This is a genomic window from Streptomyces sp. ID05-26A (assembly GCF_033794685.1).
Lineage (GTDB): Bacteria > Actinomycetota > Actinomycetes > Mycobacteriales > Pseudonocardiaceae > Lentzea.
In genome coordinates this window covers 399,406-457,076 of record NZ_JARAYZ010000002.1, presented here as the reverse complement: position 1 = coordinate 457,076, position 57,671 = coordinate 399,406, and the positions used below count along the sequence as shown (strand labels likewise).

The following is a 57,671-nucleotide window of genomic DNA, read 5'->3' as shown; positions in this document are numbered from 1 at the left end:
CGCACATCGTGCGCTCGGACTCGTTGATGGACATCGCCCTGGGCGACCTCTACTCGGAACGGGCCGTCGCCGCCGGCGTCACCACCGACCGCGCCGACACGATCTTCGCCTCCCTGCCCTACCGGATCCTGCCGCAGTTCCAGATCCCGGTGTACCAGCGCATCAAGGAACGCGACGCGGACTTCTACGCGCGACTGGAGAAGGCGGGCTTCGACCTCGACTGGGGCGACGACGACTCCGGCCTGTTCCTCAAGTACCTGCGCCGCGGCTCCGGCTACTACATCGACGTGGGCGCCTCGGAACTGGTGGCGGACGGCAAGATCAAGCTCGTCCGCGGCCAGGTCGACCGCCTCACGAAGAACGCGGTCGTCTTCTCCGACGGCACCGAACTGGAGGCCGACGTCGTCGTCTACGCCACCGGCTACGGCTCGATGAACGGCTGGGTCGCCGACCTCGCGGGCCAGGAGATGGCCGACCGGGTCGGCAAGTGCTGGGGCCTCGGTTCCGGCACGACCAAGGACCCCGGGCCGTGGGAGGGCGAGCAGCGCAACATGTGGAAGCCGACCCGGCAGCCCGGGCTGTGGTTCCACGGCGGCAACCTGCACCAGTCGCGCTACTACTCGCTCTTCCTGGCGTTGCAGCTGAAAGCGCGGTTCGAGGGGGTGCCGACGCCGGTCTACGGCATGCAGGAGGTGCACCACCTCCGCTGATCAGCGGCTGCCGCTACCAGCCGAGGAAGGCGCACGACGACGCCGGCACGAGCCCGCTACCGGCGGAGCGACAGACTGCCCCGAAGCACCGCCTCCACCGCCAGCGATGCCTGCTCGTTGTTGAGCCGCGGATCGCACAGCGAGGTGTACCGGCGCACGAGCGCCGCCTCGTCGGGCACGCCCGAACCGCCGAGGCACTCCGTCACGTCCTCCCCCGCGAGTTCGAGGTGCAGCCCTCCCGGCCACTCCCCCAGCTCGCGCAGGGTCTCGTGGAACGCGGACGCTTCGCCGGTGACGTCGTCCAGGTGCCTCGTCTTGACGCCGCTGCCGGTGATCCTCGTGTTGCCGTGCATGGGATCGCACATCCACACGACCGGATGGCCGGCGTCCCGCACCGCGCTCACCAACGGAGGCAGCAGGGCTCGGACCCGGTGTGCGCCGAGCCGGCAGATCAGGGTGAGCCTGCCCGGCCGGCGTTCCGGGTCGAGCTTCGCGCACAGTGCGGCGACCTCACCGGGAACGGCGTCCGGGCCGATCTTGCACCCCACCGGGTTGCCGATGCCGGACAGGAACTCGACGTGCGCGCCGTCGGCGGCACGGGTGCGCTCGCCGATCCACGGGAAGTGGGTCGAGGCGAGATACCAGCCGCCGGTGTTCTGGTCGACCCTGACCAGAGCCTCCTCGTAGTCGAGCAGCAGGGCCTCGTGGCTGACCCACATGCCGTTGTGCCGCCACCGAACGCCGTCGTGGCTGGTGCGGCCGTAGTGGTCGCCGGAACGCCGCCGGGCCAGGTCGCGCAACTCCCCCAGCACCGCCCGGGCCGAGTGGTAGGCGGTGACCATCCGCCGGGCGTCCGGAACCCGTTGGGACGACACGGGATGCGGGCTGTTCACCGCGAGTCCGCGGAAGGTCGGCACGACCTCGCCGCCGATCACCTCCGTCTGTTCGGAGCGCGGTTTGGCGAACTGGCCCGCGAGTCGTGCGATCGTGAGCACCGGTACGTCCAGCGCGGCGCTGATCCGTTCCGACAGTGCTCCCAGGATCTCGTCCTTGGCCAGCGCGGCACGACGGGCGGCGACGCCGAGGGGTTCGGCGCAGTCACCGCCCTGCAGGACGTACGCCCTTCCCGCGGCGACCTCGGCGAGAGAGTGCCGGACCGAACGGACGTCCTCGGGGGTGGTCAGGGGCGCCTCGCTCGCGAGGCGCAGCCGCGCGCGGGCGAGTTCGCAGGAGTCGGGCCAGCGCGGCTGGTGGGTGGCGACCCGGTCGCGCCAGGTCGACGGGCTCCACTCCCGCGCGACGGGGTTCCGGACGGCCGTCACCCGGTGCCGCCCGCGTCCAGGGCGCGCTGCACGAGGTGCCCGGCCGCGCCGAGGTAGTCCTCGGGATCGCACAACCGCTGCAGGGTTCCGGCGTCGAGCACCGCCGCCACGGACACGTCCTGGGCCAGCGCTTCCGCGAGGGCTCCGCCACGGCCGGCCGCGGTCGCGACGGCGCGCATCGCCGGCCCCTTTCCCAGCAGTGGCGCCAGATGCGCGGAGAGGCGTTCGGCCACGACCGCCCCTCGGGTGATCTCCAGGTTCGCCCGCATCCGGCCGGCGTGCACCCGCAGGCCGGTGACCAGTTCCACCGCGGTGTGCGCGGCGCCGCCCGCCAGGCGCAGGCACTCCCGCAACGGCTGCCACTCGGCGTGCCAGGTACCGGCGGGCCGCTCGTCCTCGGCGAGCATGCAGTGGGCGAGGGTGGAGACGAGCCCCGGCGTCTGCAGTGCCGCGGACCGGATCAGGGTGGCGAGGCTGGGATTCCGCTTCTGCGGCATCGCCGAGGAGACCCCCTTGCCATCGGCCGCGGGTTCGCTGAGCTCGGCGATCTCGGTGCGGCACAGGGACTGCACGTCGACGGCGATCTTGCCGAGCGCCCCGGTCAGCAACGCGCACCACGTGGCGGTGTCGACGATCGGGGTGCGCAGCACGTGCCACGGCACCACGGGCTCGGCCAGGCCCATCTCGTCGGCGTACGCGGTGACGAGGTTCGCGGCGTAGTCCGCCGGCACCTCGCCGAAGTGCGGCCGGGCGTGCTCCAGGTAGCCCGCCATGGTCCCGGCGGCACCACCGATCTGCACGGGCAGGCCGCGCCGCACCAGGCGTTCCGCCCGGGAGTCCACGTCCCGCACCAGGTGCAGCCATCCCGCGGCCTTCAGTCCGAACGTCGTGGGCACTGCGTGCTGGGTGAGCGTGCGGCCCGCCATGACGGTGTGACGGTGCCGATCGGCCAGGTCCTCCAGCGCGCTGATCACCATGGCGAGGTCCTGCCGGACCTGGAGCACGACCCGTGCGACGACCACGCAACAAGCCGTGTCGAGGACGTCCTGGCTGGTCGAGCCGCGGTGCACGTACTCGGCGGCGGCCGGGTCGACGGCGGCGACACGCCCCGTCAGGTCCTGCACCAGGGCGACGACCGGATTGGCCGCGCCACGCGACCGCGCGGCGATGCCCGAGACGTCGAAGCACCCGTCACGAGCGACCTGGGTGATCACGTCGGCGGCGGACACGGGCACGGTGCCGACCCTGGCCTGGGCACGGGCGAGCCCGGCCTCGGCGGCGCACATCGCCCGCAGCCACGCCTCGTCGGACGTCATCCCCTCGACCGCGGTCGCCGCCCGCACTGGGGACAGCAGCCCCGTGTCGCTCTGGACGCCGGTCACCTCGTCTCCTCGCGCCGAGGCACGCGACGCGGACCGAGCACCGCCCGTGCGATCGCATCCGCGTCGCCGACGGTCGCCGAAGCCGAACACGGCCGGATGCCCACCGCGGTCACCCAGTGCACCGACTCGGTCGGCACACCGAGCGCGTACAGCGCGGGGTTCGGGGCACCGTCGGCGCCGACCACCCTGGCGGGCCTCGGGGTCACGTCCAGCCCGCCCGTCTCGAGGACGCCGCCCTCGCCGTCCGGCACCCGGTGCGGCCTGCACCGGCCGGTGGCGAGCAGGCCGCGCAGCAGTTCGTCATCGGTGGTGCGGACGTCCGGCGTGGGCATGCGTGCGTCGATCACCACGCGCACAGGTATCGGCTGCGGTGTCAGGTCGGCGACCGCGAGGAACGTGCCCTCGGCGTGGCCTGCCTCGACCCGCGTGCCCGGCCCCAGGACGTCGAGCACCCCGGCGGAGATCAGCGCCGCCATCTCCTCGATCCTCCTGGCGGGAGGCCCGATGGACAGGAACGCGTTGAGCGGGCTGAACCAGTGCTCCAGGTCGTCACGACGGGAACGGCCGTGCAGTCCGCCGTGGTCGACCACCGCGCGGATCTCGTTGCGCAGGTCGCGCAGCACGTCCAGGGCCGCCTTGACCGGCCCGCGCACGTTGCCCTGGGCCGCCCTGGTCACGTCCTCGCGCAGATGTGCCAGGAGCCAGGGACGGAACTCCTCGAGCGACTCGAACCCGAGCCGGGGAAGCGGCTGCTCGATCCGCGTCCAGTCCCAGCGCACGCTCTCCTCGACGCCGTACTCGTCCAGCAGCGCGGTCTCCTCCTCTCCCCGCGCACACGACCGGAACCGATCCGAGAACCCTGCCACGTCAACGGGTTCCGGCCGCGAGGCCAGTTCCGTCGCGTAGTAGACCGTCTCGACCTCCTTCGCGATCAACGGCCACAGGTGGGCGCGGAAGTCGACGGGCGCGGAGCGCAACGCCTCCACGACGTCCTCGGTCAGCACCACCGCCCGATGACGGCCGTGGGCGCCCTTCTGGTTCTCCCCTCTCGCATGCAGCGGCACACCGCGGCGCGACCCCGCGTACAGCCGGGGCTCAGCGCCGGAGGGGAGGTAGACGAGCACGCCGTCGCGCCGTTCGAACCGTCCGCCCCGGCCCCCGGTCAGCGCGGCGAGGTGGTCGAAGAAGTTCAGGCCGAGGCCCAGCAGCAGCGTGGGTTCACCCGGTCGTACCGCGGTCAGGTCGGCGTCGGCGGGGTTGCCCGGCGCCACGTACCGCAGGCCGCGCGCCTCGGCGAACTCGGCGAGCGCCCGTTCCCGGGCTCCGAGGCGCGACGGCAGGTGCCCCTGCGCGAGGACCACCGCGGCCAGGCCGTCGAGCCGTTGCCCGTCGGCCAGCCGGACCACCTGCCCGGTCCCGTCCTCCGTCACCTCCACCGCGCGCTGGCGGTGGTGGACGATCCGCACTCCGGCGGGAGCGCCGCGGGAGATCTCCTTCAGCGCCCAGACGAGGTAGTGCCCGTAGAACGCGCGGGTGGCGTAGGAGTCGGGTCCCAGCCGCCGGGCCTCGTTCCTGACCGCGTCCTCCCAGCCGTCGAGCCCCGCGGTGGACGCGACCGATCTCGACCATTCGTACAACGAAGGGCCACGCCGCACCGGACCTTCCATCCGCACGCTGTCATCAGGGAAGACCGTGACCTGCGAGCACACCGTGTTCATCAGGAATCCGCCCTGCTGCCCGGTGTTCCACACGGTTCCAGAACCGTGTTCCGCGGGATCCACCACGTGCACCACGAGCTCGTCACCGAGGACGACCGGCGACCAATTGGCACACATTCTTTCCAATACCGAGAGGCCTCTCGGACCCATGCCGACAACGGCCGAACTGTATTTTTCCAAAATGGATTTACCCGCTTCCAGGCATCTGGGCGGCCCAGACAACGCCTGCAGATGTCAAGCTGTCGTGAGGTTAGCGCTCACAACTTCGGTTGAACCCTCACCTACTCACGGCCGTATGAATCCTTGTACGGGCGTTCCTGCCGCACCGAACGGAGCAGCCGGCGCCGAAGGAGGCATTCGGTCCGATGTCCGACGAAAAGGAATACGTCGTCATCAGCACGCACCGGGTCACCTCGGGCCGGATGGCGAGTTTCTCGACTTCGGTAAAAGGACTTCTCAGCGCCGCCTCCAGATCACAGGGATATCTCGACGGAAGAATGGAGAAAGCATCGGGCGATCCGGCGACCTGGCTCGTCCTGTGCTGGTTCGACAGCGCCGAGAGCGCCGCCGAGTGGGACGGTTCGAGGTCCCACGCGACGTGGCGCGAGTACGTGGGGCGCTTCTCCTCCCGAGTCGAACCGCCACAGCCCGCGCCGCCGGCCGCGGCACCGCCGAGGCTCCCGCCGAAGTGGAAGACGGCGGTGGTGACGCTGATCGGGGTGTTCCCGGCCGTGCTGCTGGTCAACGTGACCGTCATCCCGCGTGTGACGGGCCTGCCGCTCCTGGCGCGCACGTTGGTCCTGTGCGTGTGTGTGACGGGTCTGATGACCTGGGTGCTCATGCCGCAGGTGATGAAGGTGCTCGGCCCGTGGCTGCGCAGGGGCGCCGTCCCCGCGCCACCAGCCGATCAGCCCGTGCGGACCAGCCTGCCGGACGTCGAAGTACTGGTCACGACCTCCCCCGGCCTCCGGCCCCCGGCCGTGCCTCCCGACAACGAAGCCCGCCAGGGCTCACGACCCCCCAGAGCGTCACGGTCACGGCACGCCGCACCGGCGACCTTCCCCAGCGCGCGGCAGTCGCGCTCACGTCGCCCCTGACCCGTCGCCGCTGGCCCCGATCACCGGAGCGAACTCACGTGCGGACCCTTCTGATCGACAACCACGACTCGTACACCTACAACCTGTTCCACCTGATCGCGGGCGTGAACGGGCAGGACCCCCTCGTGCTGGGCAACGACGACCCGGCGCTGGCCCGGTTGTCGTTCGGCGACGTCGACAACGTGGTGATCTCCCCCGGTCCCGGACGGCCGGGCAGGAGCCGGGACCTCGCCGGCTCGACCAGGTTCCTGGACCAGGACGCGCTCCCGGTGCTCGGTGTGTGCCTCGGCCACCAGGGAATCGGGTTCCAGGCCGGAGCACGGGTCGCGCTCGCTCCGCAGGCCCGCCACGGCCACCCGACCACCGTCACGCACAGCGGCCGTGACCTGTTCGACGGCATCCCGCAGGGCTTCACCGCGGTGCGGTACCACTCGTTGCACGTGCCCGAACCGCTGCCACGCGACCTGGAGGCCACCGCCTGGGCGGAGGACGACGTGCTGATGGGGTTGCGCCACCGGACTCGGCCGCACTGGGGGGTGCAGTTCCACCCCGAGTCGATCCTCACCGAGTGGGGCACCCGGCTGCTGGCCAACTTCCGCGCGCTCTCCGAGACCGCGCGGCCGTCCGTCACCGTGCGCGGTACGGCGAACACTTTGACGGACGACGAAAGCACGACCCCACCTCGAGACACCGGCCATCGGCTGCACATCGCCGTCCACCAGGGGGTCGTCGATCCCGAGCAGGTGTTCGCGGAGCTGCACTCGGCGTCGGAACGCGCGTTCTGGCTCGACGGCGCCGGGGCCGGCGAGCGCGGGGCCAGGTTCTCCTACCTCGGCGACGACACCGGTCCGCTCGCCGAGTACTGCAGCTACGACGTGCGGGCGGGTGTGGTGACCTCGGAACGCTCCGGCCGGCCGGCGACCAGGTCACGCGAGGACGTCTTCGCCTACCTCGAGCGAGGTCTGGCCGATCGGGCACACCCCGAACCGGACCTCCCGTTCGACTTCACCTGCGGCTGGGTCGGGTACTTCGGCTACGAGCTCAAGGCGGCGCTCGGCGGGCGGGCCGCCCACCGCAGCAGCACACCGGACGCGGCCTGGTTGTTCGCCGACCGCGTCATCGTCATCGACCACCAGGAACACACGGCGCATCTGCTCTGCCTGGCCGAGGACACGCGTCCGGGCAACGACGAGGCCGCCGGCTGGCTCGACGCCACGCTCGCCTTCCTCTCCTCGCTGTCGTCCCACGAGGCACCGGCCGTCCGGTCGTGGCCGCAGGAACAGGACGCGGTGGAGATCACCGAACGCTGGCTGCTGCGGGACGCGGACGACTACCGGCTCGACGTCGTCGCCTGCCAGGAACAGCTCCGCGCGGGCGAGAGCTACGAGATCTGCCTGACCACGGCGGTGGAACTGCCCGCCACGTGCGCGTCCGCCGACTACTACCGGGTGCTGCGCCGGGTCAATCCCGCGCCGTACTCCGCCTACCTGCGCTTCGGCGAGGTCGACGTCGCCAGTTCCTCACCGGAGCGGTTCCTCCGGGTCGGCGCCGACGGCGTCGTGCAGGCCGAGCCGATCAAGGGCACGGCCGCACGCGGTGAGACCCCGGAGGAGGACGCCGCACTGCGCGACCGGCTGGCCGAGGACCCGAAGACGCGCGCGGAGAACCTGATGATCGTCGACCTGCTGCGCAACGACCTGGGACGCGTGTGCCAGGTCGGCACCGTGCGGGTGCCGGAACTGATGGCGACCCGCACGTACCGGACGGTGCACCAGCTCGTGTCGACGGTGCGGGGCGAGCTGAAGCCGGGACTGAACGCGCTGGACGTCGTGCGGGCCTGCTTCCCGGGCGGTTCGATGACCGGGGCCCCCAAGGAACGCACGATGGAGATCATCGACGACCTGGAACCGACCGCCAGGGGCGTGTACTCCGGCGCGCTGGGTTTCCTGAGCTGCAACGGATCCGCTGACCTGAGCATCGTGATCCGCACGGCCGTCTTCGCGGCCGGGCGCGTGCGGATCGGCGCGGGCGGGGCGGTCGTCCTGGGGTCCGATCCCGACGGCGAGTACCAGGAGATGCTGCTCAAGCTGGCCGCGCCGATGCGGGCGTACTGGAGCTCCGGCGCGCACCGGCCCGCCGCCGTGCTGCTCGCCGAGCCACGCGTGTACCGCCGGGGCAGGCACGCGCGCCGCCGTCGTCGGGGCTCCGTGGTCGGCGCAGAGGTGGAGGCCGGCTGATGGGCGGAGTCCGCAACGCGGCCCTCGCGCTGGCGACGCACGCCGATCAGGCGGGGTGGTCGTCCCGGCCCGCGTACCTGGTGGGCGACGAGGTGTGGACGCACGGCCAGATCCACGACCTCGCCGCCAGGGCGTCAGGAGTGTTGCACGAGCACGGGATCCGCAGTGGGGACCACGTGCTGCTGGCCGCGCCGGACGGTGCCGCGTGGGTGGTCGCCTTCCTCGCGATCACCCGGCTGGGCGCCGTCGCCGTGCTGGTGAACCCCGAACTCACCGCCGCGGACCACCACCTGCTGCTCGCGGACTGCGACGCTCGCCTCTGCGTGACGGACCCCGGCCTGGAGGACCGGTTCTCCGGCCACCCGTGGATCGACGTCGACCACCTGCTCGACCAGGCCTGGACCACGGCGACCGGCCCGGTCGCCGACGTCACCGCGACGAGCCCGCTCTACGTGCAGTACACCTCCGGCACCACCGGTCAGCCGAAAGGTGTCGTGCACGCGCACAAGGACCTCGCCCTGTACGGCACCTCGGTGGGACGGGACGTCCTGCGCATCGGCGTCGGTGACGTGGCGCTCTCGGTGTCGAAGATGTTCTGGGCGTACGGTTTCGGCAACGCGCTGGTGTTCCCGCTGCACTCGGGTTCGGCCGCGGTGCTCACCCCTCACCGGCCGGGCGCGGACGAGATCGTCGGCCTGATCGCCCGGCACCGGGTCGACCTCCTGTACTCCGTGCCTTCCTCGTACGCCGCGCTGGCGTCCACCGAAGCGCACGCCGCGCTGGCCTCCCTGCGGGTCGCGGTGTCGGCCGGGGAACCGCTGCCGGAGTCGCTCGGCGCCCGGCTGCGCGACGACCTGGGGATCGAGGTGCGCGAGCAGATCGGCTCCACCGAGGCCGGGCACGCGTTCTGCGCCAACACGATCGCCGACAACACACCCGGCACGCTGGGCCGTCCCGTGCCCGGCTGGGAGGTGCAGGTGCGCGACGCGCAGGGCTTCCCGGCCGAGGACGACGGTGAGTTGTGGGTGCGCGGCCCAACCCTGTTCTCCCACTACCTCAACCAGCCCGGCCTCACCCGCGCCGCGCTGGTCGACGGCTGGCTGACGACCCACGACCGGGTGCGCCGCGACGACAACGGCACGCTGACCCACCTCGGTCGCACCGACGACATGGAGCTGGTCGGCGGGATCTCCCTGTCCCCGCTGGAGATCGAGCGCGTGCTGACCGCCCATCCCCTGGTGCGCGAGGCCGCCGTGGCCGCCGTGCTCGACCACCACGACGCCTCCCGGCTGCGGGCGTTCGTCGTGCCCGCGCGCCACGCACCGGGGCTGGCGGACGAACTGATCACCTGGACCCGGTCCCGGCTGCCCGCGTTCAAGGTCCCTCGCACCGTACGGCTCGTGCGGCAGCTGCCGAGAACGGCCACCGGCAAGTTGCGCCGGCACGTCGTGCGCACCGGATCCTGGTAACCGACTGAGGAGTTTCCCCTTGCAGCACACCATTTTCTCCGACAGCGGTTTCTACATCGGACAGATGTTCCGCGCGGCGGCGACGCGCCACGGTGCCGTCCCGGTCGTCCTGGACCGGGTGCTCGACGTCGCTCCCGGCGCCGGACTGCAGCACACCTACCGCTCGCTCGCCGACCTCGTCGACCGCCTGGCGGACCGGTTGCGGGCCGCCGGTGTCAGGCCCGCGAGCCACGTCGTCATCCACAAGCGCGACAACGCGGACATCGCGCTCCTCGCCTGTGCCGCGTCCCGTCTCGGCGCGATCCCCGTGCTCCTGTCGTCCGGTCTGGACGCCGGCGTGGTCGGCATCCTGCTCGGACGGCTCGACCGGCCGTTGCTGGTGACGGACGACGTGACGCTGTCCCGGCTGATGACGCACACCGACATCTCCAGGCTCACCGGCAAGCGGGTCCTCGTCAGCGGAACGTTCCCCGGTGCCGTCGCACTCGACGACCTGGAGGTCACCGCGCGCGCCACACCGGTGCGGCTGCACCCCGACGAACCCGCGATGATCACGCACAGCTCGGGCACCACCGACGTGCCCAAACTCGCCGTGCACTGCGCCCGCGCGTTGTGGAACAGGCTGGTGCCGCAGAAGGTCATGGCGTTGCCCGTGCGCGGGGAGACGGCGGCCTTCTGCATGTCGTTCGTCCACTCGCGCTTCTACCACGCGCTCGGCACGTTCCTGTCCGGCGGCAGCCGACTGCTCCTGCTGGTGGACCACGACCCGGCGTCGGTCGGCCCGCTGCTCGCACGGTGGCAGCCGGGGGTCGTGGAGACTCACCCCAACACGTTCGTGCTGTGGGAGGACCTGGCGGACGCGCCCGGAGCACCGCTGCGCAACGTCCGCTGCTTCAGCAGCACCTTCGACGCCATCCACCCGCGCACGGTCCAACGACTGCTCGGCGCGTCGAAGCGGCGCGGCAAGTACCTCATGCAGCTCTACGGGCAGAGCGAGACCGGACCGGTGTCCGTGCGCCTGTTCACCGAACGAGGGGCGGCGCGGGGCAACGGGCGCCTGGTCGGCGCCGCCATCCCCGGTTTCACCAGGGTGAGGATCACCGACGACTCCGGAAAGCCGGTGCCGCGCGGGACGGTCGGGCACATCGAGGCGCGCACCCGTGGGCGGATCGTCACCTACCAGGGCGCGCAGGACAGGTTCGACGCCCAGCTGAACGGGGGCTGGTGGCGCATGGGCGACATGGGCACCCGCGGCCGGTGGGGCGGGCTGAACCTGATCGACCGCGAGATCGACCGGATCGACGACGTGGACAGCAACCTGCGCATCGAGGACGTGCTGATGTCCCGGCTCGACGAACTGCGCGAGGTGGTCGTCGTGCCCGGTGCGGACGGCGTCGCGGTGCCCGTGGTGTGCACTCGCAGCGGCGCACCGCTGGCACCGGACCGCTGGCAACGCGCGACGGCGGACCTCCCCGCTCTGGGCACGCCACAGCAGTGGGACTTCGACGACCTGCCCAGGACCTCGACGTGGAAGATCAAACGCGTGGCGCTCGCCCGGCTGATCGCCGCCGGGGACAGCGCGGTGGCCCGTGGCTGACGAGGCGCCGGTGATCGTCGTGGGCGCCGGTCCGGCCGGGCTCTTCGCCGCGCTGGCCGTGCGCGCCCACGGGGTGCCCGTCGTCCTGCTCGAAGCGGATCCCGCGACCCGGCACCGCACCGGCAGCCGGGCGCTCTACGTGCACGGGAAGTCCCTGGCACTGCTGGAATCCACCAGTCCGGGGCTGGGCGGGGAACTCGCGGCGCGCGGGGTGCTGTGGAACGTCCGCCGCACCCTGTACCGGGGGAGGGAGGTCTACGCGAGGGAGTTCCCGCCGCACGACCCCTCCCGCGGCCTGCCCCCGTTCACCAGCCTGCGGCAGAGCGAGACCGAACGCGTCCTGCTCGACGCCTGCGCACGGGCGGGCGTGGACGTGAGGTGGAACGACGCGGTCACCGAGGTCGCCGCGCACCCCGGCGGTGTCACCGTCACCACGGCCGGAGGTGAGACCTGGCCGGGAAGTCACGTCGTGGGCGCCGACGGCGCCAGATCGATCGTGCGCAGGTGCGCCGGAACGTCGTTGGACGGCACGGCCGCGGAAGGTTTCCACGTGGTGGTCGACGTCGCCGACGAGCCGGGCGGCACACCGAGTCTGGAACGGGTGATGCACTACGACCACCCCGCCGCGGACGGCCGCAGCGTGCTCGTGGTGCCTTACGCGAACGGGTTCCAGGTCGACGTGCAGAGCCGGGCCGGAGACACGGCCGAGGTCATCGCCGCACCCCAGGAGGTGCGGCGATGGCTGCCGGCGGTGATCGGGCCGATCTCGCCGGAGCGGATCACCGCCATCTCGGTCTACCGGTTCCTGCAGCTGGTCGCGGACGACTTCACCGATCCGCACCACCGGATCCTGCTCGTGGGCGAGGCCGCCCACCTGTTCCCGCCGTTCGGTGCGCGGGGCATGAACAGCGGCTTCGCCGACGCACACGCCGCGGCGGGCGCCATCGCGACCGGCAGGCGGTCCCCCGCGGCGAACTCCGAGGCCGTCACCGGGTTCGCCACCGCGAGGCGAGCGGCGGCCGAGATCAACTGCGCCGCCGCGGGCGCCGCGCTGCGGCACCTGCGGCCACCCGGCCCGGCGGCGAGGTGGCGGCGCCGGGCAGCGGCGTCCCTGGCTCCGGTGGTCCCCCGGTTCGGCGAGTGGCTCGAACACGCGCCCTACGGCCCGCGCGCCGGAGTGGGGCACTGATGGCGGCCGACGACGCTCCCCTCCTGGTGGCGGACTCGTGGCTGGTGCTGGACGGGTCGGTGCGGTCGCTGGACCGCCACGTCAGCAGGTTCAGCCGGTCCTGCCTGGAACTCGGCGTCGTCACGCCACAGGAACTCCAGCGCTTCTGGCGCGCGGCGATCTCCGATCTGCCGCGCACGGGCGCGTGGTTCCCGCGGGTCGAGCTCGCGGGAGATCCGCCGTCGTTGCGGCTGCGGCTCCGCCGCGCACCCGAACGCGGCGACCAGGTGCGGGTGTGGGTGCCCGGCGGATCCGACCGGCGGCGCCAACCGGCCCGCAAGGGCCCGGACCTCGGGACGTTGGGCGACCTGCGTGCCGAGGCGGCGAACCACGGCGCCCAGGAGGCGCTGCTCAGGACAGCCGACGGCATCGTGGTCGAAGCGGCCGCCTCGTCCGTGCTGTGGTGGGAGGACGACGTGCTGTGCTCGCCGCCCGAGGAGATCCCGGCGCTGCCCGGCACGACCGCTGGGCTCGTGCTGGACCTGGCCGCGGCGCGGGGAATCCGGACGGAGCGGCGTGCCCGCCGGGTGGAGGACCTGGCCGGGCGGGAGGTGTGGCTGCTCAACGCCCTGCACGGCATCCGCCTGGTGACGGACCTGGTCGGCTCCCCCGTCGCTCCGGGTGGCGGCAGGCACTTCACGCCGTGGCGGGAGCGGGTCGAGCGGATGCGCCTGCCGCTGGACCCGCCCCGCGCCTCGTCAGCCCGAGACGGCCGGTGACGCGGGGGCCATGCGGGTGCTGACGGCGATGCGGTTGTAGGCGTTGATGACGGTGCACACCCAGATGAGCGCGGCGGTCGCGCGGTCGCCGAACTCGGCGACGGCCGCCCGGTACACCCCGTCCGGCACGTGCCGGTTGTGCACGAGGGTGATCTCCTCCGCCAGCGCGAGCGCGACCTTCTCCCTCTCGTCGAACAGCGTGGACCCGAGCCAGGCGCGCAGGGCGTCGAGGCGCTGTGCCGACTCGCCGCCGTTCCGCGCGTCCCTGGTGTGCAGGTCGACGCAGAACTCGCACCCGTTGATCTGCGAGACGCGCAGCCGCAGCAACTCGAGCAGCGGGGCGGGCAGTCCGGCCTGTGCAGCGGCGTCCGCGGCCGCGAGGTGCAGCGCCCGCATGGCGGTGGACACGTCCGGGGTGACCGACTTCAGGTTCACCCTGGTCTCAGTGGTGGTCGACATACGTCCACTGTAGTCAAACATTGTTAGATTTCCGTTGTGCCACAACAGAATTGTCAGCTGATTCCATTGTGGACTCGGCTTCCGTCGTGCTGCGCCCCGAACGCTCGTGGTCCTCGCGTCCTCATCCGGGCCGCCCGAGATCGGGACAGGCCCGGGCACCCCTGGCCGTCCACGGGTCGCGGCAAGTGGGTGAACTCGTTCGATTCCCCCCGAAGTTCGTTTGACGCGTAACTATCCTTCGCCGCTGATCGATGTTCTGCGTTGAACGATCTTTCACGAGGGGGCGTGGGTGGGTTTGCCGACACACGACAGGCAGACGACCAGGACCCGCTTCCTCGCCGGAATTCCGCGTCGCCAGGCATATTCCAGCCCGCCGGGACAACTCGTCGTCCTCCTCGTCGCGCTGGTGGTGTTGTGCCTGGGCGCGGGCGTCGCCGGAGCGTTCGACGTGCAGCACCGGCGAGCCGCGCTGAACGAGGTGATCGACCGCGGCGGGCCGCTGACCGGTGCGGCGATGGACGTCTACCAGTCGCTGTCGGAAGCCGACGCCACGGTGGCGGGTGCGTATCTGGTCGGCGACGTCGAACCGGCCGAGTTGCGCGACCGGTACCGGACCAACATCGCCGAGGCGTCCGCCGCACTGGGCACCGCCGCCCTCGCCGAGGGCACGGAAGCCGACCTGACCGCGTTGAACACCCACCTGCCGGTGTACACCGGGCTGATCGAGACGGCCCGGACGCTCAACCGCCAGGGGTTGCCGCAGGGGGTCGCCTACCTCCGGGAGGCCTCCACCGTCGCGCAGACGGTGATGCTGCCCGCCGCGGAAAGGCTGCTGAGACAGGAGAACACCCGGCTCCTGCGGGCGCAGCAGGAGGCCTCCTCGGTGGATCCGGTCGTGATCGGCGCGGCGGTGCTCGTGGTGCTGGCGCTTCTCGCCGCGCAGGTCCACCTCGCGCGCACCACCCGCCGGATCTTCAACGCCGGTCTGCTCGCGGCCACGTTGTGCGCGGTCGCAGCGGTGGCGTGGCTGGTCACCGCGTCCGTCGTGGCGGCGGCGCACGCCCACGCGGGCAGGACCGAGGGCACGGCACAGGTCGCGGTGTTCTCCGACGTCAGGGCCGAGGCGCTGAAAGCACGGTGCGCGGAGTCGCTGATCCTCGTCGCACGGGGAAACGGGACGGTGCACGAGGCCGACTTCGACGCCGCCGCGGCGAGGCTGAGCACCAGGTTGCTCGCCGACGCGGAGCGGGCGGCCACCGCGTCCGGGACGCGTGACGCGGTGCGGCGGGCCGGCGAGCAGTGGTCGCGCTGGCTCGACGGTCACAAGGCGTTGCGCGAGAAGGACGACAACGGCGAGTTCGGCCTGGCCGTGAAGCTCGCGACGAGCGCCGACGAACAAGGCGGCACGACGGGACCGTCCAGGACGGTCGACGAGGAACTGGGCAAGGCGATCGAGATCGCGAAGGAGCGGTTCGAGACGGAGTCGGCGCACGCGCGGAACGCGCTGGCCTTCGGTGAGATCGGCGTCGCGGTGCTGATGGCCCTCGCTGCGCTGGGAGTCGGATTCGGCTACCTGCCAAGGCTGCGGGAGTACCGATGAGGCGACTGCTGCTGGCCACCGTGCTGCTCCTCACGGCGTGCGCGACCCCGGAGGTGGCGGTCACGCCGACACTCCCGCTGTCGGTTCCCGCGCCGGTACCGACCCAGATGCAGGTGCCACCGGAGATCCCGGTCGAGCGGAGGACGGACTGCCGCGCCGAGCAGAGCTACCGGCCGCAGGGTCCGCTGCCCGCGCCGGACCGACTGCCCGCGGGCTCGGCCATGCTCAGGATCAGGGAGAAGGGCAAGATCGTCGTCGGTGTGGGCAACGGCTACCTGCTGAGCTTCCGCGACCCCGGCACCGGGCAGGTGCGGGGGTTCGAGGCGGCGCTCGCGGAGGAGATCGCGCACGCCCTCTTCGGCGGTGACCGCGCGAAGGCCGCGGACCACGTCCAGTACCGGGTGATCGACGCGGCGGACCGGATCGCGGCGCTCCGCACCGACCGCGTCGACCTCGTGCTCTCCAGCATGACCATGACCTGCGAGCGGTGGCAGGAGATCGCGTTCTCCGCCGAGTACTACTCCTCCCAGCAACGGCTGCTCGTCCACCACGACTCGGGCATCGACGACATCGCCCGGCTCGGCGGCCGGAAGGTGTGCGCGTCGAGGACGAGCACGAACCTGCGTCCCCTCGCGGAACACCCGGCCAAGCCGATCCCGGTCGCCGCCGCGAACACCGCCGACTGCCTGCTGCTCCTGCAACAGGGTCAGGTCGACGCCGTGTCGACCGGCGACATCATCCTGGCCGGGCTCGCCGCACAGGACCCGGCCACCCGCATCGTCGGACCCGCGCTGCGGTCCGACCCGACCGGCATCGCGATCGCGCCGCACCGGCTGGACCTGGTGCGGTTCGTCAACGCCGTGCTGGAGAGGGTGGTCGCCGACGGCACCTGGCGGCAGTTGCAGCGGACGTGGCTCGCGGACCAGTTGGGACCGGCCGAACCGCCGGCGCTCCAGTACCGGCCGGAATGAGGACGACACAGTGAATTCCCTGGTGCACAACGGTGTGCCGCGCGGCGGGAAGCCCCGCATCCATCTCCTGCGGGACCGGGTGCGCTGGGCGACGGGAACGCCACCCGGCCGGCTGAGCGCGATGGCGGCGGTGCTGGTGGCGCTGTGCCTGCTCGCCGGGCTGGTGGGCGCGGTCGACATCGCACAGCGCCGTGCCGCCCTGACCGAGGTGACCCAGCGCAGCATTCCCCTGGCACGCGCGGCGTTGGACGCGTACCAGTCGCTGTCCGAGGCGGACGCGGCCGCGAACAGCGTGTTCCTGGTGGGCGACAAGGCCGGACCGGCCGAACGCGCCGGGTACCTCGACAAGGTGCAGAAGGCGGCGGTGGCGCTGAGCACCGCGGCGGTCAACGCGCCCACCGCGACGACGGAGACGGTTGCCCGGCTGACCGCCCAGCTCACGAACTACTCCGGGCTGGTCGACACGGCGCACACCGAGAACAAGCGCGGTTTCGCGCTCGGCGCGGCCTATCTGCGGCAGGCCTCGGCACTCGTGCGCGAGGTCCTGCTGCCCGACACGCTCAAGCTGTACCGCGCGGAGTTGGAGAAGCTCACCCACGCCCAGCGCGACGCGAGTTCGATCGCCTGGCTCGCGCTCACCTTCTGCCTGCTGGCACTGGCCGCGCTCGTGGCGGTCCAGCTGTACCTGCGGGAGACCACGCGGCGCACGCTGAACCGCGGCCTGCTGGTGGCGACCGCCGCGGTGCTCCTGGCGATCGGCTGGCTCGTCACCACCTCGTTCGCCGCGGCGGACGAGGTCGACACGAGCCTGCGCGGGAAGTCCCGGACGGAGGCGCTCGCCGAAGCCCGCATCAACGCGCTCACCGCGCGCAGCACCGAGGCGCTGGCACGCGTCGAACGCAGCAACGCCGACCCGTACGAACAGGAGTTCCGCAACGCCCGCGACAAGCTCAACGCGGGCAACGACCAGCTCGGATCGCTCGTCATGGCGGCCGGCCGCTTCGACGAGCAGTCGGAGGAGAAACGGACCGTGGAAGCCGCGATCGCACACTGGCGCGACTGGCAGGAGCTGCACGAGCAGAACCGGGCCACCCCCGCGACCGCGGACTGGAGCGGCACCACCGAACTCGCGGCCCAGCTGGACGACAAGCTGGCCGAGGCACTCCGGAGGTCCGAGGAGACCTTCCAGAACGGCGCGGCCGGCGCGGTGAACTCGTTGCGCGGCGCGGACTTCGCACTCGTGGTGTCGATGCTGGTCGCCGCGGCGGCCGCGGGACTCGGCATGGCGCCCCGGATCCGGGAGTACCGATGAGAACCAGGAAACTCGTCGCCGTGGCGGCGGCTCTGTGCCTTCTCACCTCCTGCGGCCAGGCGGTGACGGTACCGGCGCGCACGACGCTGGAACCGTTGCGGCCACCCGGCATGGACGACACCAGAGGCGCGCTGGCACCGACGCAGTGCCCGCCGGGCACCGGCCCCGATTTCGTACCGGAGCGCAGCAGTCTCAAACCGCTCGGCCGCTCCCCCGCGCAGGCGCCGCCGGGCAGCACCCTCGCGGAGATCGTGCGGCGCGGCCGGCTGGTCGCGGGGGTCGACCAGAACCTCAACAGGTCCAGTTCGCTCAACCCCCGGACCGGCGCGCTGGAGGGGTTCGACGTCGACGTCGTGAAGACGATCGCGAAGGAGCTGTTCGGCGACGAGAACGCCGTGACCCTCGTGGAGGTCAACTTCTCGAACAACTTCCCCAAGCTGGCGGCCGAGGACGTCGACCTGCTCGCGGACTCGATCACGATCACCTGCGAGCGGCGGTTCACCAAGAAGGTCATGTTCAGCTCGGACTACTTCATCTCCGGGCAGCGGGTGCTGGTGCCGAAGGCCTCGGGCGTGAAGTCCATCGGTGACCTGAAGGGCAAGCGGGTCTGCGCGCCGAACGGCACCACGTCGATGGGCAAGCTCAAGGAGCCCTCGCTCGGGGTGGTACCGGTCGGCGTGCGGGAGTTCCCCGACTGCCTGGTGCTGATGCAGCGCGGCCAGGTGGAGGCGAGCTCCACCACGGACAGCGTGCTGCTCGGACTGAAGGACCTGGACCCCGCCACGGACATCGTCGGAGAGCGGTTCTCCGAGGAGCACCACGGGCTGGCCATGCGCGAGAGCGACGAGGAACTCGTCCGGTTCGTCAACGGTGTGCTCGAAAGGATGCGTGCCGACGGCACGTGGAAGCGGTTGTACGAGAAGTGGTTGCGGGACCCGGACGAACCCGGTCCGGTCCCCGAACCACCCCCGGCGCACTACATCGACGAGGAGTAGGCATGAGTGCCGCGATCGAGATCCACGACAGTCCCGACGCGTTCGCCGAACTGGAGTCGCTGCACGGGTGGCTGCTCGACCTGCCCGACCTGCGCGGTGTCTCCCTCGGCCAGCCCGAGCGGAGCCCGCAGGAGATGGGCTGGCTCACCGACGTGCTCAGCGTCTCGGTCGGCAACGGTGGCGCCGTCACCGCGCTCGCCGGGTCGCTCGCCACCTGGCTCGTCAGCCGCCGGTCCCACATCAAGATCAAGGTGACCGGGCCGGACGGCCGCAGCACCGAGGTGGACGTCAAGCAGGCCAAGGGGAACCAGGCCACGGTGGAGGCGATGCTGCGGGAGGTGCTGGAGGAGCACGAAGGCGGCACGACGTGAGCGAACACCAGCCGGTCCTGCCGGACCCCGCCGCGTCCCGTGCGGTGCTGATCGGGACGAGCTCGTACACCGATTCCGCGTTCCCCGCACTGCCCGGCGTCGAGAACAACCTGAACGACCTCGCGAAGATGCTGACCTCGCCGCACGGCGCGGGACTCCCGCCGGAGAACTGCGTGGTGCTGCACAACCCTCCCGACCAGATCGGCGTGGGCAGTCAGATCACCCGCGCCGCGGCCGAGGCCGAGGACGTCCTGCTCGTCTACTACGCCGGGCACGGCGAGATGACGTGGGACAAGAAGAACGAGCTGTGCCTGACGATGCGGGACACCATGCCGGACTCGTTGCGCACGTCGGCGTTGCGGTGCGAGGACCTGCGCCACTACCTGCACCGCAGCCAGGCGCGGACACGGGTGCTGATCCTCGACTGCTGCTACGCGGCCAGGGAACTGCCGGACACCATGTCCGCCTCGTCGAGCGTGATCGAGCACGTGCGGATCAACGGGACGTACGTGCTCGCCGCCGCGTACGGCAAGGCGCTCGCCCCGGCGGGCATGCGGAACACGCTGTTCACCGGCGAACTGCTGCGCGTGCTGGGTGAGGGCGTCCCGGCGGAGCCGACGATGCTGCTGACGCTGGACGCGTTGTTCCGCGAGGTGCTGACGAGTCTGCGAGGCCAGGGGCACCCGGAGCCCAGCTGCAACCACAGCAACAACGCCGCGTGGCTCGCGCTCGCCCCGAACGCCGCGCACAGGATCCACCGTGCGCTGCAGGACGTCGAGGCCCGTCTGGCGGAGCTCGACGAGGTCGAAGCGCGCACGACGGCGGCCTGCGACCTGACCATCGACCGGATCAAGGACTCCGGCCTGCCGTCGTTCGTCCCCACCGGGCCGGGACTGCGGCAACGCCTGAAAGCCCTGCAGGCCATGGCGATGGCCGGCCGCAGACCCGAGGAGATCGTGCTCGGCGCGCTCGACGCGGACGTGACCGACGCGTGTGCCGCGGCGGAACGGCAGCGCGTGCGCGCCGAGGAGCCGATGGCGACCCGGCACGAGTTGCGTCAGCGGCTCGACCTGTACCGGCTGGTCGCGGCCAAGGAGGGCTTCGCCGAGGAGATCGATCTCCGCAGGAGGTACGACGTGGCCTGGAACCTGTTGTGGGTCAAGCCGTGCGACCTCCAGGCCGCGGTCCACGCGGTCGAGGCCTCGGTCCAGGCGGTCGTGCGACGCAGAGAGCGCAAGCGAACGGAGAACGAGCGGTGAACGCATGCGCCCGGCCGGGCTGCAAGGGAACGATCGACGCGTGGGGTTTCTGCGACGACTGCGGGCACAAGGCGAAGAGCGCGAGCCCGCCTCCTCGCCCGCCCGCTCCGAGTCCGGTGGTGCCCACCCCGGCACCGGCCACGGCACCGGGCCGGTCCACCCCCTCTCGCCCGATCTCCGTGCCGTGGCGGCGTTCCGGGGTCCTGCTGCCGTCGTTGCCCCCGCGCGACCCGGCCACCGAGACCTCCGCCGTCGTCGTGGTGCCCGAGACCAGGCGGCACTGCCGTCAGTGCAACGAACCCGTCGGCCGCGGCGCCGACGGTGAACCGGGTCCCACCGAGGGCGAGTGCCCGAAGGACGGCGCGCACTTCTCCTTCACCCCCGGTCTCACGAAGGGCGAACAGGTCGCGGGCCGCTACGAGATCGTCCGCTGCCTCGCCTACGGCGGCCAGGGCTGGGTCTACCTCGCCAGGGACACGCACCTGAGCGACGCCGACACCGTCCACTGGGTCGTCCTCAAAGGACTGATCGACACCGACGACCCCTCCGCTCTCGACCAGGCCATCAACGAACGCCGGCACCTGCTGAAGGTCAAACACCCGAACGTCGTCAAGATCAACGACTTCGTGACGCACCGCGACGCCCGCAGTGGCAGGCTCGACGGCTACATCGTGATGGAGTACGTCGACGGCCCGTCGTTGCAGGAGCTGTTCCTCGAACACCGCGACCACCGCGGGCAGCGCGCGCCGCTGCCGTTGACGCACGTGCTCGCCTACGCCATGGACGTGGTGCAGGCGCTCGGCCACCTGCACTCGCTCGGCCTGCTGTACTGCGACTTCAAGCCGGACAACGCCCTCTACGCCGGCGGCGAGGTCAAGCTCATCGACCTCGGGGCGGCGGTGCTGGCGGACGATCCGGGCGACACGCTGCTCGCCACCCCGGGGTTCGCCGCGCCGGAACTGCGGGAGAAGGGTCCGTCGGTCCAGTCCGACCTCTACACCGTCGGGCGCACTCTCGCGGTGCTGAGCATCGAGTTCCACGGGTTCACCAGGGAGGAGAACTGGTACGCCCTTCCCGCTCGCACCGTGACGCCGCTGTTCACCGCCCACGAGGCGTACTACCGCCTGCTGCGACGCGCCACGCACATCGATCCGGCCAAGCGGTTCTCCTCGGCCGAGGAGATGTACGGGCAGCTGGAGGGCGTGCTGCACGAGGTCCTCGCCGCGCAGGACGGCACCGCGCGGAACCCGGTGTCGACGCGGTTCTCGATCGAGCGCAGGACCTTCGGCACCGAGTCCACAGAGGACGACGAGATCGACTGGACGCGGACGCCGGACGCGTTTCCCTCACCGCTGGTCGACCCCAGGGATCCCGCCGCCGCGCACCTGGCGTCGATCACCGCGTCCACCCCGGACGACCTGATCACCGCGCTGGAGGCGATTCCGGTGGAGAGCGACGAGGTCAAGCTGCAGCTCGTCGCCGTGCGGATCGCCCACGGCCTCCTGGAGCAGGCGGACGCGGTCCTCGCCGAACTCGCGGACGCGACACCGGGCGACTGGAGACTCGCCTGGTACCGCGGGATCCGCGCGATGGCGGCGGGGCAGCCCCGCGACGCGGTGGCGGAGTTCGACGCCGTCTTCGACGCGGTGCCGGGCGAGCTCACCCCGAAACTGGCGCTCGCGGCGGCGGCCGAGGCCTCCGGTGACGACGCGCGCGCGGGTGAGCTGTACCGGTTGGTGTGGCGCACCGACACCCGCTACGTCAGCGCCGCGTTCGGGCTGGCACGGGTGCTGCGCAGGCAGGGCGACCTGGCCGCGGCGGTGGAGGCGCTCGACGGCGTGCCGGAGTCGTCCAGCCAGCACGTGCCCGCCCAGGTGGCCGCGATCCACGCCCGCCTGTCCCCCGACGCCGCCAAGTCGCAGCTGCTGGACGCGTCCGCCCGGCTGGAACGCCTGCGGATGGGCATCGAGCAGCAGGCGGACCTGTCGGTGCGGGTGCTCGAGGCCGCACTGGACTGGGTGACCGGCAACGGCGAGACCGGCCACGCGGGCCAGGTGCTCGGCCGTCCGCTGGAGGAACGGGAGCTGCGCTTCGGTCTGGAGCAGGCGTATCGCGACCTGGCGAGCGTCACCGACGGCGCGAGCCGCCGGATCGAACTGGTCCGCGAGGCGAACAGGGTCCGTCCCAGGACGCTGTTCTGACGAGAGACGAGGTGCACGGGTGAGCGAGTCGCCGGACTTCACGCTCAGGGTCGACCACAACAAGTACCTCCCCGAGGGGCAGCGCTCCATCGACGCGGTGATCTCCGTCAGCACGGCGGGCGAACGCCGGGGTCCCGCGCCCAGCGCCGCCCAGGTGATCATGATCGACTGCTCCAGCTCGATGAGCGGCGACAAGATGGTGCAGGCGCGCCGGGCGACCGCGACCGCGATCAAGATGCTCAACGACGGCGTGGCGTTCGCGGTCGTCGCGGGCACCCACTCCGCGCGGATGGTCTACCCCGTGAACAGCGCCATGGTGATCGCGTCACCACAGACCAGGAAGGAGGCCGCGAAGGCGGTCGGGCGGCTGGACCCCAACGGCGGCACCGCGATCGGCACCTGGCTTGACCTCGCGAACACCCTGCTGGCCGCGCAGCCGGCGGAGATCAAGCACGGCATCCTGCTCACCGACGGGCACAACGTCGGCCAGACCGAGGAGGAGTTCGCCGCGGCACTGCACCGGTGCCGCGACCGGTTCGTCTGCCACAGCCTCGGCGTCGGCAAGCAGTGGGCGGCCGAACCGCTGCGCGCCGTCGCGGACGCGTTGCACGGCGACGCGACCGGCCTGCCGGACGAACGGGCGCTCCCCGACGTGTTCCGCGCGATGGCCGAGGACTTCATGAGCACGGCGGTCGGCAACGTGGCGCTGCGCGTGTGGACCCCGCGGGGCAGCCGGGTCCGCTTCCTCAAACAGGTGTACCCGAACACCCTCGACCTGACGGACCGCCGCACCGAGGTCTCCGCCCTGGTCGGTGACTACCCGGCCGGATCGTGGGGCGCGGAGACGAGGGACTTCCACCTGTCCGTCGAACTCCCCGCGGGCAACGTCCTCGACGACGAGGTGCTGGCCGCCCGCGTGCACGTCGTCGCCGGAGGGCGGGAGATCGGTCGCGGTGAGGTGGAAGCGATGTGGACCGACGACCCGGTGCAGTCCACCAAGATCGCCCCGATGGTCGCGCACTACACCGGCCAGGTCGAGTTGGACCAGGTGATGCAGGAGGGCATCGGCGCGCTGCGCGACGGCCGCACGGACGAGGCGACGGTCAAGCTCGGCCGAGCCGCCCAGATCGCCGACGAGTCGAACCGCGAGCCGGTGCTGGACGCGATCAAGGGGGTCGCGGAGATCATCGACGCGAAGACCGCGCGGATCCGGCTGCGCGGGAGGATGGAGGACGTGGACGCCGAGATGGCGCTGCTGGAGTCGCGCAGGACAGAGCGGTGGCAGCGGGAGGACGAAGGTTCGTGACGCGATGACGTGGGAGTCGCTCGGGCAGTGGGGTCACGACGTGGTGCGCGTCGAGCCGCTCTCCGGCGGAGTGGCCAACGACGTGTGGAGCCTGCGCGTCGGCGGGCGCCTCGCCGTCGGCCGTCTCGGCGGCAGGAGCGACGCCGATCTCGCCTGGGAGACCGGACTTCTCCGGTACCTCGACCGCGAGGGCCTGACCGTGCCGGTACCGATCCCCACCTCGGACGGCAGGCTCTTCTGCGACGGCCTCGTGGTGATGACCCACCTCGACGGCGGACCGCCCGAGACGCGGGCCGACTGGCGCCGGGTGGCCCGGACACTGCGCGAACTGCACCGGCTCACGCGGGGATGGCCGCAGCGGCCCGGCTGGCGGTCGTCGACCGACCTGCTGCGGGCCACGGCCGGGACGAAGATCGACCTGGGGGCGATGCCCGCCGACGGCGTCGCGCGGTGCCGGGCGGCGTGGGCACGGCTCAGCGGACGCCGGACCTGCGTCGTGCACGGCGATCCCAACCCCGGCAACGTGCGCGTGACCGCGAACCACGTCGGGCTGATCGACTGGGACGAGGCGCACGTCGACGTCCCCGACCTCGACCTCGTCCTGCCCGGCAACGCCGCCGGTCTCGACGACGCCGCGTTCGACGTCGCCGCGCAGGCCTCAGCCGCGTGGGAGGCCGCTGTCTGCTGGGACGACGACTACTCGAAGAAGCGGCTCGCCGAGGTCCGGGCGATCTGAGGTCCGGCGCGGGCCGACAGGCTCCTGCCGGCCCGCGCCCAGCCTGCTACACCGGCCAGGCCGGTTCGCCCGTCACCACCTCCGCGATCGCGGACAGCGGGATGACCATCCACTCCGGACGGAACCGGTGCTCGTGCCGCACCTCCAGCACCGCCCGGTCCAGCTCGACCGCGGTCAGCAGCGCGCCACCGGGCGTGCGGCCGGGCGACACCTCCTCGTAGCCGGCCCGGAAGGCGTCGCGGTTGTGCTCCAGCCACCGGGCGGCCTTGGGACGCATCGCGGCGTCGTCGGCGCCCACCAGCAACTGGGCCGCCGCGTAGTGCAGCGACCTCAGGGCGGTCGCCACGTCGTGCTCCGCCGGGCGCGGGCGGGAGCGTTCGGCGGCGGTGCCGTGCGGTTCGCCCTCGAAGTCGACGAGCACCCACGTGTGCGGTGAGCGGAGCACCTGGCCCAGGTGCAGGTCGCCGTGCACCCGTTGCAGGCGGATCGGCTCGCCGGTCGCGAGGACCTCGTCGAACCTCGCCCGGATGCCCGCCTCGAACTCCGCCAGCGCCGGCACCTCGGCCAGCGCGGCGTCCAGGCGGGTGTGCAGGGCCGACACGAACTCGACCTCGTCGCCCGGACCGGCGATCTGCTCGCCCAGCGTCTCGCGCAGGTCCGCGTGCACGCGTGCCACGGCACGGCCCAGCCGGTGCGCCTCGGCGGCGAAGTCACCGCCCGCGCTCTGCGGGTCGTCGCTCGGGTTCGCGAGGAAGTCCCGCACGCTGGCGGTCGCCATCGGCCAGCCCAGCGCGCCCAGCGGCACGAACTCGTGCAGCACCGCGAACGTCGTGCGAACTCCGTCCAGTTCGGACTCCAGGGAGCCCTGGGGCGCCGCGATGTGCGGGTCACCGACGGAGTGCAGTGCGTCGTGCAGCACGAGTTCCGGGTTGTCGCCCGGGGTCAGCTCGCGGAAGAACTTCAGCACGTGCCGCTGGCCGTAGACGATCGAGCAGTTGCGCTGCGGGCCGGGGAACGGGCGTCCGACCGGCGCGGCCGCGTACCTCGGGGGCACCGCGCCGCGGAACCGCAGGCCCGCCACCTCCGCCAGGTCCTCGAAGTGGCCCAGCAGCACGGCGGTGAGCTCCGGGTCGTACACCGCCTCGTACACCACGCGTTCGCCCGCGACGCCGATCCGGGCGTGCTCCAGCCGTTCCGGCAGTGCGTCCCGCACGCCCACCAGCAGCTGATACCGGTGCCCCTCGCACGCCAGCACCAGGTGGACCAGCGCGGGATCGCCGTGGTGCAGGACGGTCGCCCGTTCGCAGGTCACCGGTCCGCGGGCCCGGAACCACGGCTGGCTCTCGAGCCAGCGGTCGAGCTCCTCGGGCAGGACCGCCACGGCCTCGCTCGTCGTCACTTCTCGTCGCCGCCTTCCACGTCGGAGTTCAGCTGGAACCAGTAGAAGCCGTGACCGGGCAGCATCAGCTGGTACGGCAGGTCGCCGACGGCGGGGAACCGCACGCCGCCGGTGAGTTCGACCGGCACGGTGCCGGCGTGCTCGGCCAGGTCGAGCTCGACGGGCTGCGGGAACCGGGACAGGTTGTTCACGCACAGCACCACGTCGGCGCCGAGCGTGCGCAGGTACGCGAGCACGGTCGGGTTCGAGCCGCCGAGCTCGGTGAAGTCGCCGTGGCCGAACGCGCGGTGCTGCTTGCGCACCTCGATCATGTGCCGCGTCCAGTTCAGCAACGACGACTGGCTGCGGACCTGTGCCTCGACGTTGAGGCCCTGGTAGCCGTACACCGGGTCCATGATCACCGGGAGGTAGATCCGGCCGGGGTCGCAGCTCGAGAAGCCCGCGTTGCGGTCCGGCGTCCACTGCATCGGCGTGCGCACCGCGTCGCGGTCCTGCAACCAGATGTTGTCGCCCATGCCGATCTCGTCGCCGTAGTACAGAACCGGCGAGCCCGGCAGCGAGAGCAACATCGCGGTGAACAGCTCGTGCTGGTTGCGGTCGTTCTCCAGCAGCGGGGCGAGCCGTCGGCGGATGCCGATGTTCGCCTTCATCCGCGGGTCCTTGGCGTACTCCGCGTACATGTAGTCGCGCTCTTCGTCCGTGACCATCTCGAGCGTGAGCTCGTCGTGGTTGCGCAGGAAGATGCCCCACTGCGCGTTCTCGGGGATCGACGGCGTCTGCGCGAGGATCTCCGAGATCGGGAACCGCGACTCCCGCCGCACCGCCATGAAGATCCGCGGCATCAGCGGGAAGTGGAACGCCATGTGGCACTCGTCGCCCCCCACCTCCGCGTCACCGAAGTACTCCACGACGTCGGACGGCCACTGGTTCGCCTCCGCGAGAAGCACCCGTCCGGGGTACTCGTCGTCGACGACCTTGCGGCACTTGCGGAGGAAGTCGTGCGTCTCCGGCAGGTTCTCGCAGTTGGTGCCCTCGCGCTCGAACAGGTACGGCACGGCGTCGAGCCGGAACCCGTCGATGCCCACGTCGAGCCAGAACCTCAGCACGTCCAGCATCGCGTCCTGGACGGCGGGGTTGTCGAAGTTGAGGTCCGGCTGGTGGCTGAAGAAGCGGTGCCAGTAGAACTGCCCGCGCACCGGGTCGTAGGTCCAGTTCGACGACTCCGTGTCCACGAAGATGATCCGCGCGTCGGAGTACGCCGAATCGTCGTCACTCCACACGTAGTAGTCGCCGTACGGGCCCGTCGGGTCCTGACGGGACTGCTGGAACCACGAGTGCGCATCACTCGTGTGGTTGAGCACCAGGTCGGTGATCACGCGGATCCCGCGCCGATGCGCCTCCTCCAGCAGGTGCTGGAAGTCCTCGACCGTGCCGAACTCCGGCAGCACCGCGCGGAAGTCGCTGATGTCGTACCCACCGTCGCGCAACGGCGAGGCGTAGAACGGCGGCAGCCACAGGCAGTCGACGCCGAGCCACTGCAGGTAGTCCAGTTTGGACGTCAGGCCGCGCAGATCACCGGTGCCGTCACCGTTGGAGTCGCAGAAGGCGCGGACCAGAACCTCGTAGAAGACAGCACCTTTGAACCAGTTCGCCTCGTGCTCCATGGCACCTCTCGCTCACACAATCTCGACGGATTGCGGCAGAGTGAGGCACTGCGGGCACCAAGATCAAATCGTTCACCGGATCAGGTGAGGTGCCGTTTTCCGTCGAATCGCGGGCCTCAGGCGCAGGCGAACCGGCCGTCGAGCTCCCCTGGCCGCAGGACCTCGGTCGAGTTGTGCTCCCGCACGATGCGCCACCCGGCCGCCGTGCGGTGCCAGACCAGCGAGGTCGTGGTCCGGATGTCCGTGACTCCGCCGGGCGCGACGATCCTGGCCAGGAATCGCAGAGTCGACGCCGCGAGGCCGTCCGCGGTGAGAACGTGCGGACCGTCGTCGACGGCGTGCCGTGCGGACACCATGTCGCGGAAGGCGGGCTCCCAGATCGCGCCGTAGCCGGTGGCGGTCGTCGACACCCGGTGTCCGGGGTCGAAGTCGTCGTAGAGCCGGACGTCCGGCGAGCTGAAGTCGTAGAACTCGCCGAAGGCGCGCGCGAAGTCGAACGGCGCGTCACCCTCGCGGCGGTCCCAGCCGAACACCCACCGCGTGTGCAGATCCTCGATCACCTGTCGGTCGTTCATGATCGTGACGCTAGGCCGGCGGGAACGTCCGCGGGAGGGTGTGCCACACCCTGGCAGGGCTGGGTGACGACGCTCAGCCCCGGCGGCGCGTCACGGCGTGCCGGCCAGGTCGCGGGTGGCGTAGCGGAGGTGGTCCCACTCCTCCTGCAGGATCGTGTGCAGGCACGCGAGCACGGTCTCCCGGTGCTCGGGCGCCCACGGGTTCGCCCGTTCCCCGGCCAGGTCCGCCTCGGTGACGGTCGCGAGGTAGTCGCGCACCATGGCGACCCGGCCGGCCCGCACCGCCAGCACCTCCGGGTACGGCACCGGATCCGTCGTGAAGATCGACAGGTCCAGCCCGTCCTCCGCGGCCCCCTCGTTCGCGAGGCCCGCCGGGTGGTAGGGCTCCTCCTGCCGCAGGATCGCCCGGTTGAGCCAGGTGTCGGTCGCCATCACCAGGTGTCGCAACGTCTGCGCGAACGACCACTCGCCGTCGACCGACGCGTCGGTCGTGCCCTCGGGGAGCGTGGCGACGTGGTCGACGGCCGCGGCCCATTCCCGTTCCACCGCGGCCCATGCGGCACGGAGACCGTCCGGCGTGGTGGCTCGGCGATCGGCGCGGCCGGGGAAGCGGCGGTTCAGTTCCGCGTCGACGAGCGGAACCACGTCGACACCGTTCACGAGGAGGACGCCGTCGCCCTCGAAGAGCCACGGCGAGTCGATGTCCATGTTCTGCACGTCGACGCCGCGCAGGACCACACCGGACAGTCCCGACGCGACGAACCGCGCGCCGGTCAGCGCCGCGCGTTCGAACCGCGCGCCCCTCAAGTCGTCGGACGGGCCGAAGGACGGCGTGCTGTGCTCGGACATGGAAGGAGGCTACCCGGGCGGTTCAGAGCCAGTCGGCCTCGATCCCGCGCGCACGAAGGAACTCCAGAGCCTCCTCGTCGCCCGTGTAGAGCAACGTCATCGACTTCAGGTTGGGAAAGTGCCGCACGTCGGCGAACTCGGCGACGTCGAACAGCCCGTCCTCACCATCCCAGTTCGGCGCGATCTCGAGGTAGATCTCGTTGCCGCCGTCCATCTCGATCTCGGTGATCCTCTCCGCGAGCGCGGCGGGGACCTCGAGCGCCTCGAAGTAGGCCAGAGCCTCGGGCACCGCCGCGAAGCTGCCGTCGTCGTAGGTGAAGCCCTGCTCGGCGGCGTACTCGCGCAGGTCGAACCTCGGCAACAGGGCCTGGTTGTACATCAACTCCTGGACGACGGCGAGCTTGAAGTTGGCGTCGGCGAACGGAATCGGCTGGCTCATCCCCGCACCGTATAGGCAGCGACGACGGCCGGATCCACCGACGTGGCACCGAGTTCAGTCTCCGTCCGGATCTCCTGACCGGTGTTCACGGCCGCGCCCGCCTGGTCTCGTACGCCCAGATGGCGATCTGGACGCGGTTGCGGGCCCCGATCTTGTTCATGAGGCTCGCGAGGTGGAACTTGACCGTGCTGAGGCTGATGTGGAGTTCGTCGGCGATCTCGGCGTTGGTGCGGCCCCGCGCCACGGTCAGTGCGACCTCTTCCTCCCGGTCGGTCAGCACGACGGGTGGCCCGGCCCGCTTCGAGGAGGACGCGGCGTCGGCGAAGCGGGCGAGCAGGCGGGCGGTGACGCTGGGGACGATCAGCGCGTCACCCTCGGCCGCGGCGTGGACTGCCTGGACCAGCAGGGCGGGTCCGGCGTCCTTGAGCAGGAAGCCCCTGGCGCCCGCCTTCAGTGCGCCGCTGACGTGGTCGTCGGTGTCGAAGGTGGTGATGACGACCACGGCCAGCGGATCCTCGACGTCGGGTCCCGCCAGCAGGCGGGTCGCCTCGACGCCGTCGAGGCGCGGCATCCGGATGTCGAACAGGCACACGTCGGGGCGCAGCCGGCGGGCGAGTGCCACGGCCTCGTGGCCGTCGGCGGCCTGACCGATCACGTCGATGCCGGGCTGGCCGTCGAGGATCGTGGTCAGTCCCGCCCGGACGATGTCCTGGTCGTCGGCGATGATGACGCGGATGGTCATGCGGGCACCTCTCGCCTCGGGATCACCGCGTGGACCGTCCAGCCGTGGCCGGGGTTCGGCCCCGCTTCGAGGGTTCCGCCGAGCAGTGTCACGCGCTCGGCCATGCCCACGAGTCCGTAACCCGGCACGCGGGAGTTGGACAGGCCGCGCTCACCGTCGTCGCTGACGCTCAGGCGCACGGTGTCGGTGCCGCCGTCCACGAGGACGTGCACCTGGGTCGCGTGCCGTGCGTGGCGTCTCGCGTTGGTGACCGACTCCTGGGCGACCCGGTACAGCGCCGCCTCGACCGAGGGGCGCAGGTCGTGCAGATCGCCGGACTGCTCGACGTCGATCCGCGGACCGGGGTCACCCTCCGCCGTGGCCAGACCCTCGATGTCGGCCACGCCTCGGGCGACCACCTCCGGTCCGCCGTCGCCCCGGCGGAGGGAACTGACCATGGAGCGCATCTCCGCCAGCGTGCGCGAGGCCTCCGCCTCGATGACTTCGAGAGCCTTGGCGGCTCCGTCCAGGTCGCGCGAACCCGCCAGGAACCGTCCCGCCTGTGCCTGGATGGCGATGGCGGACACGTGATGGGCGACGGTGTCGTGCAGCTCCCGGGCCAGCATGTCGCGCTCCTGGAACCGGACCCGCTCGAACCGCTGGGTGCGGACGATGCGCCGGTAGCGGACCAGGACGCCCAGTGCGGCGGGGAACAACAACACGACCAGGCCACCCCCGACGTCGACGAGCCCGGGAAAGTCGGTCGCCACGGCGACAAGCCACTCCAGCAGCACCACGGCCAGCCCGAACGCCGTCTGCCGGCTGCTTCCCCACCGGAACAGCGCGTACACGAGAACCACGAGGAACGTGCTGGCATACAAGGAAAAAGGCGCGTCGCCGACGAAGACCGCCGCCAGGTCGACCACCATCACCCCGCCGAACCCGAGCACCACCGCAGCGAGCGGCCGAACCCGCCGCCACAGCATCGTGAGCGCCAACGTCACGCCGAGCACGACGCCTACGGGCCGCCACACCATGTCGGCGCGAACGACGACCTCCACCACCGCCGTCGCCGTCACCACGGCGACGAGCAGCCAGTCGCGCCACCCGCGGACCGGTGGGCTCTCGGCGTCGGGCTCCATCCGCAGCAGACCGGGCGTTCCCCTCACCAGCAAGACACTAGGGCTTCGGAGAAGCCCGCGGATCGCCCGGAAAGACAGCTCCGGCCCTGGCTGAAAGGCCAGGGCGACACTGGCCGAGACCCTGGTGTGCCGCGAATCCGGCACGATGACACTGGACCTCCTCGCCGACCAGAGGAGCGGATCCCGTGACGACGCCGAGGAACTACCGAGACACCCCTGTCGATGTGAAGCTCGTGCTCAGTGCCCTGTGGGTCACGATGCTCTTCGTGTTCGCGTACGTCGACATCTTCGGGTTCTACCGCGCCGATGTCCTCGACGCCGCGCTCGAAGGCAGGATGGCGTCCACGCCGTTCACGGTCGACCAGGTGTTCCTGAGCTCGACCCTGGTCTATGTCCTGCCTCCGATCCTGATGGTGGTTCTGACCCTCGTCCTCACACCACGGGTCAACCGAACCGTCAACCTCGTCGTCAGCTTCCTCTACCTGATCACCATCATCGTGTCGTGCGTCGGCGAGACGTGGGTCTACTACCTCGCCGGCAGCCTCGTCGAGGTGGTGCTCCTGGCCGTCCTCGCCCGCGTCGCCTGGAGATGGCCGCACTTCTCCGCCGCTGAGCGCGCGCCGGAACCACGTCTGACGTGACGGGCAGGTCCGATGACGAGGGGGAACCGAGTGCGCCGGACGAGAACGGGTCCGGCGCACAGCGCGGCCCGGCCACCGGTGCGGGTGATTCCGGTCAGCGGCGGCCGGTGGACAGGACGACGAGGAACTGACCGCCGCCGGCCTCGACGCCTGCGGTCACCGGCAGACCCGGCACCAGGCGGGAGAAGCGGTCCTCCAGCCACTCCGCCGCCTCCTGGGCGTCCTGCCGCGTCGGGCAGCGAGCCACGAGTTCGCGGCCGCCCTTGCGTTCCAGCCGGCCGGCGACGGTGATCAGGGGCGCGGGTTCGGCCACGTGCAGGCGGTCCGGCCACGCGATGACGACCTTGACAGCGCCCTTGCGGGTGTTGCAGCCGCGGTGGGCCAGGCGCTCGGCGATCTTCGCCTTCCGGTCCGCGGTCCGGCTGTCCACGCTGGGGCCGCGCTGGTCGTTCACCGACATGCCGGGGTCCACCGGCTCGTCGCACACCCAGCACCGCCAGCCGTCGCGTTCGGCCACGTCTTCGAGGAGACTCACGCGAGCAAACTAGCCTGCCCGGCCCGGTCGCCGGATGTTGCACCTGACGTAGCGGCATGTGCTGTCCTGTCCTCACAAAGGCACCGCAGCTCGAAAGGCACCGTCCTCGATGCACCTCTCCTTCACGCCGCCCCGCCAGGTCAAGATCGGTGACGCCGCCGCCTTCGCCGGGACGACCCCGCGCGCCATCCGCCACTACCACCAGATCGGCCTGCTCCAGGAACCCGGACGGGGCACGGACGGCCGCCGCCGTTACGGCTACGACGACATGATCCGCCTGCTGTGGATCCGCAGGATGGCGGAGGCCGGCATCGGGCTCGACGACGTGCGGGCCGCGTTCGACGACGCCCAGGACATCGACGAGAACCTGCGCCGCCTCGAGGAGACCCTGGCCGCCCAGGAGGCCGACATCAAACGGCAGCGTGCGGCGGTCCAGCGGCTGCGGGCCGTGGGCAGTCCGATGGGGCTGCTGTCGGACCTCGTCACGGACCGGCTCGGCGACCTGCCCCCCGGTGCCGTGCGACCCTCCGATCTGGACACCCTGATGGTCACGGAACGGATCTTCGGCCCGCTCGCGGCCGCGATTCAGGCCAGCACGTTCATCGTGCTGGCCACCCACGCCGACCTGCGGGCCGAGGAAGACCGGCTGGACGCGGCCGAGGCCTCCCTCGACGACGGGGTCGAGCCCGACGACCCCCGCGTCGAGGAACTGGCCGCACTGCGGTACGCCCACCACAAAGCGCTGGAGCGGGCCATCGAGGCCGACGGACTGGAGGCGGCCGAGGACGAACTCCTCCGGCAGGACGACGAGGTGGACGAGGAGCCCGAGCGGGTCATGAGCGCCTACGAGGCGTTCATGAAGATGCCGTACGACTTCTCTCCCGCCCGGCTGCGCTGCATCGAGCTCACGGCGCGACTCCTCGCGCAGGACTGCTGACGCCGGGCGGTCGCGCGACGCCGCGACTTCGGAAGGGTCAACGGACGCGCTCCCCCGCGATCCAGACGCCGGTGATGTTCCGGGTGGCCGTGATGTCCCCCGAGGGGTCACCGTCGACGAGGAGCAGGTCCGCGCGCCTGCCTTCCTCGATCGCACCGCGGTCGTCGAGGCCGAAGGTCCGCGCGGGCGACGACGTCGCTGCCGCAAGGGCTTCGGCCGGGGTCAGCCCGGCGGCGACCAGGAGTTCGAGCTCGTGGTGCAGGGACTCGCCGTGCTGCGGGGCGAACGGCGCGCCTGGCGCGGAGTTGGCGTCCGTGCCGGCCAGCATCCGGATCCCGGCGTCGCGGAACGCGGTCACCGTGTCCCGCGCGTGCTCGTAGCGGAACCCGTTCGCCGCGAACAACTTCGCCGTGCCCTCCATCATCGTGAGCGTCGGCACCGACACCATCCCGAGCTCCCGCATCCGGGCGATGGTGTCGTCGTCGAGCACGGCGTCCAGCGGTGCATGTGTGCTGACGTCCACGCCGGCCTCCACGGCGACGCGGAACGCTCCGGTCGTCACCGCGTGCGCGACGACGAGCAGACCGTGCTGGTGCGCGGCCTCGACGAGTGCGTTCACGGTCACCTGGTCCATGCCCTCCGGCGGTGCGGCCTCGGTGACGACCTTGACGTAGTCGGCACCGTCGGCGACGCGCCGTCGCACGAACGCCCGCGCTTCGTTCGGACTCGTGACGATCCCCTCCGGCGGAAAGCCCGGCATCCTCGCGTGGTGCCCTCCCGGCCCGGCCGCCGGGATCGTGGCGCTCAGGATCTGCGCCGCGCCCTTCTGCCGCCGCAGGCCGTCGACGAACTCCACGGGCCACGCGGCCATGTCCAGTGCCGTCGTCACCCCGGCGCGGGCGAGGTCCTCCAGGTCGGCCCGGCCGCGCACGACGTGGACGTGGGCGTCGATCAGCCCCGGCAGCACCACCTTGCCCGCACCGTCGACGACCTCGTCGACGACCCCGTCGGCCGTTCCGTCACCGAGCACGGTCTCGCCGAACACCACCCGGCGCGGCCCGCTCGCCGCGGCACCGCCGAACACCCGGACGTTCTCGATCACCGTCGTCATGAACCCTCCCCGATTTACCTTTTGCGAAAGCTATCACGAAAGCAATCGAGTAGGCTTCGCCCGTGCCCACACCTCGCGAGCTGTCCTCGTTGTCCCTCGGCCAGCACGCCGTGCGGCTGCAGACCTTGCTGGAACGCCACGTCGTCGACGTGCTCAAGCAGCACGGGCTCTCCCGCGGCGAACTCGACGTGCTGGGTGCCCTGGCCGCCAACGGTGACGTGCGCCCCCAGGAACTCTCGTCACAGCTGCTGCTGACCACCGGGGGCCTGAGCAACATCCTCCGCAGACTCGAGACCGACGGGCACATCACCCGCGAGGCCAACGCCGCCGACGCCAGGAGCAGCATCGTTCGCCTCACCGAACGGGGAGCGGCCACCGCACGAGAAACCGGAGCGGCCGTCAGCGAAGCGCTCGCCCGTGCGCTGGACGCGGTCGACGAAGCCGTGCTCGGCGCGGCCGCCGAGCACCTGCACCACGTCCTCGTCAGCCTCGACGAGGACGCACCAGTGCATCGGGGCCTTCCGTGGTGAGCGCAGGAGATCGGACGCCGCGGACGAGCAGGTAGAGCATCAGCCCGAACTCGGCCAGGGACGTGGGAACCGACACCACGTCACGGACGAGACCGGGTGCGCCGGGCAGGGCGAACGCGATCAGCGGATCGGCGACCCACGCGACACCGCCGACAACGAGCAGCACGCCCAGCGGCTTCGGGAAGAGGCCGGAGCGCAGGGCGAGGTGGCCCATCGGCAACAGCCACAGGCCGAAGAACACGCCACCGAGGGTGTAGCCGTACCCGTGCAGGTCGAGCAGCAGCAACGCGAGACCGTCGTCCTTCACGGGGCCGGTGGCGACCCGCAGTGCCCCGGCGTGGAACGCGAGGTTGAGCAGGATGGAGCCCGCGCCGACCGACACGAAGACCAGGAGCGCCGTCGCCGCGCGCTCGTCCACGTGGTGCAGCAGGCGTTGCAGGACGAGTCCGAGCAGCACGAAGACGACCGCCATCAGCACGTCCGCCGCGAGGCCCCAGCGGAAGAGCGCTTCGTGGGCCACGATGTTCGCCGCGGTGGTGGCGGGATCGCCGGGCACGTGCACGCTCTTGCGGACGACCAGTTCCGCCCAGGTGCCGAGCAGGACCAGGGCCAGGTACAGCAGACCCGCTGTCCTCGCGAGCGTCTTGGGCTTGGTCATGGCTTCTCCTTGTGGCGCAACGCCGGTAGTGGTGATGACGACACCAACGCTGTCCCGTCGGAGCCTCTGGCGACTCCCCACCGAGGCTCGTTCCCCTCCACCCGGAGGTGGAGGCGGTCGAGCCTTTCGACGGACCTGCGCCGCACCTCGCGCCTCTACGCTTCGGCCATGCCGGAACTGCTGCCCCGCCCGTGGTCCCGCGTCTGGCGCTACCTGCTCGCGGCAGCCGTCGGCGCGGCGGCGTGGTGCGCCCAGACCGCGGTGGTGCTGTCCGCGCCGCTGACGCCGGCGCAGCAGGACGTCGTCGGCGCGGTGCTGGTGCTCGACTTCGTCCTCGGCGTGGTGGTGCTCGCGCTTCTTCCGTTGCGGCGGCGGTGTCCCCTGCTCGCGGCGTGCCTGGCGAGTGCCGTCTGCGCCGTGTCGGTGGCGAGCATGGGCCCGGCCGCGTTCGCCGTCGCCTCGATGGCCGTACGACGCCAACGGGTGGCGGTCACGATCGCCGCGACCGTGTTCGTCGCGGGCGCGATCGCGTCCGAGTTCCTTTACCGGCCACGTTTTCTGTTCACCACGGGCGGTGGCTTCGACTCGATGGGCGGAGTGGTGCTCAGCGGGGCGTTCTTCGCCGCCGCCGTGGTCGCCGGGTACTACGTCGCCGCCCGCCGCGAACTGGTCGGCTCGCTGAGCGAGCGCGCCCTCACGGCGGAACGGGAGCAGGCGCTGACGGCGCGGGTCGCCCGCGACGCGGAGCGGAACCGGATCGCCCGGGAGATGCACGACGTGCTGGCGCACCGCATCTCCATGGTCGCGCTGCACGCCGGGGCCCTGACCTACCGCGAGGACCTGGACCGCGGGCAGACGGCCGCGGTGGCGCACACCATCCAGGACAACGCGCGGCTCGCGCTGGCCGAACTGCGGGAGGTGCTGGGCGTCCTGCGGGCGGAGGGCGCCGCGGACGACTCGGCCGAACCTCCACAGCCGACACTCGCGCAGTTGCCCGCGCTGCTCGCCGACGCGCGGGAGGCCGGTTCGGCGGTCCGGCTGGACGACGGCGGGCTGGACAACGGCGGGCTGGCCGGGCGACAGTTCCCGGAAACGCTGTCGCGCACGGCTTTCCGGATCGTCCAGGAAGCTCTGACGAACGCCAGGAGACACGCGCCCGGCGAGCCTGTCGCCGTGCGTCTCACCGGCACTCCCGGAGGTGTGCTCGAAGTGGAGGTCCGCAACCCGCTGGGCGACCGGGTGAGCGCGGCGCCGTCGCCGGGAGTGGGGCTGCTGGGCCTCGCCGAGCGCGCGGAACTCGCCGGCGGAACCGTCACCCACGGGCCACGGCCCGACGGGTCGTTCGTCGTGACCGCGAGACTGCCGTGGCAGAGCTGACCGTGGTGCGGTTGGTCGTCGTCGACGACGACCCGCTGGTGCGAGCAGGCCTGCTGATGATCCTCGGTGGCGCCGGGGACATCGACGTCGTCGGTGAGGCAGCCGACGGGCGGGACGCGATCGACGTGGTGGTACGCGAACGCCCGGACGTCGTCCTGATGGACGTCCGAATGCCGCAGATGGACGGCGTGGCCGCCCTGCGGCAGCTCCGCGACCGGGGATCGCCGGCTCGAGTCATCGTCTTGACCACGTTCGACACCGACGAGCTGGTCGTCACGGCGCTGCGCGAGGGCGCGGCGGGGTTCCTGGTGAAGGACACCAGGCCCGCCGACATCGTCGCCGCGGTGCGTCGTGTCGCGCTCGGCGAACCGATGCTCTCGCCGAGCGTCACCAGCCGCCTGATCGCCGCGGTCACCGGACAGGGCGACGACTCCCGGCGACGCGCCGCCCGCACGCTGCTCGCCCGGCTGACCGACCGTGAACGCGAGGTCGCCGTCGCGGTCGGCGAAGGACTGACCAACGCCGAGATCGCCGCAGCGCTGCACCTCGGCCTGGCTACCGTCAAGACGCACGTCGGGAGCGTGTTCGCGAAGCTGGAGGTCACCAACCGCGTCCAGGTCTCCCGGTGCGTGCAGGACGCCGGACCTCTGTCGGGATAGGACTGCCGCGGGCGAGCCTCGGGGCCGTCTGGAGTCAACTTCGGGGCATCATCGCGAAACCGCTCAGGCGAGCGAGGCCGACTCGCTAAGTTGGTGTCCGTAGTTTCGGGATGCGTGCGTGTGTCCTTCGGTCGATCAGGGGAGGGGACACATGAGTGACGCTGCCGCGCGTAGGGCTGAGCTTGAAGCGCGCAACGCCGCCATGCGGGAGAACGTCGACAACTTGATGGCTGATCTGCGTCGGCGCACGAGTGAGTTCGCCGGTGCGCAGGCCCGTGCGGCTGCCGTGACCGGGGCTGCCACCTCGCCGGACGGCCTGGTGCAGGTCCAGGTGAACCCGGCCGGGGTGCTGACGGACCTGCGGTTCGCTCCCGCCGCGTTCACCCGGTCGACGCCGGAGAAGCTGGCGCGTTCGGTGATCGAGACCGCGCAGACCGCGGCCCGGTCGGCGCGCGAGCAGGTCGAGGGCGTGCTCGCGCCGCTGCAGGGCCAGACCGACCTGTCCGAACTGGTCGAGGGCGCGCCTTCGTTCGCCGACCTGTTGCGGCCGCCTCCGCCTCCGGGCCCGCCTGTCGCCGAGGCACCGCCGCAGCGGGGCAGGCCACCGCGCGTTGACGATCCCGATGACGAAGAAGGCTTCGGCAGCGTGCTGAAGGGTCCGCGATGACCGGCTCCTTCAGGATCCAGGTCGACGAGGTCCGGGCGGGCGCCGGCGCGTTCGGAGTGGCCGCCGAGATGCTCGCCGACGCGGGCGGGACGCTCTCCAGCGCGCTGTCCGCGCAGGGCGCGTGCTGGGGTGGCGACGAGTCCGGGCAGCAGTTCTCGAAGGACTACGTGCCCGCGGCGGAAGGCACGCTGAAGGCGTTCGGCCAGCTGAGCGAGGCGATCCAGGCGATCAAGACCGCGCTGAACGAGACCGCCAACACGCATCAGGACACCGACAAGAACAGCAGCGGTGGCCTCGGCGCGCTGTAGGGGGTTGAACGGGGATCATGTCGATCACCATTCCATCGGAGATCACCTGGCTGTTCCCCATCGTCGTCGGCGAGAGCTGGCCCGAGGGCGATGAGGACAAGCTCAGGGCACTCGGCGACGCTTGGCGGGCGGCGTCCGCCGACATCGACGAGGTCATCACGCAGGCCGGCAACGCCGCCACGAAGTCGTTCGGCGCCATGGAGGGCCAGGCCGCCGACGCCTTCGGGGAGTACTGGAAGAAGTTCGTCGAGGGCGCCGACGCCTACCTGGTGAAGCTGAAGGAGTCGTGCGACGGCCTCGCCGGCTCGTGCGACAACACCGCGCTGGAGGTGGAGTACGCCAAGTACGCCATCATCGCCGCGCTGATCATGCTCGCCATCGAGATCGCGGCCCTGATCGCGGCGGCGTTCGGCACGTTCGGCACGTCCACGGCGGGCATCCCGATCGCCCAGGCTGCCACCCGCATCACCGTGCAGATGATCTTCCGCAAGCTGATCACCGCGATCCTGCGCGAGATGCTCACCGAGGTCGCCATCGACGCGGCGATCCAGGGCATCCAGATGGCCAAGGGCGACCGCAAGAGCTGGGACTGGAGCAAGACCGGCAGCGCCGCGCTCTCCGGAGCCATCTCCGGCGCGATCGGCGGCGGCCTGGACTTCGTCCCGACCAGGGCGACGGGCCTCGGCGGCAACGTCGTCGAGGGCGCCGTCCGCGGTGGCGTCGAGGGCGTGGCCTCCACCGTGGCGAACGCCGCGATCACCGGCGAGGACATCACCGCGGGCGACCTCGCGCGCAGTGGCGTCTCCGGCGGCGTCTCCGGCGGCATCGGCGGGGCGAAATCGCACTACGACACGCCAACGGCACCGAACATCGGCGACGGCCCAGGCGCCCCGCCACCGCCCCCTGGAGGTCCGCCCAGCGCGCCTCCCGTCGGACCGTCCGGCGGCCCTTCCGGTGGACCGTCGGGTGGACCTCCTGCCGGGCCTTCCGGCGGCCCCTCCGGTGAGCCTCCCGTCGGGCCATCAGGCGGACCTTCTGGAGGACCGTCCGGCGGGCCGTCGGCGCCGCCCTCGAACACTCCAGGGACGCACTCCGAGACCAGCGCCGCGGCAGCTGCTCCGCCCGCTCCGCCGGTTCCGCAAGCACCGACCCAGCAGCCCCATTCCGGCTCCCCCTCGTCCGGCGGACCCGCGCCGTTCGGCGGCGGGGCGCCCGTGGGTGGCGTTCCGTCCGGCGGCGCGCCGAGCGGGAACCCGGCAGGCGGCAGCCCGTCGGGTGGCACTTCGCGACCGGCCGGCTTCACGCCACCGAGTCCGGGCGGCTTCGGCGGTCCGGCGCCCAGCCCCGGTGCTCCGGGAAGCCACTCCTCGTCAGGCGGTCCCGGCGCGGGCGGCAGCACACCCGGATCTCACGGCGCTGGTGGGCCTGGCGGCTACGGCTCCCCCACCGGCTCCCACGCGGCGGGCAACCCCGGGAGCTTCCCCGGACACGGCGGTCAGGGCGCACCCGGTACCCCAGGCGGGACGGTCGGCGCCGGTGCGCCCGGAAGCCACGGCGCAGGCAACTTCGGAGGTCCCGGCAACCCCGGCGGACCGAGCAACCCCGGCGGTCCGGCCAGCTTCGGCGGCCCCGGCAACGCCAGTGGACCCGGCAACGCCAGCGGACCAGGCAACCCCGGCGGACCGGCCAACTTCGCTGGCCCCGGCAACCCCGGTGGGTCGGGGAACTTCGCTGGCCCTGGCAACCCCGGCGGGTCGGGGAACTTCGGCGGCCCCGGCAGTCCGAGCGGACCGGGCAATGCCGGCGCACCCGGCAACGCCAGCGGGCCAAGCACACCTGGTGGACCAGGCAACTTCGGCAGCCCCGGCAATGCCGGTGGACCAGGCAATGCCGGTGGACCGGCCAACTTCGGCGGCCCCGGCAACGCCAGCGGCCCCGGCAACGCCAGCGGGCCCGGCAACCCCGGCGGCCCAGCCAACTTCGCTGGCCCCGGTAACCCCAGCGGGCCCGGCAACTCCGGCGGCCCGGCCAACTCCGGTAACCCCGGCAACCCAGGAGGGCCCGGCAACCCTGGTGGGCCAGGGAACTTCGGCACGAGCGGACAGGGCGCCCCGGCGGGCCCTGTCCCGACCGGCGGACCGGCCGGCGGGTTCGGTGGCACACCGAACCCGGGCAACGCGCCAGGACCTCTAGGCGGTCCGGGCACAACCGGCGGAGGATTCCCGGCGAACGGTCCCGGTGCCCACCCGGCGCCGGGCGGGAACGGCCCGCAGGGCGGGCCGCCCGCGGGTACCGGTTTCGGGATGGGTGGGCCCTCTGCCACGGCGGGTGGTCCGCCGCGCCCCGACGCGGGTGCGACCTCCAGCAGCCGAGCGGATTCCCCGCCGCAGGCCTTGTGGAACACGGGGCGCCCCGACGGCGGGATGCCGCCCGCCGGAGTCCCCGATCAACGCGGTGGCGCGCCGGGCACGTCCGGCGGTCCCACTGCCTTCGGCGGCCCGAGTGCGTTCGGCGGGGCGCCTTCGGCGCCGGGGATGCCCCAGCAGGGCGGTCCGGCTCGCCAGTCTCCGCATCCCGATGCGGGTGGCCACCGTCCCGACCCACGCCCGAACCAGCTTCGGCCGGACACCACGAGGGCACCGGACGGCCAGCGGCCTGCCTGGACCCCGCCTGGCTCCACTCCGCCCGACGCGCCCGCAAGGCGCGACACCGCGGGTCTGCCGGACACCGGTCGCTCCCCCGAGCGGACGGACGGCACCTCTCGGCCCGCGCCCCCTGCCCGTCCAGACACCACCCCTCCTGCCCGTCCGGACACCGCGCCCCCTGCTCGCCCGGACTCCGCCGCTCCCACGCGCCCGGACACAGCCCCGCCCACTCGGCCGGACACCGCACCCCCTACCCGTCCAGACTCCACCGCCCCCACCCGCCCGGACACCACCCCACCCGCCGACCCCGCACCACCAACCCGGCCAACCGAAACCGCTACCAGCGAGCCTGCCCGGGATCCCGCGACCCAGCCCGACCAGCCGTCACCCGCAGAGGCAGGACCGTCCCCACTCGGACACGGCGACGTCGACCGGTCCTCACCGCCGGACCTGTCCGGAGAGGCCGGGGACGGACCCGCGCCCGACTCGGACGGGGACGGGCCCAGCCCCGACGGCGCCGATGGGCCCGCTCCTACGCCTGGGCCACGGGTCGACGAGAACGGCGTACCGCTCACCTACCTGGGGACGCGCCAAGGTGAGCACCCCTTCGCCGACATGGGCGAGTACGTGCCGATGGGTGGCGACCGCTCCAACGGCATGGGCAGCTACGACCAGCGCACCCGTGACCTCATCGGCGACCACGCTCCGTGGGGGTCGCACAGCGATCGGGACGACTTCAACCAGCACCACCGGCCGGACGGGACCTACCGGACCAACCAGTGGCCGCCGCACGGTGGCGCGGTTCCGGGGTCGCAGCGCGACGTCACCCTGCCGCCGGGGACCGTGCTCGACCGGTTCGGCGGGGAGACCGGCCGGTTCCTGTCGCCCATGGGGACCGACGGGCAGCCCTACCACTACCGCGATCGGGCGATCTTCCCGGACAACGCCGAGTCCGGGTACCACGTCTACGTCGTGGCGGACCCGGACGGGTTGCGCGGCGAACTCGCCGACGTGGCACCCGCGCTCGGACAGCCGGGTGGCGGACGCCAGTTCACGTTGCCCGAGACCGCGAGCGTCGAGCAGTTGCTCGCCAGTGGCGCGATCCGGGAGGTGCACGTCGCGCCGCCGGGCAACCCGATCCTGCCCGCGGACTTCGGCGACACCCACGGCACGCCCACACCGGACGCCCTCGCGCACACCCCGGCCGGCCCGGGCACACCCGGCCACGACACCGGCACGCCAACCGACGGCACGCCCGACCACGACACCGGCACGCCCAGCGACGCCACACCGGACACCGACCGCGACCCGAGCACGCCCGGAGACGGCGACCGGATGCCCGACCTGGACTCCGTTCCCGACGGGCTCCGGCCGCTGGCCCAGTCCAGCGGGTTCGCCACCCCGGCGGGCGCGGCGCTGTTCGACCCGTCGGACGTGCGCGCCAGGAACGCGGCGAACGCGGTCGTGCCGATCGACGGGCACTTCGTGCTCGACGTGCACAGCGACGGCCAGAGCGCCTACGTCGGCGGGCAGCGGTTGAACGGTGCGGAACTCGGCGCGCTCGCGAGGGGGCTCGGCTGGAACGGCACGGACCCCATCGTGCTCGTCGGGTGCGAGGCCGGACGGCATCCGGACGGCCTCGGCGCCGACCTGGCGCGCAGCTCGGGCGCCACGGTCATCGCTCCCACCGAGCGGGCCTGGTCCGGTCCGGGCAACACCACGCCGTACTCCACCAGCCCCGACTACGTCGACGCGAACGGACGCACGTACCCGAGGATCCCACCGGACGGCGGCTGGAACGCCTTCTCCCCCACCGGGGACATGACCCCGACCGGGTCGGGCGGGCTGCCCGTCGACCCCAGTCCGGACACCGTCACCCCTCAGGCGTCTCCGCGCGCCCAGGCGGACCCGTCGCGCGGGCTCGTCCAGTCGAGCTTCCGCCCGCCGAGTGTCGGCAACCACGACGACCCGATCGTCATCCCGGTGAACGACCGGGGTGCGGCGGACCCGGCCGCGCAGGGCCAGCCGCTGCGACCGCTGGGGACGAACGAACCGTTGATCGGCAGGCCCGGCCTCACCCCCAACACCGCGTACCGAGTGGACGGACGAGGTACCTACTACACCGACAACCGCGGCGTGATCACGCACGCCGACCTGCAGTCGCCGAACACCCGTGACGACCACAACCCCGACGTGCGGAACCCGGCGCCGAACACCACCTATCGCGTGGACGTCGACGGGGCCACGCACCAGTACCGCACCGACAGCCAAGGGTTCCCCCCGCGGTACCAGGAGTGGAGCGAGCCCTACACCGTCAACCCGAACAGCCCGGTGCAGGTGCCCGCCCCCGGCGCGCAGCCGGGGGACCCGCTCGGGCCGCTCGCCCACCGGGAAGCCTTCAGCGACCGCACGAACCTGCCGCCCAACACCAAGTTCGACGTACCGAACCGCGGCACGTTCTACACAGGACCGCCGGATGCCAACGGCTTCGGCCGGGTGGTGGCGGTCGAGGCGGCCTCGAGCCCTGGCGGCCCGAGGGACAACGCCAACCCGGACCTCAACAACTTCAACCGGAACGCCCAGTACGTCCTCGACGGCGACTACGTGATCGCGACCAACGACCACGGCCACCCGGGGGAGTCGACCGATGAGCGCACCTACGGCCCCAGCAGGCGGACAACCCGCAGCCAGTGGTCGCAGGACATCGTCGGTGACGTGGGCGGCCCGCTTTACGACGGCGGCCACATCAAGCCGAACCAGGTGACCCGGCCCACACCGGACGCCGTCGGCCAGTTCCCGCAGCTCACCACCCAGAACCAGGGACGGGGCACGCCGGACAACCGCCAAACCTGGTACGGCGCGGACATGCAGGCCGCCAGGGAGCAACGGGCCGGCGCTAGGGTTGCCTGGCACGATTTCCAAGCCGACGGCGGCCCGGTCCCCTACCAGGTGCACTCCCGCTTCGTGATGGTCGACGCCGCCGGAGCCCCGCAGATCTATCTCAGGAGATTCGACAATGTCTGATGTGGACCACGGGTCGACCGACGCCGAGCGGGGCCGTCGGTACGAGGAGCTGGTCCAGCAGATCGGGATCGCCCTGCTGGAGGCCGCACCGCAGGGGTGGGTCAGGCTCGACCTGGTGGCGACCCTGGCGTCGAGCGTTCAGGACTTCGGCCTGAGGGTGTTGCTGGACAACGGAACGGCGGCACCGATGGAGCCCCCGGCCGAGGCGGCGGACGCGTTCGTGGCGCTGCGCGAGCTCATGTACCTGCCAGGGCGGGGCGCGTGGTTCTCCGCGCGGTTCATGATGAGCCCGCCCAGCGAGTACCACATGTACTACAACTTCCAGAACGATCCGGTCTGGGACCCGCCGGTGCCCGACGAGGTGCTGCGCAAGGACCTGGAGCGTTTTCCCAGGCCGGAGGACAAGGTCCCGAACTGGGTGCGTCGCAGGCTCGGCATGCCCGACCTCCCACCGAACACGGAGCCCGCGGGCGTCGGCTCGATGCGGGACCTCGAGAGGGGTGTCGCCGACCTGCTGCTGATGCACGCCCCCACCGACTGGACCCAGCTCCGGGTCGGCTACCGCGAGGCGGGATCCTTCGTGGAGATGCTGGGCGAGGTGGAGGGCCTGGACGGCCGGTTCAGGCCGTGGAACCCGCCCGCGGCGGCGGCCGACGAGTGGGCCTCGATGCGGGCCAGGATGATCGCCCCTGGCAGGGGCACGGGCCCGTGGTCGGGCACGCAGATGATCATCGAGTTCCCGATCCGCACCTCCGCGCGCTACATCACGGAGGACCCCGGCTGGAAGACCACGCCGCCGATGCCTGCCGTCCTCGACGACCTGCGTCGCTTCCCGCGGAAGCCGGAGTACGTGCCGGACTGGATGCGGGCGATCGTGCCGGACGTCGAGCAGGTGCTGGGCGCCCGTGCGCGGTTCCGCGAGGCTCGGGTGTTCGACTTCCGCGAGCCGAACGGCCGCCCCGTGGTCAACCGCCCGCCGGTGCCCGCGGACGAGGTCGCGGGGGTGCTGCGGTATCTCAACGAGGCGCACCTCGTGCTGGGTGGCCGGGGCCACGACACCGACCTGTTCGTGCCCGACAGCGCACCGGACGTCCCCGCGGGCTTCCACACCGACGGCACCTGGCTGTGGCCCGCGTCGATCCCGCACTACCTGGCCAAGCACGGCGTGCCGCCGGAGGCCGAGCTGGTCGACCACATCCGGGCGGCGAACTTCACCCCTCCGCCGGTCGACAGCGCGACCGCGGCACTGGCGCACACCGCGCTCACCGGCGAGGTGCCCGCCGCACTCACCGGCGAGGTGCCCGTCGCACCGGCGCCGGCCGACCTGTCCGACGGCGACCGCAAGCAACTGGCGCAGATCGCCCTGGCACTGTCGGAGGCCGGGATCAACCCGAGGGCGTACAGCCTCGACGGCCCCGTGGACGAGAGCTGGTGTCTCGAGCGCGCCGGGGACGAGTGGCAGGTCGCGCAGTACGAACGCGGGCGGACCTTCGCCGCGCGCCGCTTCCCGACGCTGTTCGAGGCCGGGGCGTACCTGCTCGGCACGCTGACGATCCTGCCGGCCCGTCTGCGCGCGGGCGGCGCCGATACCAACACCGTCGCCGCCCTCAACGACTGGCCGATCCAGCCCCTGCCCGGCGAGCCGCCGCTGACCCTGTTGACGCACAAGCGGATGGCGACGCTGATGGCGGGCCGGGAGGTCCTCCGGCACGGCGGCCCCGGCGGCAACCTGGTGTTCACCCCGAACACCGCGTTCCCGGAGATGTCGTTGCGTGCCGAGCGGGAAGCAGAAGGATCACGCCGCTACCGGGTGACCCGCGACCTGCGCGTGCTGGCCGGGACGACGGTGCCGTGGCACGGCCAGCCCGGCGGGGGGCGCGGCTACCTGTTGCCGCGCTCGGTCGGCGAGCACCTCGCCGACGGCAGTCTCGCCGACATCACCGGCGGGGAGTAGTCCGTCCGAAGTGGACACACCTGCCCCGGCCGCTCAGCGGAGAGCGGCCGGGTCGGCCAGTGCGCGAGCACCGATCACCGAGTGGCGACCGTCTCGTCGAGGAAACCGCCGGACTGGTGGCGCCACAGCTTCGCGTACATCCCCTCCGCGTCGAGCAGTTCCGCGTGGGTGCCCTGTTCGACGATCCGGCCCCGGTCGAGCACGATCAGCTGATCCATCCGCACGACGGTGCTCAGCCGGTGCGCCACGACGATCGCGGTGCGGCCCTCCATGAGCCGCCACAACGCTTGTTGGACCAGTACTTCACTCTCCGAGTCCAGCGCGCTGGTCGCCTCGTCCAGCAGCAGGATCGGCGCGTCCCGCAGGATGGCGCGGGCGAGCGCGACCCGTTGCCGCTGTCCGCCGGACAGTTTGACGCCGCGTTCGCCGACCATCGTGTCGAACCCGTCGGGCAGCGCGTCCACGAACTCCGTCACGTGCGCGGCCTGCGCGGCACGGTGGATCTCGGCGTCGGTCGCGCCCGGCCGTGCGAACGCGATGTTCTCGCGCAGCGTCCGGTGGAACATGGCCGGGTCCTGCGGCACGTATCCGATCAGGCCGCGCAGGTCGGCCTGGCTCAGGCGGGCGATGTCTTGGCCACCGATGAGGACGCGGCCCCGATCGACGTCCATCAGCCGCAGGAGCAGCCGGGTGAGCGTGGTCTTGCCTCCGCCGGAGCGGCCGACGAGCCCGATCCGCATGCCCGCGGGGATGTCCAGGTCGAGGCCGTCGAACAGCGGCTCGCTCCCGCCGTGCGTGAACACGACGTTCTCGAACCGGACCTGGGAGTCCTTCACGCGCAACGGTTCCGGCTGCGACAGGTCGAGCACGGTCGGCGGATCGAGCAGCAGTTCGGTGAACTGGGCCGCCTCCGTGAGCGTGCTCTCCACCCGCCGGTAGATCTGGTTGAACTCGAACATGATCCGCGTCGCGTTGCCGAAGTAGGCGAACGTCACCACGATCGCCTCCACACCGAGCCTGTCGCTGCCCCCGATCGCGACCACGAGGCCGAGCACGTTGGCGAGCACGGACAGCGGCGCGATCACCGTGTCGATGCGCAGGTTGCTGTAGTCCCACGACCGCATCGCCAGCGTTCGCTGCCTGGCGGCACGGGTTCGGTGCTCCGCGCCCTCGCGCGGCTCGGCGGCGAACGCCCGCACCGTCTCCATGTTCGTGAGCGTGTCCGAGACGTGGCCGGACACCTGGGCGATGGCGGCCTCGCGCTGGTCGACCAGCCGCTGGCGGCGGCGGATGAGCGGCGCGACCACGAATCCCGTGACCAGGATCAGGCCGACCAGGACCGCGACGAGCACAGGGTTGTAGGTCCACAGCACGACGCAGGCGAAACCCAGCGGGATGAGATTGGCGAAGATCTTGAACGCCAGCGCGTCCACGAAGTCCTCGAAGCGGAACGCGAAGCTCAGCACCCGCTTGGTGAGCGACCCGGCGAAGTTGTCGTGGAAGAACGCCGCGTCCTTCTCCAGCAGCGCGTCCATCGCGAGGGCGGACAGGTTCTCGATGCCGCGCCCGTCCACGCGGTTGAGGCAGTGCAGACCGATGCGCCACCACAGTTCCGAGAGCAGCATGAAACCGCCGAAGGCCAGCACGTACGGCATGACGGTGCCGAGGCTCGCGCCACCACCGCCCGCCAGCTTCCCGACGAGTCCGCCCACCGCCAACGGCGCCAGGTAGAGCTGAAACGTGACGCCCAGCGCGGGCAACACAAGTGCGCCCACGGAAAGGAATCCGTGGCGCCGCAGTTCTTTTCCGTACAGCCGCAGGGCGAGCGGCACCGCGTTCTTGCGGACAGCCCTTTCCGGTACCGGCACGGCGATCCACCCCCTTCCCCGTCCTCGGCTTCTTCATGCTGCCGCAGAATGTCGGGTCGCAGCGATCGAATATCGCCGCATTCGGCGCGTTGTCCAGCCGGGGCGGAATCCCCGATCAGACGATCTCCCGCGGTGCGACCTTCGGCCAGACAGCCGCGATTCGCCGAGTACCCCTGAGACGGTGATGCGATCATCGGTGGACTGCGACGCCCCAGGGGGAAGTGCTGACATGGGTGAGACGTTCGCCGAGCGGTTGCGCGGGTACCGGATCGCGCTGGGCCTGACCCAGCAGGCGCTGGCGGAGAAGGCGCAGCTCAGCGAACAGGCGGTGGGCGCGCTGGAACGCGGTGACCGCCGGTACCCGCAGGCGGTGACGGTGGACCGGCTCGCCGGGGTGTTCGGCCTGACGGGCGCGGAACGGCAGGCGTTCGTCCAGGCCGCGTCCCGCAAGGGCAAGCCGCGAGTCTGCACGGACGCGGTGGTGCCGCGTCAACTGCCCGCCGACGTCGCGCACTTCACCGGCCGCTCGGGTCAGGCGTCCGTCGTGGCGGCGGCTCTGCGGTCACCGGCGACCGCCGCGGTGGTGGCCGTCACCGGGATGGGCGGGGTCGGGAAGACGTCGCTGGCCGTGCACGTCGGGCACCTGGTCGCCGGCGACTTCCCGGACGGGCAGTTGTACCTCGACCTGCGCGGGCACAGCGGTCGTGCGCCGGTGGCACCGCTGGAGGCGCTCGGGGTGTTCCTGAGGGCACTCGGGCTGGCGGGCACGGCGTTGCCGGCGACCGTCGACGAGGCGGCGGCGCGGTTGCGGACCGAGCTGGCGGGGCGGCGGATGCTGCTCGTGCTCGACAACGTGGCCGACGAGGAGCAGGTCGCGCCGCTGTTGCCGGGAACGGCGGGCACCGCGGCGATCGTGACGAGCCGCCAGGCGGTGCTCGTGGCGCAGGCCCGTCAGGTGCGGCTGGACGTGCTCCCGGAGGCGGACGCGATCACGTTGCTGGCGCTCACCGCCGGTGCGGAGCGGGTCCTGGCGGAACCCGGCGCGGCGGCCGAGGTCGTGCGGCGGTGCGGGTGGCTGCCGCTCGCGGTGCGGCTGGCGGGGGCTCGGCTCGCGGCACGGCCGGGGTGGTCCGCGGCGGCGTTGGCGGCGCGGCTGGCCGACGCCGGGCGGCGGCTGGACGAACTGGACGGCGTGCGGGTGTGCTTCGCGCACTCGATCGACGGGCTCGCGGGCAGCGACGATCCGGTCGATCGGGCGGCCGCGGCGGCGTACCCGGTGCTGGCGTGGCCGGACCTGCCGGACCTGTCGGTCCTGGTGGCGGCGCGGTTGCTGGACGTGGGCGAGGCCGAGGCGGAACGGGTGCTGGAACGGCTGACCGCCGCCTGCCTGCTGGAGGCCCCGGCGCCGGGCCGGTACCGGATGCACGACCTCCTGCGGGTGTACGGGGCGGGCATGGCCGGGCCAGGGCGGGAGGTCGCACTGGCCAGGGTGCTGCGGCTCTACAACGCGGTGGCGTGGCGCGGGCTCGCCCTGGCCAACCGCGGTTCACCACGGCTGAAGATGGCGGCGGACGTAGGCGACGCGCCCGACCTGCCTGACCCGTGGGCGTGGCTCGAGACCGAACGCGCGCACGTCGTCGCGGCGGTGGCCCAGGCCGGGAGCGGCCCGGTCCCCCTGCTGGCGGTGGGCCTGTTCGAGTTCTACCGGACCCGCGGGCTCTGGCGGGACTGGCAGCTGGTGTGCGAGAAGGCGCTCAGCCACCCCGCCGACGACCTGGTGCGCGCCTACCTTCTCTGCGACCTGGGCGTGGCACGGGCCGAGCTCGCCCACCGCGGCGCTGGTGACCACCGCACAGCACAGGAGCACATCCGCACGGGTCTCGCGTTGTTCGAGGAGCACGGCGACGGCCACGCGACGGCCAGGGCGTTGAACAACGCCTGCTACGTGTTCCGGCTCGGCGGTGCCGTCGAGGAGGCGATCGAGTTCGGCGAACGTGCCCTCGCCCTGCAAGAGGAACTGGGCGATCGCGGCTGGACGCACGGCCTCACCCTCGTGAACCTCGCCGAGTTGCGCGGGCTGGCGGGCGACCGCGAGGCCCGGCACCGGCACCTCACCGAGGCGCTCGCGGTGCTGGAACCGCTGGACGACGCCCACGGCCTGGCCTACGCGCTCGTGGTGCTGGGCCTCGCCCAACGCGCCGAAGGCCACCTGGAGGAAGCAGCCGGGACGCTGACCCGCAGTGCCGCGCAATGGCGGCGGATCGCGGACGCGCCAGGCGAGGCGAACACGCTGACCGACCTGGGCGACACCCTGCTGCGGGCGGGGCGGCCGGAGGCCGCGCGCGAGGCGCTGATCCGGGCAGGGGCGTTGATGGCCAGGATCGGCGACCCCAAGGGAAAGCGGCGTGTCGCCGATCTGCTGTCCGAAGTACCGGAACGAACTGTGTAGGCGATTCGTAGAGCTTGTCGCTGGGCTGATCGGACGCACGTCGCCACAGTTGCGGGTGCTGGCCGATCGACAAGTGGGGGCCCTGTGATCGCACGTTCATCCGCGCTGCGCAAAGGAATCGTCCTCGCCGCACTCGTAGCGCTGTTGATGACATCGGTCGAGGTGGTGTTCCCGCGGACCACGCCGGCGGCACCTTCGGCACCACAGAACCCGCGGGTCGCTTCCAGGCCCGACGTCCCGGCGACGCCGACGATCGTCAACGCCACCGCGTACGCCGCGCCCGGTGGTCCGACCTACCTCTACACGGCGAACCGGCGCAACTGGGTGTCGGCGAAGGGCACCGACCCCGACGGCAACACAGTCCGCCACCACTTCGAGTTCCACACCTCCACCGCCGGCACCGCCGCGACGCTGAAGGCGACCTGCACGAGCGCGGCCCACGCGTCGGGCACGCAGGCGGGGTGCCGGCCCACCGCGGACCTGCCGGACAACACCGCGATCGCCGTCCGGGCCAGGACCAGCGACGGCACCCTGAACTCGGCGTGGTCCGCGTGGTCGCTGTTCCGCGTCGGGGCCGCGACTCCGGCGGCGCCGACCATCACCTGCCCGTACGCCAACGGTTCGTGGCACGACACCCCGCCGCCGGCGAACTTCACGTGCACGATCACCGCGCCCGGCAACGGGTTCAGCGCCCCCGGCTACGTCAGGGTGACCGTGGACGGCCGGCCGAGCGCGACGAACTTCACCGGCGGCGCCCCCGGCCAGCTCAAGATCGTGCCCTCCACCGACCCGGACGTCGGCAAGGCGACCATCACCGTGCCGAACTCGCAGGGCCTGCACACGATCAGGGCCCAGGCCGAGACTCCGGCGGGCACGCTGTCGGAAGCGGCGGACCACGGGTCCGGGTACGGCGGCAGCACGCTGACCAGTCCCGCCGCGTCGCCCCGGACGACCACGACGGGCGGCGTGCGGATCTCCGCCTCCGGTCCGCCCCGCGGCGGCTCCACACCGCTGACCGCGACGGTGCGCTGGCGTTCGGCCGGCTACGGCGGTACCAGCGAGACCACCGGCTGGAACACGGCGACCAGCGCGCCGCTGACGGTGACGGACAACGGCGCCGCGGGCGTCACCGCGTCGGGCAGCTGGAACGCGGCGGCCGAGACCCGGGACGGCCTGCTCGACGCCGACCCGGGCACCGCCGGAATCCAGCCGACCCCGCTGGACGAGCGCCTTCCGGTGCTGATGGACGTCCAGGTGTGCTTCACGTACTCGGTGTCGACCCGGTGCACGTGGTCGCAGTCCAAGACCAAGGTGCTGCGGGTGCCGCACGCGTTCGGCGACGGGTTCCCGACCGCCGAGGCGGGACCGGGGCAGGTGGCGCTGTGGACGGGCGAGTTCCACACCGAGGCCGCGGACATCTCCGTGCCCGGTCATCTGGGTGACCTGACGCTGTCCCGTTCGCACTCCACGTTCGCCGGAGCCACCGATGCCGTCAGCGGTGTCTTCGGCCCTGGCTGGATCGCGCAGTTCGACGGCGCGGACGCGGGTGTCGCGGGCATGCGGGTCGTCGACCACACCCGGCTCGACGGGACGATCGTGTTGATCGACGGTGAAGGTTCCGCGCTGGTCCACTCCTCCCCCACCGGCACGCGGCGCACGGGCGTGAACCTCGACGCGGGCACCTGGCCGGCGGCCGACGAGGAGACGTCGACCGACGCGGGCAAGCTGACCGTGACGGGCACCGGCACGGCGACGACCATCGCCCACACCGACGACGAAGGCACGATCACGACCTTCACCGCGGCGTCGGCGCCGACCGCCACCGCGGCGGGGAGGTTCCGGCCCAGCGCCATCTCCGAGGCGGGCGTCGCGAGCAGCACGACTTACGACTACGACCCCGTGACCGGGCGGGTGACGAGGATCCTCGCTCCCGCCGCGCCCGGCGTCACCTGCGTCGGCGGGCAGGGCCGCTACACCGGCGCGGTGGGCTGCCGTTCACTGCGCTTCGACTACGGCACAACGGGTTCCGCCGACGGGCGGCTCGTCGGGGCGTGGTTCGACGTCTACCGCCCGGACAGGCCCGGTGGTGCCGGCATGGACTCGATCAAGGTCATGGCCTACACCTACGACAGCGCGGGCCGGCTCGCGACCGCGACCGATCAGCGCAACAACCTCGGCACCACCTACGGCTACGACTCGGCGAACCGGGTCACGTCGGTGCGGCCGGCGGGAAAGGTGCCGTTCCAGTTCGGCTACGTCACGGCACCACAGGTCAAGCTCGCCGGCGTGCAGCGCGACCGTCCCGAGGGCGGTACGGCGACGCTGGCGTCGTTCGTCTACGACGTACCGGTCACCGGCGCGGGCCTGCCCGACCTGTCCGGCGGGTTCGTCGCGAAGTGGAACCAGGCCTCCGCGCCGCAAAAGGGGTTCGCCGTCTTCGGCCCGGACCACCCGGTGGCCGCCACGACGCCCTCGGGCATCACGGCCGGCGACTGGAAACACGCAGACCTGCGGTACACCGACGACCGGGGCCGCACGGTCAACACCGCGAAGTACGGTTCCGGTGCGTGGCGGCACACGGCCGTGGACTACGACGCCCAGGGCAACGAGGTGCGTGCGCTCGACGCGCGGGCGTTGCGGCTGGTGGTCGACGAGCGGCTGCCGGCGGGCGCGACAACCGACCAGCTGGCCACGATCACCGTCCACAACACGGAGATCAAGAACGGTGACGCCGTGGTGACCCCGGCGGGCACCCTGATCACAGACGTCTTCGGCCCGGCGCGCACCACGACGACGCGGGACGGCTCGCAGGCGTGGCTGCGCACCCACACCGCGACCCGGTACGACCAGAACGCGCCGAACAACGGGATCAACCCGGCCTCGACGCTGCCGTACCGGCTGCCGACCACCGACACGGTGTCGGCGCACGACCCCGGTACCGCGACCGACGTCGAACTCGTGTCCCGCACGTTCAAGTCCTACGCCCCGCTCGTCGCCGGTGACGCGGACGGCTGGGCGCTGGGCACTCCCGTGTCCGTGACCACGGACGTGGACCTCGACGGGGCGCCGTCGCCGGGTGACGACGTGGCCGTCACCCGTTTCGACTCCGAGGGCCGTGCCGTCGAGCACCGGCAGCCTGCCTCGAACGGCGCCGGTACCAGGAGGACGGTCCACTACACGGTCGCCGCCAGCGCCGCACACCCCGAGTGCGGCGGGAATCCGCAATGGGCGGGCCTGGTGTGCAGGACCTACCCGGCCTCGGGCCCGGCGACCACCACGACGGCGTACGACTACCTGCTCGCGGCCACGACCGTCGTGGAGACCTCGGGCCCGGTCACCCGCACGAAGACCACGAACCACCACCCGGACGGCCGGATCGCGTGGACCGAGACCACGGTGACGGGCCCGGCGGGCTCCACGCCGGGCACGAAGAGGGAGTACGAGTACGACCCGGACACCGGTGAGCTGACGAAGGTGACGGCGCGCAGGCCGGACGGTTCGGTCGCGGGCACGGTCAACGTCAGCACCTACCCGCTGGACCCGATCACCAGGTCCGACACGACCGCCCGTTCTGGCGGCACTGCCGAGCTGACGAGGCCGGCTCCGGGAGGGCCGGCGCGATGCCGGCCCTCCCGGACCATTCGAGTTCCCAATGGCCGGACCGCCTTCCGCGGCGCCTTGCTTGATCCCTCCCGCCCCAGTTGTTAACGTCCACATCCGCTTGTGGCACAGGTCACACGCCGACCGTGCCCACGGCCTGCCTCGTCACCGTGGCGACCGTCAACGATGTTGGTCCGCGCGAGGAGCCGGGATGCGATCGTCGAAGTTCGTGCTGCCTGTGGTTCTGCTGCTGGCGACGGCGTGCGGCGTGCCCGCCGCGGGGCAGCAGGACAAGCCGGCCGAGAGCGCGCTCGTGGGCGTCACCATGCCGACGACGAAGTCGCAGCGCTGGATCAGCGACGGCGAGAACATCAAGCGCGACCTCGAGGCCCGGGGCCACCGGGTCGACCTGCAGTACGCCGAGAACGACGTGCCCAACCAGGTGAGGCAGGTCCAGAGCCAGATCGCCGCCGGCGCGAAGCTCCTGATCATCGCCTCGGTGGACGGCTCGGCCCTCACCCAGCCGCTGCTGATGGCCGCGGAGGCCGGGATTCCGGTGATCGCCTACGACCGGCTGCTGCGCGGCAGCCCGAACGTCGACTACTACGCGACGTTCGAGAACTTCCGCGTCGGCGTCTACCAGGCCGAGTCGCTGCTGACCGGACTGGGGCTGCGCAACGCCGACGGCAGCCCCGGCCCCGCACCCGGTCCGTTCAACGTCGAGCTGTTCGCGGGATCGGCGGACGACAACAACTCGGTGTTCTTCTTCAACGGCGCCATGTCCGTCCTCAGGCCCTACATCGACCAGAAGAAGCTGGTGGTGCGCAGCGGCCAGACGGAGTTCCAGGCCGTGACGACCCTGCGATGGGACGGCGAGACCGCCCGCAAGCGCATGGAGGAGATCCTCACGACGGCGTACCGCCGCATCAAGGTGAACGGCGTGCTTTCGCCCTACGACGGCATTTCGCTCGGCATCCTCGCCGCGCTGAAGAACAACGGCTACGGCCCCGCCTTCCCGATCGTGACGGGTCAGGACGCCGAACTCGGCTCCGTGAAGTCCATCATCGTGGGCGAGCAGTACTCGACGATCTACAAGGACACCCGCGAACTGGCGAGGGCCACGGCGTCGATGGCCGAAGCCGTGCTGAAGGGCCGGACACCGCCGCAACTCAACAACCTCAACGACTACGAGAACGGCGTCAAGATCGTTCCGGCGTTCCTGCTGAACCCCGTGAGCGTCGACAAGTCCAACTACCACAAGGTTCTCGTCGAGTCCGGGTACTACACCGACGACGAGCTCCGCTGAACGTCGTCACCACCGCAGGGCGTCGAGCCGGTCGGTCAGCACCGGCGAGAACGTGCCGTCGGCGGTGGTCATCGCGTGCCCCACGCCGGGCAGGACCACACGATGACCCATCACGGAGGCGAGCTGGTCGGTGGTGTGGCACGGCACCTGGGGGTCCAGCTCGCCGCAGGTCAGCAGCACGGGCATCGGCCGCAGCCGGCGTGCGACGTCCGGCGGGAAGACGGCGTCCACGGACGTGACGAACCGGCGGCTCGGCCCCGCCAGCGCCTGGAAGAGCGCGGCGAGCGCCGGCGGCATGGCCGTGGTGTCGACCGGGCGGCCGCCGCGCAGGTCGGACACGGCGACGTCGATCGCACGGTCCACCGCCTGTCCCTCCTCTGTGGACATACCGCCTGACTCGACCAGTTGCCCGGTCTGGTCGTGCAGTTGCATGGCCAGCACGTCCAGCATCCGCAACGCCAGCGGCTGCAACAGGATCAGCGCGGCGGCACGCCGATCGCGAGGGGCGTCCGCGGCGAGCACCAGCGCCGTCATCGCTCCTTCGCTGTGCCCGGCGAGCGCCACCCGGTGCGGCGCGACCTCCGCACGGCCTCGCAGGTGGTCACGAGCGGCGGCGGCCTGCCGGACGAACGCGGGGTGGTCGAGCTCCTGAGGGCGCTGCGCCCACTCCCCCAGCCCGGTGCGGCCGGTCCCGTACTTGTCGAACCGAAGGGTCACCACGCGATCGCGCGCCAGCACGCGGGCGAGATCGCGGATGGTGTTCGGGGTGAAGGCCGGAGGCTGGTTGCCATCACGGTCGGCAGGCCCGCTACCGGGCAGCAGGAGGGCCGCGGGCAACCGTTCCCCACGGCGGTGTGCGGGCACGTGCAGCGTGCCGTGAGTGGTCGTGCCCTCGACGACGAACGACACCTCCTCGTCCCGTGCCGGTGTCCAGACCCCGTTGTCGTGGCCGAACTTCGCCGCCGGGGCGGCGACAGCAACCATGGGCGGCGACGCGACACCGGCGCCCGCCGCGGAGACCGCCGTCGCCAGCGCCACCGCGATCCTGACGATCACCGCCTCGTCGCCTTCTCGACCATGGCCACCACGGCGCGCGGGTCGTCGACCTCGACCACCAGCCGGGTGTAGGTCTCGTCGGCCAACTCCACGACCACGGCCTTCTGCGCGTCACGCACCGCCCAGAAGACCTTCTCGCCCTCGTGGTGGAACGTGCCCGCGGTGATCACCTTGGGCACGTGCGTGCCCGGTGCCCGGAGTCCCTTCGGCTCACCCAGGATCCCCGGATCCACCGTGGCTCCGCGCACGTTCGCCAAAGGAATGGTCAACTTGCTCTTCAGGGCCCACAGCTTGTCCAGCCCCTCCATCTCCACCACCAGGTCCTGGCCTTGCACACTGACCACTGCCATGTCAGATCCCCTCACCAGGCGCCGTTTCCGGCGCGTCGTCTTCGGTCGGGACGCGGTGGCGCTCGACAGCGGGCCGTCCGCGCAGCCACCGGCCCAGCAGGGCCTCCGTGACTCCCGGATCACCCGTCGCCTCGTCGAGTTCGGCGAAGACCGCCGACACGAGTTCGGCGACCTCCGAGTCGTCCGGCGCCCGGTCCATCGCGGCGAGCAGCAGCAGGTCCCACGTCATGGCGACCTCCGACCGCGCTACGCGAGCCAGGTGCGGACGTACGTCCCGGTCGACGTGCCGGCGCAACGCCGCCAGGTATAGCCCGCGTTTGCTGCCGAACACGCCGTAGAGGCTGTTGCGATGGACTCCGACCCACTTCACGAGGTCGTCGATCGAGACACCGTCGTAGGTGCGGCGGGCGAACAACTCCGCGGCCGCCTCCACGACCTCGTCCACGTCGAAAGACCTTCGTCGTCCCATGTGACGACCCTAGTGTTTTCAGGAACGATCAGTCAAGAACGAACGTTCC

46 protein-coding genes (1 of these 46 running past the window's edge) are annotated in these 57,671 nt (G+C 71.8%); 28 read left to right on the top strand and 18 right to left on the bottom strand.

Annotated elements, in window-relative coordinates:
• Positions 1-710, top strand: the 3' end of a protein-coding gene (locus PV646_RS17805; RefSeq protein WP_500343198.1) for an NAD(P)-binding domain-containing protein. The gene continues 1,075 nt to the left of window position 1, outside the view; the window shows 710 of its 1,785 coding nt (coding positions 1,076-1,785); its start codon lies beyond the left edge, outside the window; it ends in the stop codon at positions 708-710.
• Positions 711-766: 56 nt separating this feature from the next.
• Here PV646_RS17805 and PV646_RS17800 read toward each other — a convergent pair whose 3' ends face one another.
• Genes PV646_RS17800 through PV646_RS17790 form a run of 3 tightly spaced genes read right to left on the bottom strand, consistent with a single transcriptional unit; the run spans position 767 to position 5,282 of the window.
• Positions 767-2,032: a 3-deoxy-7-phosphoheptulonate synthase gene (locus PV646_RS17800; protein WP_500343196.1), complete on the bottom strand. Its 1,266-nt coding sequence runs from the start codon at positions 2,030-2,032 to the stop codon at positions 767-769.
• Positions 2,029-3,414, bottom strand: a complete 1,386-nt coding sequence (locus PV646_RS17795) for a class-II fumarase/aspartase family protein (protein ID WP_500343194.1) — start codon at positions 3,412-3,414, stop codon at positions 2,029-2,031. Before PV646_RS17795 ends, PV646_RS17800 begins: the two co-directional genes overlap by 4 nt.
• Positions 3,411-5,282: an FAD/NAD(P)-binding protein gene (locus PV646_RS17790; RefSeq protein ID WP_500343192.1), complete on the bottom strand. Its 1,872-nt coding sequence runs from the start codon at positions 5,280-5,282 to the stop codon at positions 3,411-3,413. The genes PV646_RS17795 and PV646_RS17790 overlap by 4 nt, the downstream gene beginning before the upstream one ends.
• A 347-nt stretch (positions 5,283-5,629) precedes the next feature.
• Here PV646_RS17790 and PV646_RS17785 point away from each other — a divergent pair, with 347 nt between their 5' ends.
• Genes PV646_RS17785 through PV646_RS17760 form a run of 6 tightly spaced genes read left to right on the top strand, consistent with a single transcriptional unit; the run spans position 5,630 to position 13,479 of the window.
• Positions 5,630-6,229, top strand: a complete 600-nt coding sequence (locus tag PV646_RS17785; RefSeq protein WP_500343190.1) for a hypothetical protein — start codon at positions 5,630-5,632, stop codon at positions 6,227-6,229.
• A gap of 38 nt (positions 6,230-6,267) precedes the next feature.
• Positions 6,268-8,466 carry an aminodeoxychorismate synthase component I gene (gene pabB / locus PV646_RS17780; RefSeq protein ID WP_500343188.1) on the top strand — a complete coding sequence of 733 codons (2,199 nt, stop codon included), beginning with the start codon at positions 6,268-6,270 and terminating at the stop codon, positions 8,464-8,466.
• Positions 8,466-9,935 (top strand): AMP-binding protein, encoded by a 1,470-nt coding sequence (locus PV646_RS17775; protein WP_500343186.1) that lies wholly within the window; start codon positions 8,466-8,468, stop codon positions 9,933-9,935. Before pabB ends, PV646_RS17775 begins: the two co-directional genes overlap by 1 nt.
• A 19-nt stretch (positions 9,936-9,954) precedes the next feature.
• Positions 9,955-11,532 (top strand): class I adenylate-forming enzyme family protein, encoded by a 1,578-nt coding sequence (locus PV646_RS17770; RefSeq protein WP_500343184.1) that lies wholly within the window; start codon positions 9,955-9,957, stop codon positions 11,530-11,532.
• Complete coding sequence (locus tag PV646_RS17765; protein ID WP_500343182.1) at positions 11,525-12,721, top strand: FAD-dependent monooxygenase; 1,197 nt, start codon at positions 11,525-11,527, stop codon at positions 12,719-12,721. The genes PV646_RS17770 and PV646_RS17765 overlap by 8 nt, the downstream gene beginning before the upstream one ends.
• A complete protein-coding gene (locus PV646_RS17760) occupies positions 12,721-13,479 on the top strand; it encodes an aminotransferase class IV (protein WP_500343180.1) in 759 nt (252 codons plus the stop codon). The genes PV646_RS17765 and PV646_RS17760 overlap by 1 nt, the downstream gene beginning before the upstream one ends.
• On the opposite strand, the gene PV646_RS17755 is transcribed toward PV646_RS17760, so the two are convergent.
• Entirely contained in the window at positions 13,459-13,938 is a 480-nt protein-coding gene (locus tag PV646_RS17755; protein WP_500343178.1) for a carboxymuconolactone decarboxylase family protein, read from the bottom strand. The two genes, PV646_RS17760 and PV646_RS17755, sit on opposite strands and share 21 nt — an antisense overlap.
• 289 nt (positions 13,939-14,227) lie before the next feature.
• Here PV646_RS17755 and PV646_RS17750 point away from each other — a divergent pair, with 289 nt between their 5' ends.
• Genes PV646_RS17750 through PV646_RS17710 form a run of 9 tightly spaced genes read left to right on the top strand, consistent with a single transcriptional unit; the run spans position 14,228 to position 24,689 of the window.
• Positions 14,228-15,538, top strand: a complete 1,311-nt coding sequence (locus PV646_RS17750) for a GlnX family signal transduction membrane protein (RefSeq protein ID WP_500343176.1) — start codon at positions 14,228-14,230, stop codon at positions 15,536-15,538.
• Positions 15,535-16,509, top strand: a complete 975-nt coding sequence (locus PV646_RS17745) for a glutamate ABC transporter substrate-binding protein (protein ID WP_500343174.1) — start codon at positions 15,535-15,537, stop codon at positions 16,507-16,509. The genes PV646_RS17750 and PV646_RS17745 overlap by 4 nt, the downstream gene beginning before the upstream one ends.
• Before the next feature lie 10 nt (positions 16,510-16,519).
• Positions 16,520-17,821, top strand: coding sequence for a GlnX family signal transduction membrane protein (locus PV646_RS17740; RefSeq protein ID WP_500343171.1), 1,302 nt, complete (start codon positions 16,520-16,522; stop codon positions 17,819-17,821).
• Entirely contained in the window at positions 17,818-18,816 is a 999-nt protein-coding gene (locus PV646_RS17735) for a glutamate ABC transporter substrate-binding protein (protein WP_500343169.1), read from the top strand. The genes PV646_RS17740 and PV646_RS17735 overlap by 4 nt, the downstream gene beginning before the upstream one ends.
• A 2-nt stretch (positions 18,817-18,818) precedes the next feature.
• Entirely contained in the window at positions 18,819-19,187 is a 369-nt protein-coding gene (locus tag PV646_RS17730) for an effector-associated constant component EACC1 (protein ID WP_500343166.1), read from the top strand.
• Positions 19,184-20,446: a caspase family protein gene (locus PV646_RS17725; RefSeq protein WP_500343164.1), complete on the top strand. Its 1,263-nt coding sequence runs from the start codon at positions 19,184-19,186 to the stop codon at positions 20,444-20,446. Before PV646_RS17730 ends, PV646_RS17725 begins: the two co-directional genes overlap by 4 nt.
• On the top strand, positions 20,443-22,647 hold the full coding sequence (locus PV646_RS17720; protein WP_500343162.1) for a serine/threonine-protein kinase: 2,205 nt from the start codon (positions 20,443-20,445) through the stop codon (positions 22,645-22,647). The genes PV646_RS17725 and PV646_RS17720 overlap by 4 nt, the downstream gene beginning before the upstream one ends.
• A 19-nt stretch (positions 22,648-22,666) precedes the next feature.
• Positions 22,667-23,953 (top strand): vWA domain-containing protein, encoded by a 1,287-nt coding sequence (locus tag PV646_RS17715; protein ID WP_500343160.1) that lies wholly within the window; start codon positions 22,667-22,669, stop codon positions 23,951-23,953.
• A 4-nt stretch (positions 23,954-23,957) separates the two neighbouring features.
• Positions 23,958-24,689 carry a phosphotransferase gene (locus tag PV646_RS17710; protein WP_500343158.1) on the top strand — a complete coding sequence of 244 codons (732 nt, stop codon included), beginning with the start codon at positions 23,958-23,960 and terminating at the stop codon, positions 24,687-24,689.
• 46 nt (positions 24,690-24,735) lie between these two features.
• Here PV646_RS17710 and PV646_RS17705 read toward each other — a convergent pair whose 3' ends face one another.
• From PV646_RS17705 to PV646_RS17675, 7 genes are all read right to left on the bottom strand, one after another.
• On the bottom strand, positions 24,736-26,088 hold the full coding sequence (locus PV646_RS17705; RefSeq protein ID WP_500343156.1) for a maltokinase N-terminal cap-like domain-containing protein: 1,353 nt from the start codon (positions 26,086-26,088) through the stop codon (positions 24,736-24,738).
• Positions 26,085-27,752, bottom strand: coding sequence for a maltose alpha-D-glucosyltransferase (gene treS, locus PV646_RS17700; protein WP_500343154.1), 1,668 nt, complete (start codon positions 27,750-27,752; stop codon positions 26,085-26,087). Before treS ends, PV646_RS17705 begins: the two co-directional genes overlap by 4 nt.
• Before the next feature lie 116 nt (positions 27,753-27,868).
• Positions 27,869-28,327, bottom strand: coding sequence for a Cif family virulence factor (locus PV646_RS17695; protein WP_500343152.1), 459 nt, complete (start codon positions 28,325-28,327; stop codon positions 27,869-27,871).
• A 90-nt stretch (positions 28,328-28,417) separates the two neighbouring features.
• Positions 28,418-29,176, bottom strand: a complete 759-nt coding sequence (locus PV646_RS17690; RefSeq protein ID WP_500343148.1) for a DinB family protein — start codon at positions 29,174-29,176, stop codon at positions 28,418-28,420.
• A 22-nt stretch (positions 29,177-29,198) separates the two neighbouring features.
• Positions 29,199-29,615 (bottom strand): DUF6892 domain-containing protein, encoded by a 417-nt coding sequence (locus tag PV646_RS17685; RefSeq protein WP_500343146.1) that lies wholly within the window; start codon positions 29,613-29,615, stop codon positions 29,199-29,201.
• Between the two features lie 85 nt (positions 29,616-29,700).
• On the bottom strand, positions 29,701-30,357 hold the full coding sequence (locus PV646_RS17680; RefSeq protein WP_500343144.1) for a response regulator transcription factor: 657 nt from the start codon (positions 30,355-30,357) through the stop codon (positions 29,701-29,703).
• Positions 30,354-31,505, bottom strand: a complete 1,152-nt coding sequence (locus PV646_RS17675) for a sensor histidine kinase (RefSeq protein WP_500343142.1) — start codon at positions 31,503-31,505, stop codon at positions 30,354-30,356. Before PV646_RS17675 ends, PV646_RS17680 begins: the two co-directional genes overlap by 4 nt.
• A gap of 158 nt (positions 31,506-31,663) precedes the next feature.
• On the opposite strand from PV646_RS17675, the gene PV646_RS17670 reads away from it, so the two are divergent.
• Positions 31,664-32,119 (top strand): DUF6326 family protein, encoded by a 456-nt coding sequence (locus PV646_RS17670; RefSeq protein ID WP_500343139.1) that lies wholly within the window; start codon positions 31,664-31,666, stop codon positions 32,117-32,119.
• A 94-nt stretch (positions 32,120-32,213) separates the two neighbouring features.
• Here the strand turns inward: PV646_RS17670 and PV646_RS17665 are convergent, their stop codons facing one another.
• On the bottom strand, positions 32,214-32,654 hold the full coding sequence (locus tag PV646_RS17665; RefSeq protein WP_500343137.1) for a hypothetical protein: 441 nt from the start codon (positions 32,652-32,654) through the stop codon (positions 32,214-32,216).
• A gap of 109 nt (positions 32,655-32,763) precedes the next feature.
• On the opposite strand from PV646_RS17665, the gene PV646_RS17660 reads away from it, so the two are divergent.
• Positions 32,764-33,591, top strand: coding sequence for a MerR family DNA-binding transcriptional regulator (locus PV646_RS17660; protein WP_500343135.1), 828 nt, complete (start codon positions 32,764-32,766; stop codon positions 33,589-33,591).
• Positions 33,592-33,628: 37 nt separating this feature from the next.
• On the opposite strand, the gene PV646_RS17655 is transcribed toward PV646_RS17660, so the two are convergent.
• Positions 33,629-34,702: an amidohydrolase family protein gene (locus tag PV646_RS17655; RefSeq protein ID WP_500343133.1), complete on the bottom strand. Its 1,074-nt coding sequence runs from the start codon at positions 34,700-34,702 to the stop codon at positions 33,629-33,631.
• 62 nt (positions 34,703-34,764) lie between these two features.
• Here PV646_RS17655 and PV646_RS17650 point away from each other — a divergent pair, with 62 nt between their 5' ends.
• Positions 34,765-35,232, top strand: coding sequence for a MarR family winged helix-turn-helix transcriptional regulator (locus PV646_RS17650; protein WP_500343130.1), 468 nt, complete (start codon positions 34,765-34,767; stop codon positions 35,230-35,232).
• Here PV646_RS17650 and PV646_RS17645 read toward each other — a convergent pair.
• A complete protein-coding gene (locus PV646_RS17645) occupies positions 35,186-35,890 on the bottom strand; it encodes a DUF4386 domain-containing protein (RefSeq protein WP_500343128.1) in 705 nt (234 codons plus the stop codon). The genes PV646_RS17650 and PV646_RS17645 overlap by 47 nt on opposite strands.
• Before the next feature lie 168 nt (positions 35,891-36,058).
• On the opposite strand from PV646_RS17645, the gene PV646_RS17640 reads away from it, so the two are divergent.
• From PV646_RS17640 to PV646_RS17615, 6 genes are all read left to right on the top strand, one after another.
• The gene (locus PV646_RS17640) at positions 36,059-37,267 is read left to right on the top strand and encodes a sensor histidine kinase (RefSeq protein ID WP_500343127.1); all 1,209 of its coding nucleotides are present in this window, start codon (positions 36,059-36,061) and stop codon (positions 37,265-37,267) included.
• On the top strand, positions 37,264-37,926 hold the full coding sequence (locus tag PV646_RS17635; RefSeq protein WP_500345026.1) for a response regulator: 663 nt from the start codon (positions 37,264-37,266) through the stop codon (positions 37,924-37,926). Before PV646_RS17640 ends, PV646_RS17635 begins: the two co-directional genes overlap by 4 nt.
• A gap of 151 nt (positions 37,927-38,077) precedes the next feature.
• Positions 38,078-38,593 carry a YbaB/EbfC family nucleoid-associated protein gene (locus PV646_RS17630; protein ID WP_500343123.1) on the top strand — a complete coding sequence of 172 codons (516 nt, stop codon included), beginning with the start codon at positions 38,078-38,080 and terminating at the stop codon, positions 38,591-38,593.
• Positions 38,590-38,901 carry a hypothetical protein gene (locus tag PV646_RS17625; RefSeq protein WP_500343121.1) on the top strand — a complete coding sequence of 104 codons (312 nt, stop codon included), beginning with the start codon at positions 38,590-38,592 and terminating at the stop codon, positions 38,899-38,901. Before PV646_RS17630 ends, PV646_RS17625 begins: the two co-directional genes overlap by 4 nt.
• Before the next feature lie 17 nt (positions 38,902-38,918).
• Positions 38,919-44,570 (top strand): WXG100-like domain-containing protein, encoded by a 5,652-nt coding sequence (locus PV646_RS17620; protein WP_500343119.1) that lies wholly within the window; start codon positions 38,919-38,921, stop codon positions 44,568-44,570.
• The gene (locus tag PV646_RS17615; RefSeq protein WP_500343116.1) at positions 44,563-46,524 is read left to right on the top strand and encodes a TNT domain-containing protein; all 1,962 of its coding nucleotides are present in this window, start codon (positions 44,563-44,565) and stop codon (positions 46,522-46,524) included. The genes PV646_RS17620 and PV646_RS17615 overlap by 8 nt, the downstream gene beginning before the upstream one ends.
• A 74-nt stretch (positions 46,525-46,598) precedes the next feature.
• Here PV646_RS17615 and PV646_RS17610 read toward each other — a convergent pair whose 3' ends face one another.
• Positions 46,599-48,392, bottom strand: coding sequence for an ABC transporter ATP-binding protein (locus tag PV646_RS17610; RefSeq protein ID WP_500343114.1), 1,794 nt, complete (start codon positions 48,390-48,392; stop codon positions 46,599-46,601).
• Positions 48,393-48,621: 229 nt separating this feature from the next.
• On the opposite strand from PV646_RS17610, the gene PV646_RS17605 reads away from it, so the two are divergent.
• The 3 genes from PV646_RS17605 (at position 48,622) to chvE (ending at position 55,747) form a co-directional block, all read left to right on the top strand.
• The gene (locus PV646_RS17605; RefSeq protein ID WP_500343112.1) at positions 48,622-50,841 is read left to right on the top strand and encodes an ATP-binding protein; all 2,220 of its coding nucleotides are present in this window, start codon (positions 48,622-48,624) and stop codon (positions 50,839-50,841) included.
• Between the two features lie 84 nt (positions 50,842-50,925).
• On the top strand, positions 50,926-54,549 hold the full coding sequence (locus tag PV646_RS17600) for a DUF6531 domain-containing protein (RefSeq protein ID WP_500343110.1): 3,624 nt from the start codon (positions 50,926-50,928) through the stop codon (positions 54,547-54,549).
• Between the two features lie 103 nt (positions 54,550-54,652).
• Positions 54,653-55,747 (top strand): multiple monosaccharide ABC transporter substrate-binding protein, encoded by a 1,095-nt coding sequence (gene chvE / locus PV646_RS17595; RefSeq protein WP_500343108.1) that lies wholly within the window; start codon positions 54,653-54,655, stop codon positions 55,745-55,747.
• Between the two features lie 6 nt (positions 55,748-55,753).
• Here the strand turns inward: chvE and PV646_RS17590 are convergent, their stop codons facing one another.
• From PV646_RS17590 to PV646_RS17580, 3 genes are read right to left on the bottom strand one after another with little or no spacing between them, the layout of a single operon-like run.
• On the bottom strand, positions 55,754-56,803 hold the full coding sequence (locus PV646_RS17590; RefSeq protein ID WP_500343106.1) for an alpha/beta hydrolase family protein: 1,050 nt from the start codon (positions 56,801-56,803) through the stop codon (positions 55,754-55,756).
• Positions 56,800-57,153: a hypothetical protein gene (locus PV646_RS17585; protein ID WP_500343104.1), complete on the bottom strand. Its 354-nt coding sequence runs from the start codon at positions 57,151-57,153 to the stop codon at positions 56,800-56,802. The genes PV646_RS17590 and PV646_RS17585 overlap by 4 nt, the downstream gene beginning before the upstream one ends.
• Position 57,154: 1 nt before the next feature.
• Complete coding sequence (locus PV646_RS17580) at positions 57,155-57,622, bottom strand: TetR/AcrR family transcriptional regulator (protein WP_500343101.1); 468 nt, start codon at positions 57,620-57,622, stop codon at positions 57,155-57,157.
• Between the last annotated feature and the right edge of the window lie 49 nt (positions 57,623-57,671).

Excerpts from the sequence above, each read along its gene's own strand:
- PV646_RS17790 (WP_500343192.1), bottom strand. The coding sequence starts at position 5,282 with ATGGGTCCGAGAGGCCTCTCGGTATTGGAAAGAATGTGTGCCAATTGG.
- PV646_RS17785 (WP_500343190.1), top strand. The coding sequence starts at position 5,630 with ATGGAGAAAGCATCGGGCGATCCGGCGACCTGGCTCGTCCTGTGCTGG.
- PV646_RS17775 (WP_500343186.1), top strand. The coding sequence starts at position 8,466 with ATGGGCGGAGTCCGCAACGCGGCCCTCGCGCTGGCGACGCACGCCGAT.
- PV646_RS17760 (WP_500343180.1), top strand. The coding sequence starts at position 12,721 with ATGGCGGCCGACGACGCTCCCCTCCTGGTGGCGGACTCGTGGCTGGTG.
- PV646_RS17755 (WP_500343178.1), bottom strand. The coding sequence starts at position 13,938 with ATGTCGACCACCACTGAGACCAGGGTGAACCTGAAGTCGGTCACCCCG.
- PV646_RS17745 (WP_500343174.1), top strand. The coding sequence starts at position 15,535 with ATGAGGCGACTGCTGCTGGCCACCGTGCTGCTCCTCACGGCGTGCGCG.
- PV646_RS17735 (WP_500343169.1), top strand. The coding sequence starts at position 17,818 with ATGAGAACCAGGAAACTCGTCGCCGTGGCGGCGGCTCTGTGCCTTCTC.
- PV646_RS17730 (WP_500343166.1), top strand. The coding sequence starts at position 18,819 with ATGAGTGCCGCGATCGAGATCCACGACAGTCCCGACGCGTTCGCCGAA.
- PV646_RS17710 (WP_500343158.1), top strand. The coding sequence starts at position 23,958 with ATGACGTGGGAGTCGCTCGGGCAGTGGGGTCACGACGTGGTGCGCGTC.
- treS (WP_500343154.1), bottom strand. The coding sequence starts at position 27,752 with ATGGAGCACGAGGCGAACTGGTTCAAAGGTGCTGTCTTCTACGAGGTT.
- PV646_RS17695 (WP_500343152.1), bottom strand. The coding sequence starts at position 28,327 with ATGAACGACCGACAGGTGATCGAGGATCTGCACACGCGGTGGGTGTTC.
- PV646_RS17690 (WP_500343148.1), bottom strand. The coding sequence starts at position 29,176 with ATGTCCGAGCACAGCACGCCGTCCTTCGGCCCGTCCGACGACTTGAGG.
- PV646_RS17685 (WP_500343146.1), bottom strand. The coding sequence starts at position 29,615 with ATGAGCCAGCCGATTCCGTTCGCCGACGCCAACTTCAAGCTCGCCGTC.
- PV646_RS17680 (WP_500343144.1), bottom strand. The coding sequence starts at position 30,357 with ATGACCATCCGCGTCATCATCGCCGACGACCAGGACATCGTCCGGGCG.
- PV646_RS17660 (WP_500343135.1), top strand. The coding sequence starts at position 32,764 with ATGCACCTCTCCTTCACGCCGCCCCGCCAGGTCAAGATCGGTGACGCC.
- PV646_RS17655 (WP_500343133.1), bottom strand. The coding sequence starts at position 34,702 with ATGACGACGGTGATCGAGAACGTCCGGGTGTTCGGCGGTGCCGCGGCG.
- PV646_RS17645 (WP_500343128.1), bottom strand. The coding sequence starts at position 35,890 with ATGACCAAGCCCAAGACGCTCGCGAGGACAGCGGGTCTGCTGTACCTG.
- PV646_RS17640 (WP_500343127.1), top strand. The coding sequence starts at position 36,059 with ATGCCGGAACTGCTGCCCCGCCCGTGGTCCCGCGTCTGGCGCTACCTG.
- PV646_RS17630 (WP_500343123.1), top strand. The coding sequence starts at position 38,078 with ATGAGTGACGCTGCCGCGCGTAGGGCTGAGCTTGAAGCGCGCAACGCC.
- PV646_RS17625 (WP_500343121.1), top strand. The coding sequence starts at position 38,590 with ATGACCGGCTCCTTCAGGATCCAGGTCGACGAGGTCCGGGCGGGCGCC.
- PV646_RS17620 (WP_500343119.1), top strand. The coding sequence starts at position 38,919 with ATGTCGATCACCATTCCATCGGAGATCACCTGGCTGTTCCCCATCGTC.
- PV646_RS17615 (WP_500343116.1), top strand. The coding sequence starts at position 44,563 with ATGTCTGATGTGGACCACGGGTCGACCGACGCCGAGCGGGGCCGTCGG.
- PV646_RS17605 (WP_500343112.1), top strand. The coding sequence starts at position 48,622 with ATGGGTGAGACGTTCGCCGAGCGGTTGCGCGGGTACCGGATCGCGCTG.
- chvE (WP_500343108.1), top strand. The coding sequence starts at position 54,653 with ATGCGATCGTCGAAGTTCGTGCTGCCTGTGGTTCTGCTGCTGGCGACG.
- PV646_RS17585 (WP_500343104.1), bottom strand. The coding sequence starts at position 57,153 with ATGGCAGTGGTCAGTGTGCAAGGCCAGGACCTGGTGGTGGAGATGGAG.
- PV646_RS17580 (WP_500343101.1), bottom strand. The coding sequence starts at position 57,622 with ATGGGACGACGAAGGTCTTTCGACGTGGACGAGGTCGTGGAGGCGGCC.